Annotated in this window: 52 protein-coding genes (2 of these 52 running past the window's edge); 33 read left to right on the top strand and 19 right to left on the bottom strand. The window is 64.2% G+C overall.

From position 1 onward, the window contains the following. On the top strand, positions 1-1,731 hold the 3' portion of the coding sequence (locus ADADO0_RS19195) for a ComEC/Rec2 family competence protein (RefSeq protein WP_511306809.1). The gene continues 474 nt to the left of window position 1, outside the view; the window shows 1,731 of its 2,205 coding nt (coding positions 475-2,205); its start codon lies beyond the left edge, outside the window; the stop codon is at positions 1,729-1,731. A gap of 24 nt (positions 1,732-1,755) precedes the next feature. On the opposite strand, the gene ADADO0_RS19190 is transcribed toward ADADO0_RS19195, so the two are convergent. From ADADO0_RS19190 to ADADO0_RS19170, 5 genes are all read right to left on the bottom strand, one after another. After that, a complete protein-coding gene (locus ADADO0_RS19190; protein ID WP_511306808.1) occupies positions 1,756-2,523 on the bottom strand; it encodes a proteasome-type protease in 768 nt (255 codons plus the stop codon). Positions 2,524-2,635: 112 nt separating this feature from the next. Next, positions 2,636-3,814, bottom strand: coding sequence for a GNAT family N-acetyltransferase (locus ADADO0_RS19185; protein WP_511306807.1), 1,179 nt, complete (start codon positions 3,812-3,814; stop codon positions 2,636-2,638). A 70-nt stretch (positions 3,815-3,884) separates the two neighbouring features. Further along, complete coding sequence (locus ADADO0_RS19180; protein ID WP_511306806.1) at positions 3,885-4,910, bottom strand: DUF4424 domain-containing protein; 1,026 nt, start codon at positions 4,908-4,910, stop codon at positions 3,885-3,887. 34 nt (positions 4,911-4,944) lie between these two features. After that, a complete protein-coding gene (locus ADADO0_RS19175) occupies positions 4,945-5,688 on the bottom strand; it encodes a glycerophosphodiester phosphodiesterase family protein (protein WP_511306805.1) in 744 nt (247 codons plus the stop codon). 18 nt (positions 5,689-5,706) lie between these two features. Beyond that, the gene (locus tag ADADO0_RS19170; RefSeq protein ID WP_511306804.1) at positions 5,707-6,165 is read right to left on the bottom strand and encodes a RidA family protein; all 459 of its coding nucleotides are present in this window, start codon (positions 6,163-6,165) and stop codon (positions 5,707-5,709) included. Between the two features lie 168 nt (positions 6,166-6,333). Between ADADO0_RS19170 and ADADO0_RS19165 the strand changes: the two genes are divergently transcribed. The 3 genes from ADADO0_RS19165 (at position 6,334) to ADADO0_RS19155 (ending at position 9,152) form a co-directional block, all read left to right on the top strand. After that, positions 6,334-7,164 carry a cell envelope integrity EipB family protein gene (locus ADADO0_RS19165; RefSeq protein WP_511306803.1) on the top strand — a complete coding sequence of 277 codons (831 nt, stop codon included), beginning with the start codon at positions 6,334-6,336 and terminating at the stop codon, positions 7,162-7,164. Between the two features lie 8 nt (positions 7,165-7,172). Then, positions 7,173-7,466 carry an acylphosphatase gene (locus ADADO0_RS19160; protein WP_511306802.1) on the top strand — a complete coding sequence of 98 codons (294 nt, stop codon included), beginning with the start codon at positions 7,173-7,175 and terminating at the stop codon, positions 7,464-7,466. 123 nt (positions 7,467-7,589) lie between these two features. Next, positions 7,590-9,152 (top strand): ArnT family glycosyltransferase, encoded by a 1,563-nt coding sequence (locus tag ADADO0_RS19155; RefSeq protein WP_511306801.1) that lies wholly within the window; start codon positions 7,590-7,592, stop codon positions 9,150-9,152. Between the two features lie 179 nt (positions 9,153-9,331). On the opposite strand, the gene groL is transcribed toward ADADO0_RS19155, so the two are convergent. From groL to ADADO0_RS19140, 3 genes are all read right to left on the bottom strand, one after another. Beyond that, positions 9,332-10,981, bottom strand: a complete 1,650-nt coding sequence (groL, locus tag ADADO0_RS19150; protein WP_511306800.1) for a chaperonin GroEL — start codon at positions 10,979-10,981, stop codon at positions 9,332-9,334. A gap of 168 nt (positions 10,982-11,149) precedes the next feature. Next, positions 11,150-11,464 carry a co-chaperone GroES gene (groES, locus tag ADADO0_RS19145; protein ID WP_511306799.1) on the bottom strand — a complete coding sequence of 105 codons (315 nt, stop codon included), beginning with the start codon at positions 11,462-11,464 and terminating at the stop codon, positions 11,150-11,152. A gap of 157 nt (positions 11,465-11,621) precedes the next feature. Further along, positions 11,622-13,253: an ABC transporter substrate-binding protein gene (locus ADADO0_RS19140; protein WP_511306798.1), complete on the bottom strand. Its 1,632-nt coding sequence runs from the start codon at positions 13,251-13,253 to the stop codon at positions 11,622-11,624. Positions 13,254-13,525: 272 nt separating this feature from the next. Between ADADO0_RS19140 and ADADO0_RS19135 the strand changes: the two genes are divergently transcribed. The 9 genes from ADADO0_RS19135 (at position 13,526) to recJ (ending at position 23,295) form a co-directional block, all read left to right on the top strand. Next, positions 13,526-13,795 (top strand): usg protein, encoded by a 270-nt coding sequence (locus ADADO0_RS19135; RefSeq protein ID WP_511306797.1) that lies wholly within the window; start codon positions 13,526-13,528, stop codon positions 13,793-13,795. 117 nt (positions 13,796-13,912) lie between these two features. Continuing rightward, the gene (locus ADADO0_RS19130) at positions 13,913-14,515 is read left to right on the top strand and encodes an exopolysaccharide biosynthesis protein (RefSeq protein WP_511306796.1); all 603 of its coding nucleotides are present in this window, start codon (positions 13,913-13,915) and stop codon (positions 14,513-14,515) included. A 71-nt stretch (positions 14,516-14,586) separates the two neighbouring features. Next, the gene (queA, locus tag ADADO0_RS19125; RefSeq protein WP_511306795.1) at positions 14,587-15,669 is read left to right on the top strand and encodes a tRNA preQ1(34) S-adenosylmethionine ribosyltransferase-isomerase QueA; all 1,083 of its coding nucleotides are present in this window, start codon (positions 14,587-14,589) and stop codon (positions 15,667-15,669) included. After that, complete coding sequence (tgt, locus tag ADADO0_RS19120) at positions 15,666-16,802, top strand: tRNA guanosine(34) transglycosylase Tgt (RefSeq protein WP_511306794.1); 1,137 nt, start codon at positions 15,666-15,668, stop codon at positions 16,800-16,802. The genes queA and tgt overlap by 4 nt, the downstream gene beginning before the upstream one ends. A gap of 62 nt (positions 16,803-16,864) precedes the next feature. Then, positions 16,865-17,734, top strand: a complete 870-nt coding sequence (folD, locus tag ADADO0_RS19115; RefSeq protein ID WP_511306793.1) for a bifunctional methylenetetrahydrofolate dehydrogenase/methenyltetrahydrofolate cyclohydrolase FolD — start codon at positions 16,865-16,867, stop codon at positions 17,732-17,734. A gap of 190 nt (positions 17,735-17,924) precedes the next feature. After that, positions 17,925-19,142 (top strand): LL-diaminopimelate aminotransferase, encoded by a 1,218-nt coding sequence (locus ADADO0_RS19110; RefSeq protein WP_511306792.1) that lies wholly within the window; start codon positions 17,925-17,927, stop codon positions 19,140-19,142. 23 nt (positions 19,143-19,165) lie between these two features. After that, entirely contained in the window at positions 19,166-20,461 is a 1,296-nt protein-coding gene (locus tag ADADO0_RS19105) for a homoserine dehydrogenase (protein WP_511306791.1), read from the top strand. 4 nt (positions 20,462-20,465) lie between these two features. Then, positions 20,466-21,452, top strand: coding sequence for a fructose-bisphosphatase class II family protein (locus tag ADADO0_RS19100; protein WP_511306790.1), 987 nt, complete (start codon positions 20,466-20,468; stop codon positions 21,450-21,452). 43 nt (positions 21,453-21,495) lie between these two features. Beyond that, positions 21,496-23,295 (top strand): single-stranded-DNA-specific exonuclease RecJ, encoded by a 1,800-nt coding sequence (gene recJ, locus ADADO0_RS19095; protein ID WP_511306789.1) that lies wholly within the window; start codon positions 21,496-21,498, stop codon positions 23,293-23,295. Between the two features lie 16 nt (positions 23,296-23,311). Here recJ and ADADO0_RS19090 read toward each other — a convergent pair whose 3' ends face one another. Together ADADO0_RS19090 and ADADO0_RS19085 are read right to left on the bottom strand one after the other, a co-directional pair. Then, positions 23,312-24,613, bottom strand: a complete 1,302-nt coding sequence (locus ADADO0_RS19090; RefSeq protein ID WP_511307226.1) for a DNA polymerase IV — start codon at positions 24,611-24,613, stop codon at positions 23,312-23,314. Further along, complete coding sequence (locus tag ADADO0_RS19085) at positions 24,609-24,941, bottom strand: DUF3572 domain-containing protein (protein WP_511306788.1); 333 nt, start codon at positions 24,939-24,941, stop codon at positions 24,609-24,611. Before ADADO0_RS19085 ends, ADADO0_RS19090 begins: the two co-directional genes overlap by 5 nt. A 110-nt stretch (positions 24,942-25,051) precedes the next feature. Between ADADO0_RS19085 and ADADO0_RS19080 the strand changes: the two genes are divergently transcribed. From ADADO0_RS19080 to ADADO0_RS19065, 4 genes are all read left to right on the top strand, one after another. Further along, complete coding sequence (locus ADADO0_RS19080; RefSeq protein ID WP_511306787.1) at positions 25,052-25,420, top strand: response regulator; 369 nt, start codon at positions 25,052-25,054, stop codon at positions 25,418-25,420. 367 nt (positions 25,421-25,787) lie between these two features. After that, on the top strand, positions 25,788-26,084 hold the full coding sequence (locus ADADO0_RS19075) for an FAD assembly factor SdhE (RefSeq protein WP_511306786.1): 297 nt from the start codon (positions 25,788-25,790) through the stop codon (positions 26,082-26,084). Between the two features lie 48 nt (positions 26,085-26,132). Further along, positions 26,133-29,657: a transcription-repair coupling factor gene (mfd, locus tag ADADO0_RS19070; RefSeq protein WP_511306785.1), complete on the top strand. Its 3,525-nt coding sequence runs from the start codon at positions 26,133-26,135 to the stop codon at positions 29,655-29,657. Between the two features lie 82 nt (positions 29,658-29,739). After that, complete coding sequence (locus tag ADADO0_RS19065) at positions 29,740-30,231, top strand: hypothetical protein (protein ID WP_511306784.1); 492 nt, start codon at positions 29,740-29,742, stop codon at positions 30,229-30,231. Positions 30,232-30,284: 53 nt separating this feature from the next. On the opposite strand, the gene ADADO0_RS19060 is transcribed toward ADADO0_RS19065, so the two are convergent. Continuing rightward, entirely contained in the window at positions 30,285-32,093 is a 1,809-nt protein-coding gene (locus ADADO0_RS19060) for an extracellular solute-binding protein (RefSeq protein WP_511306783.1), read from the bottom strand. Positions 32,094-32,287: 194 nt separating this feature from the next. Between ADADO0_RS19060 and ADADO0_RS19055 the strand changes: the two genes are divergently transcribed. Then, entirely contained in the window at positions 32,288-33,061 is a 774-nt protein-coding gene (locus ADADO0_RS19055) for an invasion associated locus B family protein (protein ID WP_511306782.1), read from the top strand. Positions 33,062-33,141: 80 nt separating this feature from the next. Here the strand turns inward: ADADO0_RS19055 and ADADO0_RS19050 are convergent, their stop codons facing one another. After that, on the bottom strand, positions 33,142-33,990 hold the full coding sequence (locus ADADO0_RS19050) for a fumarylacetoacetate hydrolase family protein (RefSeq protein ID WP_511306781.1): 849 nt from the start codon (positions 33,988-33,990) through the stop codon (positions 33,142-33,144). 111 nt (positions 33,991-34,101) lie between these two features. Between ADADO0_RS19050 and ADADO0_RS19045 the strand changes: the two genes are divergently transcribed. From ADADO0_RS19045 to ADADO0_RS19025, 5 genes are all read left to right on the top strand, one after another. Continuing rightward, positions 34,102-34,692 carry a LysE family translocator gene (locus tag ADADO0_RS19045; protein WP_511306780.1) on the top strand — a complete coding sequence of 197 codons (591 nt, stop codon included), beginning with the start codon at positions 34,102-34,104 and terminating at the stop codon, positions 34,690-34,692. A gap of 114 nt (positions 34,693-34,806) precedes the next feature. Then, positions 34,807-35,613: a UDP-2,3-diacylglucosamine diphosphatase gene (locus ADADO0_RS19040; RefSeq protein WP_511306779.1), complete on the top strand. Its 807-nt coding sequence runs from the start codon at positions 34,807-34,809 to the stop codon at positions 35,611-35,613. Further along, positions 35,613-36,680 (top strand): glycosyltransferase family 4 protein, encoded by a 1,068-nt coding sequence (locus ADADO0_RS19035; RefSeq protein WP_511306778.1) that lies wholly within the window; start codon positions 35,613-35,615, stop codon positions 36,678-36,680. The genes ADADO0_RS19040 and ADADO0_RS19035 overlap by 1 nt, the downstream gene beginning before the upstream one ends. After that, entirely contained in the window at positions 36,677-37,663 is a 987-nt protein-coding gene (locus ADADO0_RS19030; RefSeq protein WP_511306777.1) for a threonine/serine dehydratase family protein, read from the top strand. Before ADADO0_RS19035 ends, ADADO0_RS19030 begins: the two co-directional genes overlap by 4 nt. Positions 37,664-37,673: 10 nt before the next feature. Beyond that, positions 37,674-38,876: an MFS transporter gene (locus ADADO0_RS19025; protein WP_511306776.1), complete on the top strand. Its 1,203-nt coding sequence runs from the start codon at positions 37,674-37,676 to the stop codon at positions 38,874-38,876. On the opposite strand, the gene dgcA is transcribed toward ADADO0_RS19025, so the two are convergent. Then, complete coding sequence (dgcA, locus tag ADADO0_RS19020; RefSeq protein ID WP_511306775.1) at positions 38,828-39,805, bottom strand: N-acetyl-D-Glu racemase DgcA; 978 nt, start codon at positions 39,803-39,805, stop codon at positions 38,828-38,830. The two genes, ADADO0_RS19025 and dgcA, sit on opposite strands and share 49 nt — an antisense overlap. A 142-nt stretch (positions 39,806-39,947) precedes the next feature. On the opposite strand from dgcA, the gene ADADO0_RS19015 reads away from it, so the two are divergent. From ADADO0_RS19015 to ADADO0_RS19000, 4 genes are read left to right on the top strand one after another with little or no spacing between them, the layout of a single operon-like run. Then, a complete protein-coding gene (locus ADADO0_RS19015) occupies positions 39,948-41,075 on the top strand; it encodes an MlaE family lipid ABC transporter permease subunit (protein WP_511306774.1) in 1,128 nt (375 codons plus the stop codon). Between the two features lie 10 nt (positions 41,076-41,085). Then, positions 41,086-41,892 (top strand): ABC transporter ATP-binding protein, encoded by an 807-nt coding sequence (locus ADADO0_RS19010; RefSeq protein ID WP_511306773.1) that lies wholly within the window; start codon positions 41,086-41,088, stop codon positions 41,890-41,892. Between the two features lie 15 nt (positions 41,893-41,907). Then, positions 41,908-42,828, top strand: coding sequence for an MlaD family protein (locus tag ADADO0_RS19005; RefSeq protein WP_511306772.1), 921 nt, complete (start codon positions 41,908-41,910; stop codon positions 42,826-42,828). 33 nt (positions 42,829-42,861) lie between these two features. After that, positions 42,862-43,458, top strand: a complete 597-nt coding sequence (locus ADADO0_RS19000) for an ABC-type transport auxiliary lipoprotein family protein (RefSeq protein ID WP_511306771.1) — start codon at positions 42,862-42,864, stop codon at positions 43,456-43,458. Between the two features lie 129 nt (positions 43,459-43,587). Here ADADO0_RS19000 and ADADO0_RS18995 read toward each other — a convergent pair whose 3' ends face one another. Then, positions 43,588-48,360, bottom strand: a complete 4,773-nt coding sequence (locus ADADO0_RS18995) for an apolipoprotein A-IV repeat region-like domain-containing protein (RefSeq protein WP_511306770.1) — start codon at positions 48,358-48,360, stop codon at positions 43,588-43,590. 257 nt (positions 48,361-48,617) lie between these two features. Between ADADO0_RS18995 and ADADO0_RS18990 the strand changes: the two genes are divergently transcribed. Both ADADO0_RS18990 and ADADO0_RS18985 read left to right on the top strand, forming a co-directional pair. Further along, complete coding sequence (locus tag ADADO0_RS18990) at positions 48,618-48,938, top strand: 2Fe-2S iron-sulfur cluster-binding protein (protein ID WP_511306769.1); 321 nt, start codon at positions 48,618-48,620, stop codon at positions 48,936-48,938. 44 nt (positions 48,939-48,982) lie between these two features. After that, a complete protein-coding gene (locus ADADO0_RS18985) occupies positions 48,983-50,149 on the top strand; it encodes a glycosyltransferase family 2 protein (RefSeq protein WP_511306768.1) in 1,167 nt (388 codons plus the stop codon). Here ADADO0_RS18985 and ADADO0_RS18980 read toward each other — a convergent pair. Next, entirely contained in the window at positions 50,103-51,497 is a 1,395-nt protein-coding gene (locus ADADO0_RS18980; protein WP_511306767.1) for a hypothetical protein, read from the bottom strand. The two genes, ADADO0_RS18985 and ADADO0_RS18980, sit on opposite strands and share 47 nt — an antisense overlap. 113 nt (positions 51,498-51,610) lie before the next feature. On the opposite strand from ADADO0_RS18980, the gene murI reads away from it, so the two are divergent. Continuing rightward, positions 51,611-52,480, top strand: coding sequence for a glutamate racemase (murI, locus tag ADADO0_RS18975; RefSeq protein WP_511306766.1), 870 nt, complete (start codon positions 51,611-51,613; stop codon positions 52,478-52,480). Continuing rightward, positions 52,480-53,724, top strand: coding sequence for a lytic murein transglycosylase (locus tag ADADO0_RS18970; RefSeq protein WP_511306765.1), 1,245 nt, complete (start codon positions 52,480-52,482; stop codon positions 53,722-53,724). The genes murI and ADADO0_RS18970 overlap by 1 nt, the downstream gene beginning before the upstream one ends. Here ADADO0_RS18970 and ADADO0_RS18965 read toward each other — a convergent pair. Continuing rightward, complete coding sequence (locus ADADO0_RS18965; RefSeq protein WP_511306764.1) at positions 53,721-54,461, bottom strand: type 1 glutamine amidotransferase; 741 nt, start codon at positions 54,459-54,461, stop codon at positions 53,721-53,723. The two genes, ADADO0_RS18970 and ADADO0_RS18965, sit on opposite strands and share 4 nt — an antisense overlap. Before the next feature lie 250 nt (positions 54,462-54,711). Between ADADO0_RS18965 and rpsD the strand changes: the two genes are divergently transcribed. After that, positions 54,712-55,329, top strand: coding sequence for a 30S ribosomal protein S4 (rpsD, locus tag ADADO0_RS18960; protein WP_511306763.1), 618 nt, complete (start codon positions 54,712-54,714; stop codon positions 55,327-55,329). 78 nt (positions 55,330-55,407) lie between these two features. On the opposite strand, the gene ADADO0_RS18955 is transcribed toward rpsD, so the two are convergent. The 3 genes from ADADO0_RS18955 to ADADO0_RS18945 form a co-directional block, all read right to left on the bottom strand. Further along, the gene (locus ADADO0_RS18955) at positions 55,408-56,100 is read right to left on the bottom strand and encodes an MgtC/SapB family protein (RefSeq protein WP_511306762.1); all 693 of its coding nucleotides are present in this window, start codon (positions 56,098-56,100) and stop codon (positions 55,408-55,410) included. 51 nt (positions 56,101-56,151) lie between these two features. Continuing rightward, the gene (locus ADADO0_RS18950; protein WP_511306761.1) at positions 56,152-56,577 is read right to left on the bottom strand and encodes an SH3 domain-containing protein; all 426 of its coding nucleotides are present in this window, start codon (positions 56,575-56,577) and stop codon (positions 56,152-56,154) included. Between the two features lie 66 nt (positions 56,578-56,643). Then, positions 56,644-56,967 (bottom strand): DUF1476 domain-containing protein, encoded by a 324-nt coding sequence (locus ADADO0_RS18945; protein WP_511306760.1) that lies wholly within the window; start codon positions 56,965-56,967, stop codon positions 56,644-56,646. Positions 56,968-57,230: 263 nt separating this feature from the next. On the opposite strand from ADADO0_RS18945, the gene purC reads away from it, so the two are divergent. Then, positions 57,231-57,318: the start of a phosphoribosylaminoimidazolesuccinocarboxamide synthase gene (gene purC, locus ADADO0_RS18940; RefSeq protein ID WP_511306759.1), read on the top strand. 707 nt of this gene lie beyond the right edge of the window; the window shows 88 of its 795 coding nt (coding positions 1-88); it begins with the start codon at positions 57,231-57,233; its stop codon lies off the right edge, out of view.

The raw sequence follows: 57,318 nt of genomic DNA, 5'->3' as shown, positions 1-57,318 counted from the left end.
ACCAAGCCGGAGCTTGTTCGGCTTTCGTTGGCGCGGGGGAGCGCGCCGCCGGCAGGCTCGGCGGTGTCCCAACTCGCCCGGCTTCTGCCCCCGCTGGGACCTGCTGAGCCGGGGGCGCACGATTTCGGCCGTGCGCCGTGGTTCCAAGGCATCGCGGCAGTGGGGTATGGCCTGGGCAAGCCGAAGGCGGTGGTCATCGATACTCCGCCCTCCCTGAGAGTGCGGATCGGCGCGCTGCTGGAAGCCGTGCGATCCGGACTTTCCGCGCGGATACGCGCGTCCCTGGGCGGCAGCGCGGGCGACATCGCAGTGGCGCTTGTGACTGGCGATCGTGCGCATATCTCCCCGGCGGTCGAGGAAAGCATGCGCCTCTCAGGCCTCACGCACGTACTTTCCATATCTGGGCTACACATGGCGCTGGTGGCAGGGACATTGTTCGCCCTGGTGCGCGGGATACTGGCGCTCTCGCCTGTTCTGGCCCTCGGCTATCCCCTTAAATCCATGGCTGCGGCTGTCGCGGTGGCCGGCAGCGCTTTCTATCTCGCGCTTTCGGGCAACGATGTGCCGGCCCAGCGCTCCTTCCTCATGGCGGCGATCGTGCTTCTCGGCGTTCTGGTCGGCCGCCCCGCACTGAACCTGCGCACGGTCGCGGTGGCGGCGGTGCTGGTTCTGGTGATTGCACCGGTCTCGGTCCTGGACCCGGGCACGCAGATGTCGTTTGCCGCCACGCTCGCCCTCGTCGCGGCCTATGAGCGGTGCCGGCCGCTCTGGAGCCTGCGCCCGCCGGACAGCCTGGCATGGCGTATCCTGTTCAAGGTGGCGTTATTTCTCGCCGGCCTCGCGTTGACGTCCCTGGTGGCGGGCCTCGCCACCGCGCCCTTCGGAGCGCTGCATTTCCAGCGCCTGGCGCCTTATGGCCTCCTGGCGAACCTTGCCGCCATGCCGGCGGTTTCGCTGCTGGTCATGCCATTTGGGCTCATCGGCGTGCTCTTGATGCCGTTCGGCTTTGATCATCTTGCGTGGCCGGTCATGGGCGCGGGCATCGACATCATGGTGGGGGTATCGGACCGGGTGGCGGCCCTGCCGGGCTCGGCCTATCGCACGGATGTCGTCACCGCCACTTCGGCGGGCGCGGCGGCTCTGGCCCTGTGCTGTCTCTGCCTGCTGCGGGGATGGCTGGTGGCGGTCGCTGTGGTGCCCGCGACCTTGGCAGTCTTGATGGCAGGCGCGCCACCGAGGCCCGACGTGCTTGTGTCGCAGGATGGACGGACCGTGGCGGTGCGGGACGGGCAGGGCCGGCTTTCCATTGCAGGCGCCACGGCCAACAAGATGGTTGCCTCGCAATGGCTGACACGGGACGGCGATATGCGCGTCAGCACCGACCTCGCCCTGACGTCCGCCTTCATCTGCGACACCCTCGGGTGCGTCGCCACCCTGCCCGGAGGAGGCCGCATCGCCCTGTCTCGACGGCCGGAAGGGTTGGAGGCGGACTGCCTGGAAGCCGACATGGTGGTCACGGCTCACGCCGCGCCGCTGAAATGTCCGGCGCGGGTGTTTTCCCCCGCGACGCTGGCTCGGACCGGCCCCGTGGCCCTCTTCCGCACGGCGGATGGATGGCGCGAGGTGCCCGCACGGAATCCCAGAGTTCAGCGCCCGTGGATGGCTGAATGGCCCATATCGGATGGGACCCCCGCCGGCAGCGAAGACGCAGCGGCTACGGATGCCACGTAATAGTCAGAAACCGAAGAAGAGGTCTCAGCTCTCCTTGCGATCCAGCATGCTGTTTTTCAGGTAAGGCGGCCTGGGGATGGCGGTATGGGCAGCCCGCAATGCCGCCGACCAGCGCTCGCGCAGATCGTGGAAATAGGGTTCGCCCGGCTCGATGCGATACTTCAGCTCAGCCTCCAGCGTATCGGGGCAGAGCACCAGCACGTCGATCGGCAGACCTACGCCCAGGTTCGATCGCATCGTCGAATCCATGGAGATCAGGCTCGACTTCAGCGCATCGGCAATATCCATGTCGTAATTCACCGCGCGGTCGAGAACCGGCTTGCCGTACTTGTGCTCGCCGATTTGCAGGAATGGCGTGTCGGTTGTGCACTCGATAAAATTGCCCGCAGAATAGACCATGAAGAGGCGCAGCGGGCCGCCAGCGATCTGTCCACCAAGAAGAAACGACACGTCGAAGCTGACATTGCTCTGTTCGAGCGCATTGGCATCGAAGCTGTGCACCTGACGGATCGCGCGGCCGACGAGTTGGGCGGCCTGGAACATGGTGCGGCTGTCGCGCAGCATCTGCCGCTCGCCGGCTTCATGATCCTCGACGCCTTCATGGAGCATGCTGATGACCGACTGAGAAACCGACAGGTTCCCCGCCGAGGCGATGGCCATCACGTAGTGACCCGGCTCCTCGAAGATGTGGAGCTTGCGAAATGTCGAGATATTGTCGAGCCCCGCGTTGGTGCGCGTGTCGGCAATCATCACCAAACCATTACGGACCAATACGCCGCAGCAATACGTCATCGCCGTCCCTCACCCTGGCTGCGAGTTATAGCGAGCCACGGCGTGCGGCTGCAATCGTGGTCATGTGCCCGCGAAGAATATCTTTTTCGTGTGGCGCGATAGTCCCAATGGCTCAATCCTGTTCTTCAGGGGCGGTGCCGCGTCGGAAAGGACCGAGTTCGGCGAGGTCTTCGCCAGCTTGAAACACATGCTCACGCTCGTGCTCAAGGTATTGCGCGACCGCACGCCGCAGCCCCGCATCAGCGATCCAATGAGCCGAGTAGGTGAGGGTGGGAAGGTAGCCGCGCGCCAGCTTGTGCTCGCCTTGCGCGCCGGCCTCCACCACCGTCAGCTTGTGTGCGATCGCGTAATCCACCGCCTGATGGTAGCAGACCTCGAAATGCAGAAATGGGTGATGCTCTATGGCCCCCCAATAGCGGCCATACAGCGTGTCCGTGCCAACCATGTTCAGCGCCCCGGCGATGTAGCGTCCGCCGCGCCGCGCCATGATGAGCAGAACCTTGTCCGCCATCCGCGAGCCCAGCAGGGAGAAGAACGTGCGGTTGAGATACGGCTGCCCCCACTTGCGCGAGCCGGTGTCCATGTAGAAGGCGAAGAACGCATCCCAAGCGGCTTCCGTGATGTCGGAACCAGTGAGATGTTCGATTTCGATCCCTGCGCTCAAAGCCTCGCGCCGCTCACGGCGGATCACCTTGCGCTTTCGGGAGGAGAGGGCTTCGAGAAAATCGTCGAACGCGGCATAGCCTTCGTTCTTCCAGTGAAACTGCTGGTCCACGCGCTGAAGAAACCCCAGCTCGCGCAGACGGCCCCATTCCTCCTGCGTCGCAAACGTCACATGGGCGGATGACGCGCCGTGCTGACGGGCAAGCTGCACCAGCCCGGCCGCGAGCAGATCCTGGCGGGTCTCGGCGTCCGGACCGGGCAGAACCATGAGCCGGCGGCCGGTCACCGGCGTAAACGGCACGCTGACCTGAAGCTTGGGATAATAGGCGCCGCCGGCACGCTCATAGGCGTCCGCCCATCCCTGGTCGAAAACGTATTCCCCGCGTGAATGGCTCTTGAGATAAGCGGGCACAACGCCTGCGGGACGCCCGTCGGCGCCATCCAGGATCAGATGCTGCGGCGCCCAGCCGGCCCGCGCCCCGACGCAGCGTGCGTCTTCCAATGCCAGGAGAAAGGCGTGTGAGACGAATGGCTCCGGCGCGGCAGCGGTGCCGGCTGCGCACGCGTTCCACTGTTCGGCGGGAATGTCGCCGAGGCCGGAGAGAATGCGGATGCGCGCCTCTGTCATGCTCGCTGCAAATGTAGACGCTGCATCGTGCACGAAAGGGCGGTGCAAGGTCGCAGGGTCAGGGTCCTGCTCAGGGTTTGGGCTGGGGCTTCAGGATGAGGATATTGAGATCGCTCTGCGGAAAGAAGTCCTTGGCGCGCATCTGAAATGTCGTCGGCCCGATCTTCTTCACCCCGGTTCCGCAGAAACTTATGAGGTTTTCTGGCGCACCTTTATCAATGGTCAAGGTGAAGTCCCCGATCGGCCCCGCCCAGTTCCCGCCGGTCTTGAGAATATAGCTGATGCGCGCCTCGGAAAGGGCCGGCGTATCGGACCCTTGAAGGCGTGGTACGCGGGCGACGGCCGACTTGAAGGCGCCATCGATACAGAACGTCTCGTCCATGTTGCGCAATTCCCGAAGGAAATCCGCATCCTTGGTTTTCGTTCCTAGCATCGTGCCGACGGACATGCCGACACTGGGACGATAACGATGCTCGACCACGAGGTCGCTTTTCGCCGGAAAGGTCTGGGTCCAGAAGTAAGTGGTCTTGAGTGTCCAATCGAGCGGCGTGAGATGGCGTTCCCATCCCTTGCCGGCGTCGTACTCATCAATACGCACCAAGCCGAGTTCCAGCAGCTTCTGTTTCTGTGCGTCCGGTAGTGCGTCCAGCGCCTTGACCGTCGCCTGCCCGAACGGCATGAGCGGAACCTTGAATTCCTGGAGCAGCGCAGTGCGCTCCAGCCCCAACGCGATCACGCGCCGCTCGATAGATGCCGTGACCGGCGCCCCGTTCACGCTGGTATGGAAATCCAGGAAATTGTCGGCTTCCGGATTGGGGATCGAGGTTTCCTGCTCCGAATAGGCCATGTCCGGCATGGGGAAGGCGACAAGGGTGCGCACGTCCTTGTCTGACGTGTTGCGGAACACGTACCGGACCCGCACTTCTTTCTCGGATATGGACAGGTCTTCAGAGACCATGCTGATGGCATCGTTCTGCACGAACACCAGACCGCCCGCGCCGAGGGCGGCGGACGTGTCGTTGGCCCGTGCGCCACCCGCAAGGCACAGGACGGTCGCTGCGCATGCGATCCCTACAGACAAAGGACTACGGCTCAAGGCTTCCTCCTTTGCGGTGTTCACACCGCATGGGTCAGGGCCGAAAGCCCTCGAAAATCATCTGATCGGCGTAGTTGACCGCGCGCGCCTGATCTTCCGCGCTGCGAACCGTCCAGGCAAGCACCGGCAGTCCCATCACACGGGCGACACGCAGCCGGGCATTGCCCAGGTCCGCCGCGCGGTAGGCGATGAACTCGAAGCGCGTGCGGGGCCAATGAAGCAGGTTTGTCAGCACGAGGCGCGTGCGCAGCGGCAGGAGCGCCCACTCGTCATGCGCATAATGCCGTTCCGCCACGATGCCCCGGACGATGCCAGAGTTGGCGCGGCGTACCGCCGCCACGAGATCCGGATCGAACGACATGAGCGCAACGGCGCCCTGATAACGCGAGACAAGCTCCGCAGCACGCTGGGCGACCCGCGTGTCGCCGTCGAAGGCACTTTTCATTTCGATCAGCAACGGCACCCGGCCGTTCACCAAAGCGAGAAGCTCCGGCAAGGTCATGATGCGATCCGCCGTATGGCGGAACGCGATCTGCTTTAGCCCTGCCACCGTATGGTCGCGCAGTATCCCGTTGCCTGTTGTCAGACGCTCAAGCGTGAAGTCGTGGAAGATGACGGCTTCGCCATCCCCGCTCAGTTGAACATCCAGTTCGATGGCGTATCCCGCGTCCATCGCCGCCGTGATCGCGGACAGGGTGTTTTCCACGATGCCCATAGCGGCCTCGTGGAGGCCGCGATGGGCCACCGGCAGGCGAGTCAAGAAGCTGAGATCACGCATGCTTCGGCCGGGCGACCATTAAGCGACTTCAACGATCGCTTCGACTTCGACAGCGACGTTGAACGGAAGGGCGGCGATCCCCACCGCCGAGCGTGCATGCCGACCCTTGTCACCGAACACTTCGACCAGCAGGTCGGAGCAGCCGTTAATTACGGCAGGATGGTCGGTAAAGTCCGGGGCGGAGTTCACGAAGCCGACCAGCTTGACGATGCGAACCACCTTGTCGAGGTCGCCTACGGCCGCCTTCACCTGGGCAATGATGTTGATCCCGCAGATGCGCGCCGCCTCACGGCCTTCGGCAATTTCTACCCCACCACCGAGCTTACCCGTAGTGAGTTTTCCGGAGCCGTCGACCGAGATCTGGCCGGATATGAAGAGAAGATTGCCGGTTTTCACAGCCGGAACATAATTCGCCAGCGGAGGCTTGGGAGATGGAAGCGTGATCCCGAGTTCGGCGAGCTTCTGCTCAATGGACATGCGCGGCTCCTGGGCGTGTTAGGCTGAATTTGGTGCGGAGCGTTACGCCGCCATGGAAATGGCGCGATGGTCCGCGCACCTGTCTTGGCCGAAGCCTTGTTTGCACGCAAGCAGTGGTAAGGGAAAGAAAGGTTGTAGGGCATGGCAATTTTTGGAAGGGAATCGGCAATGACGGTGTCTATGCGTCCGCTGACCTTAGGCCTCGTATTCGCGGCCCTCGCGGGACTGGCGCCTCATGCGGCATCCGCGAACGCCCTGATGGCGCATCGGGCCAGCTATGCCCTCGCACTCGACCCTTCCAAGTCTTCCCAGAAGCTCGATGGCGCAGACGGCCGCATCGACTATGAGATGAAAGGTGACGCCTGCCAGGGCTATACCGTGAACCTGCACCAGGCGAACAACCTCGACACCGGAGAGGGACCTTCGATCCGAAGCGACATGCTCTCCACGAGTTGGGAGGACGGCACGGGTACGTCCTACAAATTCAAGACCGTGAACCGCACCGACGGCGCGGTGAGAAGCGATGTGGATGCGAGCGCAACCCGCTCACCGGAGGGTTTGACGGTGAAGATCACCAAGCCGCGCCGTGAATCCGTCGATCTCAAGGGGCCGATCCTCCTGCCGACCCAGCACGTTCTGAAGGTGCTCGCGGCGGCGGCTGCGGGAGATAGCGTGTTCGAGTCCAAGGTGTTCGACGGTTCCGACGACGGGGACAAGGTCTATGACACCTTGGCGGTAATCGGCCGTCCCGCAAAGGATGCGACCAACCTTCCAGACGCGGCCAAGACCGTGTTGGCGGGACAGACATATTATCCCGTCACCATCAGCTATTTCGACGCCGGCGCATCAGGCCAAACGCCAGCCTATGTGATGAGCCTCTTGCTGTATGAGAACGGCGTCGTCGGCGGTCTCAAGATTGACTACAATGACTTCGTGCTGCGCGGCACTCTCGATAAATTCGAGGTCCTGAAGGCCGCTTCCGACACCTGCACGAAATAGGCGAGGACGTGAAAGTCGCGCACCTCACCGTTTCCGGACGGGTGCAGGGGGTCGGCTACCGCGCATGGTGCGCGCGGGAAGCCGAGACACTTGGCCTGCGCGGATGGGTTCGCAATCGCCGTAACGGCAATGTCGAGGCCGTGTTTGCCGGCCCGGAGGATGCCGTCGCTGCCATGGTGGACGCCTGCCGCAGCGGCCCTCCAGGGGCGCGGGTCGACGATCTTCTGCTGCATGAGGCATCTGAAGCCGCCTTGTCTGCGAGCGGAGGCGGGCCCAAAGTCGCCATCCTCGCCACGCTCTAGCAACCCAAGTGTAGCATTCCCGCTACGGTCGCCGAGTTCCTCGCCTTAAGTCGGGGGTGCGCTGTGGCTAGCCGCGTCCCTCGGCGCTATAGATCAGTTCCGATCAGCATTGCGGAGTGCAACGTGCCCGCGACCGTTCCGGCGGAGCGCAGCTTGCTCCGCCCGCCCGCCTTCCCAAATCCGCGGGCTTATAGCGACGTTATTCCTCAGGCGCCCTGGTGGGCGACGCCCTGGGGCGTGGCCTTGATTGTCGCGATATGGGCGCTGGTCCACGGCATCATCTCCGTCGCCATGGAAGGCGCGATCAACGTCGATGATTCGATCGAGAGCTATCTCGTCCAGTCATTCGAGGTCAGCTATGTCCCGCGAAATCCGCCGGTGTTCGACTGGCTGCTCTACGCCATCCAGAGGATCACCGGTCCGGGGCCGCTGAGCTTCGCGATCCTGCGCTACAGCCTGTTCTTCATTTGCGCCATGCTGGTCTACCGGGTGGCGCGGCGGGCGATCACCGATCCGCGCCTCCAGGCACTGGCGGTTTTCTCGCTCTCCGCACTGTGGGTGGTCGGCTATCACAGCCACCGCATCCTCACCCATTCCAACGTCATGATCGTCGCCATCGCCGGGTTCCTGTTGACCCTGATGGCGCTGGCCCGTGGACCGAAATCGCCGTGGCTCTACGCCGGTCTCGGCGCCTGGATCGTGGTCGGCGTGGTCGGCAAGTTCGGCTTCATCGCTTATTTCATCGCCCTGTTTGCCGCCAGCATGCTGGAGCCGAGCTTCCGGCGCGCGTTCTTGGACCGGCGGATCGGCATCACCTTTGCGGTGGCGGCGGTTCCCATCGGCCTCTACATCCTCGCCCTCTACCTGCTGAAGCAGGACGTGGTCGCGGCAACCGCAGACGTGGTGGGGCCGGGTGCGAAATCCAACTGGATGAAGGTGCTGGACACTTTCTTCGGTGCCTGGATCGGATACCTTCTGCCATTCCTGGCTCTGGTGGCCGTGGTGTTCCTGCCTTGGAACCGAGGGGAGGGCGCCCGCCAGGGCACGCCCGAGCAGGCGGCGTTGCGCCATGTACTGCGCTCGATGATTCTGATCGGCACCATCGGCACACTAATCGCTGTCCTGGCCGTGGGCTCGACCAGCCTGCGCGACCGCTATTTCCACGTCTTCTTCCTGTTCGCGCCGGTCTACATCTTCATGGAGACCGAGCGGCTGGGCGGATGGCAGGACCGCATCAAGATCTACCTCGTGCTGCTTCTGCTCCTGGCGGTGGGTGTCGCAGGCGTGCGCGCAGCGGTGACGTTGTGGCCCGATCCACGGCTCTGCGGGCGCTGCACCTCGGCCGAGCCGCTGAAAGCCCTGCGACCGGTTATTCTCGATCGTCTGGGTTCCGCGCCGACGCTGGTCGCGGCGGACCGAATGTCGGCTGGCCGCCTGCGAGCGGCCATACCTCAAGCAAGAGTGGTCATTCCGAACGAAACCGCCTACCGGCCGCCGCCGCGTGCGGCCACCGGATGCGGACAGGTGACGGGCGTCTTCAACGGCTCCGGGGCGATGGCGCCACCGCGCATGGAAGGCACCGCCCTTGATGTCTGGGCCAAGTGGTGGGCGCCCCTGATGACGCCTCGCCGCGAAAGCTTCTGGCAGATCACCCCTCTTCCGCTGGACAGCGAGTTGTGCCGATAGGTTGTTTCAGATTGAGCGTGACGAGCGCCGTCGCGATCGAACTGCGGAAAGCCAGCGCGAAACGGGATCAATTGAAGAAGGCAAATAGTCCGCGATGCTAAGCTCTTTGGTCAGCGGGCGGCTAAACAAAAAGGGCGCGGCTTTCGCCGCGCCCTTCTGTTTTCAAGTGGGAGGCTGGATCAGAAATCCATTCCGCCCATGCCACCCATTCCACCGCCGCCCGGCATCGCAGGAGCGGAGGAGCCCTTCTTCGGCAGCTCAGCAACCAGCGCCTCAGTGGTGATCAGCAGGCTCGACACGGAGGCCGCATCCTGGAGCGCAGTGCGCACCACCTTCGCCGGGTCGATGATGCCGGCCTTGACCATGTCCACATAGGTGCCGGTCTGGGCGTCATAGCCGAAGGCGTATTCGGCGTTTTCCAGGACCTTGCCGACCACGACCGAGCCGTCATCACCCGCGTTCTGGGCGATCTGGCGCGCCGGGGCCTGAACCGCCTTGCGGACGATATCGACGCCGGTCTTCTGGTCTGCGTTGGCGACCTTGATGCCTTCCAGGGCCTTCACGGCACGGAGCAGGGCAACGCCGCCGCCAGGCAGCACGCCTTCCTCGACCGCAGCGCGGGTGGCGTGGAGAGCGTCGTCAACGCGGTCCTTCTTCTCTTTCACTTCCACTTCGGTGGAGCCACCGACGCGGAGCACTGCGACGCCGCCGGCGAGCTTCGCCAGACGCTCCTGGAGCTTCTCGCGGTCGTAATCCGAGGTGGTCTCGGCGATCTGCGCCTTGATCTGCGCAACGCGCGCGTCGATGTCGGCCTTGTCGCCAGCACCGTCGACGATCGTGGTGTTCTCCTTCTCGATCACGACCTTCTTGGCGCGGCCGAGCATGGAGAGGTTCACGTTCTCGAGCTTGATGCCGAGATCTTCCGAGATCGCCTGGCCGCCGGTCAGGATCGCGATGTCCTGCAGCATGGCCTTGCGGCGGTCGCCGAAGCCGGGAGCCTTCACAGCCGCGACCTTCAGGCCGCCGCGCAGCTTGTTGACCACGAGGGTGGCCAGCGCCTCGCCCTCGACGTCCTCGGCCACGATCACCAGCGCCTTGCCGGACTGCACGACGGCTTCGAGAACCGGGAGCAGTTCCTGAAGGCCGGCGAGCTTCTTCTCGTGGATGAGGATGTAGGGATCCTCGAACTCAACGCGCATCTTCTCGGCGTTGGTCACGAAATAGGGGGAGAGGTAGCCGCGATCGAACTGCATGCCCTCGACCACGTCCAGTTCGGTCTCGAAGGACTTTGCTTCCTCCACCGTGATAACGCCCTCGTTGCCGACCCGCCTCATGGCTTCGGCCAGGAACTTGCCGACTTCGGCGTCGCCGTTGGCCGAGATGGTGCCGACCTGGGCGATCTCGTCGTTGGAGGTGACCTTCTTGGCGTTGGCCGCGAGGTCCTTGATGATGGCTTCCACAGCGAGGTCGATGCCGCGCTTCAGGTCCATCGGGTTCATGCCGGCGGCAACCGCCTTAGCGCCTTCCTTGACGATGGCCTGGGCCAGCACCGTTGCGGTGGTGGTGCCGTCACCGGCGAGGTCATTGGTCTTGGAGGCAACTTCGCGCAGAAGCTGGGCGCCGAGGTTCTCGAACTTGTCCTCAAGCTCGATTTCCTTGGCGACGGTAACGCCGTCCTTGGTGATGCGCGGGGCGCCGAACGACTTCTCGATCACGACGTTGCGGCCCTTGGGGCCGAGCGTGACCTTCACCGCATTGGCGAGGATATCGACACCGCGCAGCAGCTTCTCGCGCGCGTCACTGGAAAATTTTACGTCCTTTGCAGCCATGTGCCTGCTCCTTCAGCGTTGGACGAGGATATCGAGGTCACGTCTAGACCGACGCGCCGCGCGGGCCGGTGCCAAAAGACGTTTCCTGGTGTGTGTTTTCAGAAGCGGCCGCTGCCGGGGTGGCATGCACCCGCGCGATCCGCTCCGAAACGATGAGCGATGATGCGCTCAGGCCGCCTTCTTGGCAGCGGCGGGGGCATCGACGATCCCGAGGATGTCGCTCTCCTTCATGATCAGCAGATCCTGGCCGTCCACCTTCACTTCGGTGCCGGACCACTTGCCGAACAGGATGCGATCACCAGCCTTGACGTCGAGAGCGACCAGTTCGCCCTTTTCGTTGCGGGCGCCGGGTCCCACTGCGATCACCTCGCCCTCCTGGGGCTTTTCCTTGGCGGTGTCGGGGATGATGATGCCGCCGGCAGTCTTCTGCTCAGCTTCGATGCGCTTCACGACCACCCGGTCGTGCAGAGGGCGGAAACCCATCGGGAAACCTCCAATTGTTTATAAATACACGTTCAGACGGCGCTTAAACGCCTGCCCGGGCGGCATCTAAGGCCGCAAGGAAGAAGCTGCAAGGGGGTCTAAGAAAAAATTTGGCACTCTCAAAGCCGGAGTGCCAGCCATGCCTGAGGGCGATCGGTCAGAAGGTCACAGACGGGATAAGCGCATCCGCACTCAGGCTTGCGACGCGGTTGCGGCCGCGATTTTTCGCCGCGTAAAGCGCAGCATCCGCACGGGCCAGCACCACATCAAATCTCGCATCGTCTGCAAGGGCTTCCGCCACGCCGATGCTGATGGTGAAACGGATGTGCTGTCCCGGAGGCCCTGGCAAGCTGAGTTTTTCCGCCTTTTCACGAACCTCCTGGCAAAGATCCACCGCAGCGGCGAGCGGCAGCCCCGGCAAGATGAGCGCGAACTCTTCGCCCCCCATTCGGGCGAAAACATGGGTCAGGCCGATCCAGCTTGGAATTGACGCCGCGGCCACGCGCAGCACCTCGTCCCCCGCGGCGTGGCCGAATCCATCGTTGATCGCCTTGAACAAATCGACATCGATGATGGCGACGCTGAGCGCCTCGCCGGTGGCGCGGGCGCGGTCGAATTCGTTGGTTGCGAGTTCAAAGAATTTCCGCCGGTTGAACACCTGGGTCAGGTCATCCGTCGCAGCGAGCTGGGCGAGACGCATTTCCAGCACGCGGCTCAATTCCATCTCCCGCCGAAGCACCCGGTTGAGGCGATAGAAACGCTGGGCCAGGAAGGCCGCGACCACCACCAGCAACGATACGCCGCCCAGCAAGATATACAGCCAACGCATTCCCGGCAGCGGCGCCTCGAACAGGAAGCCCTGGAAGGAATAATTCTGGGGGATCATACCCGCGTCCGCGAACTGCTCCGCGATCCGCTGCCAGCGCGCTTCGCTCTGATAGCCGATATCGACCACATCCGGGATGATCAGCGGGCGTGTGGTGTCGGCCTCGTACTCTAATTGGCGCCGGTCCAGGTCTGGCGCATATTTCTGCAAGATGAGGTCGATGATCTCCTGCTGATGATCGAGCGCATATTTCCAGCCGGCAATCGTCGCATCGCGGAAGCGCCGCACCACATCGGCGTTCTGATAGATCACGTCCTCAGACGTGAAGAGGGTGTCGCCGTAGAAATCGATCCCGACTTCGCGCGGGTTGAATGTCTGATACGGCACCCGGTGGCTCAGAAGGATGAACGGTTCGGTGGTGCTGTAGGCGCTAATGGCCGCGACCGGACCTCCAGCCAGGACCATGGGATCGCCGCCGTAAGGGACGATCTTGAGATCCCCCGGCTTCAGGCCGACCGCATGGAGATAGGCGAGAACCTCCTCCGAATGCGCCTCAAGCATGACCTCCCGGCCCTTGAGGTCGCGCGGACCGTTGATCCCGTCGCCCCGGCGGGCCAATAGCACGAAGGGAGAATGCTGGTAGATCGCAGCAAGCGACACCACCGGACGACCATGTGCCCGATCCACCATCAAAGAAGAGTTGCCGACCCCGAACATCGCCTCCCCACACAGCACGGCGGCAACGGGGTCGATGGTGGGGCCGCCTTCGATCAACGAGACGTCAAAATTCTCGGCGCGGTAGAAGCCCTTAGCCAAGGCTGCGTAAAACCCCGCGAATTGAAACTGGTGCGTCCATTTCAGCTGCACCCGCACCGGAATGGCGCCTTCGCTCCTGCCGGCGGATTGCGCGAACGCGGGTAGGGCAAACGGCAGCAGAAGCAGAGCGGCCAGAAGCAGTCTCACGCGAAGATGCGCCAGTCGCGGAAAGACGCGCGCGCTCACGGCCCGCAGCGGGCCAAGGGCTCCCCGTCGGCGCTTTAAGCGCACGCTTTTCTCACTCCTCGCCATGACTTCCCACCATCAACCACTGCCTGTCAGCACTCTCGGGGCTTCGCTGCTAAAGCCTTGAATTTGAACGCTGAAACTAAACTTTGATCTGGAACGTTGCCGTTGCTGAGCCGACAATGTGTTGGCTCAGATGCGATGAGCCCCCTTGGTGGCATGGAGGTCTGGAAATGGTGTCGTCCGGCTTCGTAAAGCAGATTTCAGGTTACGGTCTTGCGACCGCGCATATCTTATATCACCTGCCCGATCACCCCTCATTTTTACAGGCCTATATCTGGCAGGACTATGATTTGTGCCCGCACTTTCCCGAACTCAACAAATTTCTGGAATTCTGGAATCGCGAACTTGAAGGCAAACTTCATTCCGTGCAGGTGGGCCACCAACAACTGATAAAACCGGCTGAAATGCGCGTGATCAACGGGCATTTTCTGCTCAACTGACCGCATGAAGGCGGTGTTGGTCTCTTGCAAGCGTCGGCTGTCCGGGGCATTCCGGCAGCCGATGCCCTGACACCGCCGTTTTCTCGGTGCTTTGTGCGGGCGATCACTGAGGCGCCCGTGGACCATAGAACACCGCGTACTTCCGAGCTTCTCGCTGGCGTTCTCGCCGCGCATGAGGGCGAAAAGGTCTCGATTGAGGACCTTGTAAACGCCCTGCGCAATCGCGCCTTCGGCATTCTTTTCCTGATTTTCGGCATCCCAAATTGCCTGCCCATGCCGCCCGGCATTCCTGTTATTTGCGGCATTGTGCTCGGCCTCATCGGTCTTCAGATGGCGATGGGCCGGCAGGAACTCTGGTTGCCCGCGCGCATCGCGCGGCAGACCTTTTCGCGCTCCATGCTGGAAACCATCGTCACGCGCTCAAGGCGCTATATCGAATGGTTCGAACGCTGGTCGCGGCCACGCTTCGAGCAGTTTACCAGCCCCATTATGCGCCGCGTGGTCGGTGCGACGGTGGTCCTGCTGGGCTTCATCCTGCTTCTGCCCATTCCGTTTCTCGGCAATCTTCCGCCGGGCTTTGCGGTGTGCATCTTCGGGCTAGGGCTTGTGGAGCGGGACGGCGCGGTCATTCTCGCCGGTTTCTTCGCCACCTTGCTGGGCTTGTTGATTACGGCGGGCATGAGCTGGGCGATCTGGCAGGGCGCGATCGCAATCTTCTGAACCCTTCCCTCTAGGCCGCTGGCGCTTTAGGAAGGCGCTCCGCCGCATTCAAGCGGTGCGCCAGAGGCCCCATGCGCGTCGACGCGTTCGATTTCGACCTTCCCCCATCGCGCATCGCCCTGCGGCCCGAGGAGCCGCGCGAGGCCGCGCGCCTTCTGGTGGTCCGGCCGAACGACGCACCCCAACTCGCCGATGCCCATGTGCGCGACCTGCCGACCTTTCTGCGGGCCGGCGACGCCGTCGTATTGAACGACACCAAGGTGATCCCCGCGCGCCTCGACGGCACACGCGAGCGGCCAGGCGGAGCCTCCGTGCACATCGAGGCGACGCTCGCCAAGCGCAACGCGGAAGACCGCTGGACGGCCTTGGCACGGCCGGGGAAGCGGTTGGCAGTGGGAGACCGCATCCGCTTCGCGAAAGCAGACACGGTTTTGAATGCCACGGTCCTCGGCAAGGGAGAGGGCGGCGAAGTGGAGCTGGGCTTCGACCTCTCCGGCCCGGCTCTCGATGCAGCCATAGATGCTGTCGGCCACATGCCTCTTCCGCCTTATATCGCCGCCCGCAGACCGGAAGACGAACGCGACCGTACAGATTATCAGCCGCTGTTCGCCCGTGTCGAAGGCTCGGTCGCAGCGCCCACCGCCAGCCTGCATTTCACGCAAAGCTTGATGGCGCGCGTCGCAGAATGCGGTGCCAGCATCCACAAGGTCACGCTGCATGTGGGACTTGGAACATTCCTGCCGGTGAAGGCCGACGACACAGAATCCCACGTCATGCACGCCGAATGGGGTGAAGTGTCGAGCGAGACGGCGGCAGCGCTGAATGCGGTGAAGGCGCGGGGAGGGCGCATCCTCACTGTCGGCTCCACCGCCACCCGCCTCATCGAAACCGCCGCCGCACCGGGCGGTGAGATCATGCCGTACCGCGGCGAGACAGACATTTTCATAACGCCCGGCTACAGATTCCGGGCCGTGGATCTCATGATGACCAATTTCCATCTGCCGCGCTCCACCCTGGTGATGCTGGTGGCTGCATTCGTGGGGCACGACGTGCAGAAGCAAGCTTATGCCCACGCCATCGCCGAGGGTTATCGCTTTTATTCCTATGGCGATGCCTGCCTGCTCTATTCCTCCCACCGGCCGGAGGCAGCATGACCGAAGACTTCTCCTTCACCCTGGCGGCCACCGACGGCGCCGCGCGGACCGGTTTCGTCTCGACACCACGCGGGCAAATCCGCACCCCGGCCTTCATGCCGGTGGGAACGGCGGCGACCGTCAAGGGTGTCTACGCCGAACAGGTGCGCGCCACCGGCGCGGATATCCTGCTGGGCAACACCTACCACCTCATGCTGCGGCCTGGTGCCGAGCGGGTGGCGCGCCTGGGCGGGTTGCACACATTCATGCAATGGGACCGGCCGATCCTGACCGATTCCGGCGGTTTCCAGGTCATGTCACTCTCGGCCCTGCGCAAGCTGGACGAGGACGGCGTGACCTTCCGGTCCCATATCGACGGCGCAATGCACCGCCTGACCCCCGAGCGGGCGATGGAGATCCAGGGCCTTCTGGGCGCTGATATCCAGATGCAGCTCGACGAGTGCGTGCGCCTGCCGTGTCCCGATGAGGAAGCGGCACGGGCCATGCGTCTCTCGCTGCGCTGGGCGGAACGCTCGAAGCGCGCCTTCGAGGCGCAGCCCAGGGGCCGCGCGGTATTCGGCATCGTCCAGGGCGGCGCGGTGGAGGCTTTGCGGGTTGAATCCGCCCGGCAACTGAGCGCCATGGACTTTCCTGGCTATTCCATCGGCGGCCTCGCGGTGGGGGAGCCGCAGGAGATCATGCTGCGCATGCTGGAGACGGTGGAGCCGGAGCTTCCCACCGCCAAGCCGCGCTATCTCATGGGGGTCGGCACGCCAGACGATCTGCTGGAGGCGGTGGCGCGCGGCGTCGATATGTTTGACTGCGTCATGCCCACACGCTCGGGCCGGCATGCGCTCGCCTTCACCCGCTTCGGCAAGATCAACCTCAAGAACGCTCGCCACCAGGACGATCCGCGTCCGCTGGACGAGGAGAGCGACTGCCCGGCACTGCGGGACTATTCGCGCGCCTATCTTCACCACTTGATCCGGTGCGGCGAAATGCTTGGCCCGATGCTGCTCTCCTGGGCCAACCTGCATTATTACCAAGACCTCATGCGCGGTGCCCGCGCGGCCATCGGCGAGGGGCGTTACGAAGCGTTCAAGGCCATGACCAAGGAAGGCTGGGCGCGGGGCGACATTCCATCGCTTGCGTGAAAAGCCTTTCCCTCTAAGAAATCTGACATCCTTTTGATGCGTCCAGCGGTGCGGAGGGCAGGGTGATCGAAACCAAACTGATCGATGGCAAGGCCATTGCCGCCGAACTGCGCGCCGCCATCGGGGTTGACGTCGCCTCCCTCGCACCGAGGGGTCTCAAGCCTGGTCTCGCCGTCGTGCTGGTGGGCGAGGATCCCGCGAGCCAAGTCTACGTCCGCAACAAGGCGGCGCAGACGCTGGAAGCGGGAATGCTCTCCTTCGAATACAAGCTTCCGGTGGAAACGCCCGAGGAAAACCTCCTGGCCTTGGTCGATGCGCTCAACGCGGATCCCACCGTGCATGGCATCCTGGTCCAGCTCCCGCTGCCCGCCCATATCGACAGCACCAAGGTGCTGGGCACCATCGACCCGGCCAAGGACGTGGACGGTTTTCACGTCGTCAACGCCGGCCGTCTTGCGGTCGGGCTCGATGCGCTGGTTCCCTGCACGCCGCTCGGCTGCATCATCCTCCTCAAGCGCGCGCTCGGAAGCCTTTCCGGCCTGAAGGCGGTGGTGGTCGGGCGCTCCAACATCGTCGGCAAGCCGGTGGCGCAGCTTCTGCTGCGAGAAGACTGTACCGTCACCATCGCCCATTCCCGTACCCGCGACTTGCCAGACGAATGCCGCACGGCGGATATCTTGATCGCGGCCGTCGGCCGACCTCAGATGATCCGGGGCGACTGGATCAAGCCCGGCGCCACAGTGATCGACGTCGGCATCAACCGGATCCCACGGGACGACGGCAAGACTCGCCTGGTTGGCGATGTGGCCTTCGATGAGGCGCAGGGCATCGCCGGTCTCATTACGCCGGTCCCGGGCGGCGTTGGTCCCATGACCATCGCGTGCCTGCTTCAGAACACCCTCACGGCGGCGAAGCGACAGGCCGGACTTTAGGACTCTCGTGTCGATCCCAAGCGAGGTGGTATTGAGGTTTTCGTTCATTCTCGACGTCTAAAGTCGCATTTCGGACTTACGCCGCTGCGACGCCGCAAAACAAATTCACTTTCAAGCGGGACGATCGCGATCTAAAAAGCCCGTTCGCTGCGCGGGAGGAAGATGCGCGGCCCTTTGGAGCTTGAGTGAGATGACCGATTTTCACCGTATTCGCCGGCTGCCGCCCTATGTTTTCGAGCAGGTGAACCGCGTGAAGGCCGCCGCCCGGAATTCCGGCGTCGATGTGGTCGATCTCGGCATGGGTAACCCGGACCTCGATGCTCCGGCGCATGTCATTGAAAAGCTGAAAGAAACAATCGGAAAGCCGCACACGGACCGCTATTCCGCGTCTAAGGGCATTCCCGGTCTGCGCCGCGCCCAAGCTGCCTATTATGGGCGCCGCTTCGGTGTGAAGCTGGACCCCGACCGGCAGGTGGTCGCGACCCTCGGCTCCAAGGAAGGCTTCGCCAACATGGCGCAGGCCATCACTGCGCCGGGCGATGTGGTCCTGACTCCGAACCCGTCCTATCCCATCCACGCCTTCGGCTTTCTGATGGCGGGCGGCGTGATTCGCTCGGTTCCGGTCGAGCCGGATGCCGGTTTCTTCCATGCCATGGAACGGGCGGTCCAGCACTCCATCCCCAAGCCCATCGCGGTGGTGCTGTGCTATCCGTCCAACCCGACGGCGACCGTCGCCAGCCTCGATTTCTATAAGGACGTGGTGGCGTTCGCGAAGAAGAATGACATGGTCATTCTCTCAGACCTCGCCTACGCCGAACTGTATTTCGACGACAACCCGCCCCCCTCGGTGCTGCAGGTGCCGGGCGCGATGGACGTGACGGTGGAATTCACTTCCATGTCCAAGACCTATTCCATGGCCGGCTGGCGCATGGGCTTCGCGGTCGGCAACGAGCGCCTGATCGCAGCGCTTTCGCGGGTGAAATCCTATCTCGACTACGGCGCCTATACGCCGATCCAGGTCGCGGCTGCGGCTGCGTTGAACGGCCCGCAGGAATGCGTCGCCGAGATGCGCGAGACCTATAAGCGCCGGCGTGACGCGCTGGTGGACAGCTTCGGCCGCGCCGGCTGGAACATTCCGGTGCCATCCGCCTCCATGTTCGCCTGGGCGCCGATCCCCGAGCCCTTCCGGGCCATGGGCAGCGTCGAATTCTCCAAGCTGCTGATCGAGAAGGCGGAAGTGGCCGTCGCTCCCGGTGTCGGCTTTGGTGAGCATGGCGACGACTATGTCCGCATCGCCGTGGTGGAAAACGAGCAGCGCATCCGCCAGGCTGCGCGCAACATCCGCCGCTTCTTCGAGACCGCCGGCACGACACTCCATAATGTGGTGCCCCTCAGCGCGGCCCGCTGACCCAAACGCGAACGGTCTGATCCATGAGTGAATTGAAGGTTGGGCTGGCTGGCCTCGGCACGGTCGGGGCGGGCGTGGTGCGCATGCTGGAGCGCCAGGCTGGCGCCCTTGCGTCCCGCACCGGCCGAAAGATCAAAGTCGTTGCCGTCAGCGCCCGCGACCGCACCCGTGATCGCGGTGTCGATCTGTCTGGCGTGCGCTGGCATGACGATCCGGTTTCGCTCGCCCGCGATCCCGGCATCGACGTGTTCGTCGAACTGATGGGTGGTGACGGCGACCCGGCGAAGGCTGCCGTTCTTACCGCGTTGGATGCCGGCAAGCCCGTGGTGACCGCGAACAAGGCGCTTTTAGCGCGTTGCGGCGCGGAGCTGGCGCAGCGTTCGGAAGCCTCCGGGGCCGCGCTTCGCTTCGAGGCGGCGGCGGCCGGTGGCATTCCCATCGTCAAGACCCTGCGCGAGGCGCTCGCCGGCAACAGCGTCACCCGCGTCTCCGGCATCCTTAACGGCACCTGCAATTATATCCTGACACGAATGGCCAACGAGAAGCTCAGCTTCGACACCTGCCTCGCCGAAGCGCAGCGCCTTGGCTATGCCGAGGCCGATCCCACGTTCGACATCGATGGGTTCGACACCGCCCACAAGCTGTCTATCCTTACCAGCCTTGCCTTCGGCACGCGGGTGGATGCGGACGCCATCTATGTGGAAGGCATCCGCTCGCTCACGCTCCAGGACCTCGAGGCAGCGGACGACCTTGGCTACAAGGTGAAGCTCCTGGGCGTCGCGGTGCGCACCGATCAGGGTATCGAGCAGCGCGTGCATCCCACCATGGTGCCCAAGCATTGGCCGATCGCCCAGGTTTCCGGCGTCACCAATGCGGTGGCGGTGGATTGTGACGCGGTTGCGCTGACCCTCGTGGGGCCAGGCGCTGGTGGAGATGCTACGGCTTCGGCCGTTGTCGCCGACCTCGCCGACCTTGCCACCGGCTCAGGGGGCTATGCCTTCGGCGCCCCCACAGCAGAGCTTCTGCCCGCAGAACGCGCGCCGATGCAGCACCACGAAGGCGGGTACTACATTCGGCTTGCGGCCGTGAATAAGCCCGGCTCGGCGGCAACCATCGCCCGCCGCATGGCGGATGAGGGCATTTCGCTGGAATCCATCGTACAGCGCCGTCCGACTCGCAGCCATTCTGATGAACCGGCGACCGTCATCCTCATCACCTACGCCACGACGGAAGAAGCGGTGCGCCGCGCCGTCGACGCCATCGACGCGGATGGCGTTCTTGCGTCTCTCCCCCAGGTGATCCGTATCGAAAAGGACTGAAGCCATGGACGGGCGGGCCACCTCTGTCCTTGATCGCCGTCTCGCAATCGACCTCGTAAGCGTCACCGAGCGCGCGGCGGTGGCGGCGGCACGCTGGCGCGGCCGAGGCGATGAGCCGGCCGCCGACGAGGCCGCCATGCAGGGCGCCCACCGCGAATTGATGCGCAGCGCGGTCGCGGGGCGCATCGTCATCGGCGAGGGCAGCGAGGGCGAAGTCCCCCGGCTCTACGATGGTGAAGCCGTTGGGGCTGGCGGGATCGCGCTCGACTTGGCCGTGAACGCGCTCGAAGGCACCACCCTCTGCGCCAAGAACATGGCCGGATCCCTCTCTGTGCTGGTCTTCGCCGATCCCGGCTCCATCCTTGCCGCGCCGCCGGTCTATATGGAGAAGATCGCGGTCGGCCCGTTCTATCCCGCCGGCATCGTTTCCCTCTCCGCATCGCCGGGTGAAAACATCGCGGCGCTTGCAAAGGCACGCGGTGTCGCGCCATCAGAGATCACCGCGCTGATCCTCGATCGGCCGCGCCATTCCTCGCTGATCGAAGCGGTTCGCGCCGCAGGGGCTTCGGTGAAGCTCATCAGCGACGGAGACGTGGCGGGTATCATCAACACCACAAACCCGCGCCAGAGCGGCGTCGATATCTATATGGGCAGCGGTGGAGCCGCAGAGGGCGTTCTGGCGGCGGCGGCCCTGAAGTGCCTTGGCGGCCAGATGGAAGGCCGGCTGGTGCTCGACACCGATGCCAAGCGCAAGCAGGCCAAGGCTCTCGGCATCCGCGATCCCTCCCAAATCTACGGGCTGGATGACATGGTGAGGGGCGACTGCATGGTCGCCATCACCGCCGTGACGGACGGGCCACTTCTGAACGGCGTGCGACTCGGGCGAGACGCGATCGAGACCGAGACACTCTTGATGCGGGCCGCCACGCGCACGCTCCGTCGTGTCATTTCCACCCATCGCGACCTTGACCGGTTCGCAGTGGAGGATTGACACCAAACTCGACGCCGCGTGCCCGCTCTGTCTTGATGGCGGCGTGAACGCTCATTTCGCGAATCGCTTTTTTCTCAACGTTTCCGCCTCGGTCTCCGGCCGGGGCTGGAGCGATCGGCTTGATGTGCGCGGCGCACAAGCTGCGCTCGCTATCGCTCAGCGATACGGCGTTCCCGAAATCCTTGCCCGCGTTCTCGCTGGCCGAGGGGTGGAACTCGAGGATGTCCCGAGTTTCCTCGATCCCTCCATCCGAGCGTTGATGCCCGATCCAGATACGTTGACCGGCATGGGTGCGGCGGTGGAGCGTCTGGCGGCGGCTGTGCGCGCCGGCGAACAGGTGGCGGTGTTCGGCGATTACGATGTGGATGGCGCCACGGCCACCGCGCTGCTCGTCGATATGCTCCGGGCGGCGGGGCTCGATCCCCTGTTTCACATTCCCGATCGGATTTTCGAGGGATACGGCCCGAACATCGGAGCCATCGAGCAGCTTGCGGCAAAAGGCGTGACACTGCTCGTGACGGTGGATTGCGGCACCACCAGCATCGAAACTCTCGCCGAGGCGCGGAAGATCGGTCTGGACGTGGTGGTCATAGACCACCATCAGGCCGGCGAGATTCTGCCCGAGGCCATCGCGATCGTGAACCCGAACCGGGAAGACGACCTTTCCGGCCTCGGCCATTTGTGCGCGGCCGGCATCGTCTTCGTCACACTTGTGGGGCTTTCGCGGCGGCTGCGCGAACTTGGGCACTGGACCGCGGATCGCCCTGCGCCGGATCTGCTGCAAAGCCTTGATCTGGTCGCGCTCGGTACGGTGGCGGACGTGGTGCCCCTGAAGGGCCTCAACCGCGCCTATGTCGCCAAAGGTTTGATCGCGCTTCGCCGCCGGCAGCGGCTCGGCCTCACAGCGCTCATGGATGTCGCACGGTTGGACGGGCCGCCAAGGCCCTGGCATCTCGGCTTTCTTCTGGGGCCGCGCATAAATGCCGGTGGACGCATCGGTGACGCTGCGCTCGGCACCCGCCTGCTGCTGACGGATGACCCCGTCGAAGCCAAGCGCATCGCCGCTGAACTCGACCGCCTCAACACCGAACGACAGGAAGTGGAGCGCGTCATCCTTGCCGCCGCCGAGGGGGAAGCCCAGGCTTCGGTGGGTCTCACGGATACCGGCTCTACGGTCGTCGTCAGCGGGGAGGGGTGGCATCCCGGCGTGGTCGGCCTCGTCGCTGCGCGGCTGAAAGAACGCTTCAATCGCCCCGCCTTTGCCATCGCCTTCAACGGACAGACCGGCACCGGCTCGGCGCGCTCGATTCCGGGCGTCGATCTTGGCAAGGCCGTGCGCGGCGCGGTGGAAAAGGGACTTCTGGTAAAGGGCGGCGGACACGCCATGGCGGCGGGACTCACAGTTGACCGCACACGGCTCGGCGATCTGCGCGCCTATCTGGAGGATGTGCTTGCCGCCTCTGTCGAGCGGGCGCGGGCGGATCGCACACTCTCCATCGACGGCGCCCTCACCGCCGGCGGCGCGACCCAGGCCCTGGTGGAGCAAATGGCAAAGGCGGGTCCGTTTGGTGCGGGCAACCCCGAGCCGGTGTTTGCCTTCCCCAATCATAAGGTGGCCTATGTCGAAAGCTTCGGGGCAGGCCATATCCGCGCGCGCCTCGCTGCCAATGACGGCGCGGTCCTTAAGGCCACCGCCTTCCGCTGTGCCGAAGAGCCGTTGGGCAAGGCCATGCTCGCGGCGCGCGGCCGCATGGTGCATGTGGCGGGTTCGCTCGACCTCGACCATTGGCAAGGCGAAACGCGAGTGTCTCTGCGCCTGAAGGATATGGCCGAGCCGAGGTAAGTTGCTCGCTTCTCCCTCACGGGTTCGCCTTACGGCCTCGTTTTCCCGTTCCCAGCAGAATGCCGCGCTCTACCGCCTTGTCGCCGAACTTCGTCTTCAGCTTGTCCATGGCGTCCTCCGCCGCCTTGAGGCGTGGGGTCCGCGCATCCAGCAAATCAACCGGGTCCGCCTCCGAGCGCGCTGCCAGATCGGAAACACCGACACCGATCAGCCGGAAGCGCGTGCCGTCCGTCTCCTTCAGCAGCAGGTCGTGAGCAGTCTCGTAGAGACGCGCCGCAAGCCCTGTTGGATTCTCCAGGCCGCGCGAGCGGGTGCGCGAGCGAAAATCGGCGGTCTTCAGTTTCAACGTGACAGTTCTGCCCGAGATATCCGAGCGCCGCAGGCGGCCCGACACTTCATCGCAAAGGGCATAGAGCGTCTGCTCGAGGGGTCGCAGATCGGAAATATCCGTATCGAACGTGGTTTCGGCGGAGACACTCTTGGCTTCACGCTCCGCCTTCACTGGCCGCGCATCGATGCCGCGCGCCAGCCGCCAGAGCCGAAGGCCCTCCGCGCCGTATCGCCGGGCAAGCTCGCTCTCCTGCGCCGCCTGGAGATCGGCGATGCGGTGATACCCATCCTTGGCGAGCTTGGCGCCGAAGGCAGGCCCAACACCCCAGATGAAAGTGACAGGCCGGGGCGCGAGGAAGGCAGCCGCCTCGGCCTGCGCCAGCACGGAAAAGCCGCGTGGCTTGTCCAGTTCGGAAGCAGTCTTGGCAAGAAATTTGTTGGCCGCAAGCCCGATGGAGACGGTGATGCCGATCTCCCGCTCCACCTCGCTGGCGAAGCGGGCGAGCAGCCGGCCTGGCGAAAGGCCGTGCAGAAGCTCCGTGCCTGAAAGGTCCAGGAACGCTTCGTCGATGGACAGGGGCTCCACCAAGGGCGTCAGCGACTGCATCTTCTCGCGCACCTGCCGCCCGACGGCGGCATATTTGCGCATGTTCGGCTTTACGATCACCGCCTGCGGGCAGAGCGCCTTCGCCTTGAACATGGGCATGGCGGAACGCACCCCATGGATGCGCGCGATGTAGCAGGCGGTTGAGACCACCCCGCGCACGCCGCCGCCGATGATGACGGGCACGTCACGCAGGCTGGGATCATCGCGCTTCTCGACGGTGGCGTAGAAGGCATCGCAATCCACATGGGCCATGGAGAGGGTGTCCGCCTCCGTATGCCGCACCAGCCGGGGGCTGCCGCATGCCGCGCAACGGGGGCCGGCACTGGCATCCGCGAGGCAATCGCGGCAAAACCCAAGTGCCGGCTTCCCTTCCACCTCAATACTCGTGGCGCGCCGGCGCGTCGGGGTCGAGGGGCGGGTTCAGGACGTCATGGGCATGCACCACGTCCTGCGGCCGCAGCTTCGCGTCCGCGGCGAAGGCGAGAAGCAGAGGCTCGTTACTGAGGAGATAACCGAGCACGGCGGCGCCGAACACCGGCTCACCGGCCCGCGCGCGCAGGTCGCCGGGGCCGAGGCCGCTTTGGGCGAGAAAGCCGCCGACGCGCTCCATGTCCTGCGCGAGGAAGGTCAAGGCGAGGATGGCGACCGCTTGGGCGGCCTCCTGCGCGCGCATGGGCGTGGAGCGGCTGGTACGATCTTTTATGGGCATTTGCGCTTCCGCAAGGAATGGTCTCTAGCTAACCGGATTGCATCATGTCCGATCCGCGCGCTTGTGCGAAGCGATGTCGGCAGATGGGCACTTGGCGGGGGACGGCGGGAATGCCCAAGACGGTCATGATCGTGGAGGACAATGAGCTTAACATGAAGCTCTTCCACGACCTTCTGGAAGCACATGGCTACCGCACGGTGGAAACCCGCAACGGCATAGAGGCCATGGGGCTGGCGCGCGAACACAAGCCGGATCTCATTCTCATGGACATCCAGTTGCCCGAGGTTTCGGGCCTGGAAGTCACGAAATGGCTGAAGGCCGACCCTGAGCTGAAAAGCATCCCGGTGGTGGCGGTTACAGCCTTCGCCATGAAGGGAGACGAGGAGCGCATTCGGGCAGGGGGGTGCGAGGCCTATCTCTCCAAGCCGATCTCGGTCGCCAAATTCCTGTCGACGGTACGCGAATATGTCGGCCCCTGAGGCCGAGACGATTCTCTTGATTTGATTTCCCCCCGCGTTGAGCTACCTTTGCGGCGTCGGGACATGAAGCTCGCGGTTGCGCCCTCGCGGCGCCCTGAGTTTCCAAGACAACCCTGCGGGGTGCTCAGGTCCGCCGCATCTCCTGGGTCCGTGGGGTTCGGCCGGCGGTGGGACGCATTCGGGAGGCCTCCCCGCGCGTCCCCCGCCGGCCACCCGCTCCTTCCTTCCAGAAGTGCGGGATGACGTGACACCCGACGTGTCGGCGCAAAACCTAGTCAACGCCCCTCTTTTCCCCATATAAGCCTCACGCGGACGGACGGCTCTTTCGGGAGCCGGCCGCGTCCGGCGTTGCGCGGAAGGACAAGTCATGACGGGAACCGTGAAATCCAGCGCCGGCCTCGACGTCCGCCGCCGCCGCATCCTGTTCCGGGCCTGGCATCGCGGAACCCGCGAAATGGACCTGCTGATGGGCCGCTTCGCAGATGCGCAGATGGACAAGCTGACCGAAGAGGAGGTGGAGGCGTTCGAGATCCTGATCGAGGTTCAGGATCCCGACCTGTTCGCCTACATCGGCGGTGCCCTGGAGGTGCCTGCCGAACTGGACTCGCCGATCTTCCGCAAGCTTCAGGACTGGCACCTCTCGGGCGTCGGCGTACCGGACTGATCCGTCGCCCAAGCCGTCGCCTGTTCAAATACTGATGGAATCCCGCCTGTGAAGCGTCCCCGTCCCCTGGCCGAAGACATCGCCCCCGGCAAGCAACTCACCCTCTCGCGCGTGCCTGAAGGCATGGAGGGTCTGGTCATCGCCGATCTCGCGCGCTCGATTGCCGCAAAGAAGGACGCACCCTGGCCGAGCCTGACCGTCATCTGCCGCGACGGGCAGCGCATGGCGGCATTGGAGCGAGGGCTCAGCTTCTTCGCGCCGGACCTCGAAATTCATACGTTCCCGTCCTGGGATTGCCTGCCATACGACCGCGCGTCACCCCACGCCTCAATCGTCGCCCAGCGGATGACCACGCTCGCGCGCCTTGCCCGTGTGAAGGGGGGCGCGGCCAGCATTCTGCTCACCACAGTCAACGCCACGGTGCAGCGGGTTCCGGCCAAGGGGCTCCTAGCTGCGCAATCGCTCTCGGCGGCGACGGGCAATGCCATTGCGCTCGACGGCGTCACGGAATGGGCGGAGCGCAACGGGTATCTGCGCACGCCCACGGTGCGCGACACCGGCGAATATGCGGTGCGCGGCGGATTGATCGACCTGTTTCCGCCCGGCCTGCCCCAGCCGATCCGCCTCGACTTCTTCGGCGACACCCTGGAGAGCATCCGCTCGTTCGACCCGGAGACGCAGCGTTCCTCGGGGCAGATGCGGGCGCTGGAACTCGTCCCCATGGCCGAGTTTCAGCTCACCAGCGACACCATGCGGCGGTTCCGCATGGCCTATCTCGCGGAGTTCGGCGCCAACACCAAGGGCGACACCCTTTATGAGGCGGTAAGCGAGGGGCGGCGCCATGCCGGCATGGAACATTGGCTGCCGCTGTTTCATGAGCGCCTCGACACGCTGTTCGACTATCTCACGGGCACCCCTGTTGTCGTTGATCCGCTCACGGAGGACGCTGCCGGCGAGCGCATCGCGCTGATCACGGACTATTACTCCGCCCGCAAGGAAGCGCTGGCCCAAGGTGGGACGCAGGCGGGCTCAGGAGCGATCTACAAACCGCTTCCGCCGGATCGGCTCTATCTCACCTCAGAGGAATGGCGCGGCCTGCTGAAGGGATCGGCGTTGGTGCGGGTGACGCCGTTCGCTACGCCCTCGAACGCGGCCAGCAAGGTGATCGACGTGGGCGGCGTCCAGGGGCGCTCGTTCGCTGCCGAGCGTGCCGATCCTGACGGCAATGTGTTCGACGCCGCCATTGCGCATGTCCGGGAGCTTCAGAAGTCCAAGAAGGTCATTCTTGCCGGCTGGAGCGAGGGGTCGCGGGAGCGTCTCGGCACAGTGCTCGCCGACCACGGCCTCAAGGACACGACGGCGATCTCCCGCTTCGCCTTGCTGGATGCCCTGCCAAAGACCAAGGCCGCTCTGGCGGTCTATGGCCTGGAGACCGGTTTCGAAACCGACGACTTCGCCATCATCGGTGAACAGGACATCCTCGGTGACCGTCTGGTGCGGCCCAAGCGCAAGGCGCGCCGGCCGCAGGACGTCATCTCGGAATTGACGGCTCTCACGGCTGGCGACCTCGTGGTGCATGTGGACCACGGCATCGGCCGCTTCATCGGCCTCAAAGCCATCGAAGCGATGGGCGCGCCGCACGACTGCCTGGAAATCCATTACGCAGGCGGGGATAAGCTGTTCCTGCCGGTGGAAAACCTGGAACTTCTGACCCGCTACGGCTCTGAAGACACCGAGGCCCAGCTCGACCGGCTTGGCGGGACAGGCTGGCAGACTCGCAAAGCACGGATGAAGAAGCGCATCCGCGAGATGGCGTCCGAGCTTATCAAGATCGCCGCCGCCCGCCAGCTCAGCGAGGCACCGCGCCTCGTGCCGGCAGCCGGGCTTTACGACGAATTCCGCGCCCGCTTCCCGTACGAGGAAACCGACGACCAGGAAATGGCCATCGAGTCGGTGCTCGATGATCTGGCATCCGGCCGCCCCATGGACCGGCTGGTGTGCGGCGACGTCGGCTTCGGCAAGACCGAGGTGGCGTTACGCGCGGCATTCGCCGTAGCGCTTTCCGGGAAGCAGGTGGCGGTCGTGGTGCCGACGACCCTATTGGCGCGACAGCATTTCAGAACCTTCTCGGAGCGGTTCAAGGGCTTGCCGGTGAACGTCGCGCAAGCCTCGCGCCTCGTGACCGGCAAGGACATGACGGCGATGAAGGCGGGGCTTCAGGACGGCACCGTCGATATCGTCGTCGGTACCCACGCGCTGCTCAGCAAGAGCATCCACTTCAGGGATTTGGGTCTCGTGATCGTTGATGAGGAGCAGCATTTCGGCGTGGCGCATAAGGAGCGCCTGAAGGCCCTGCGGGCCGAGGTGCATGTGCTGACACTCACCGCGACCCCGATCCCGCGTACGCTCCAACTCGCCATGACCGGCGTGCGCGAGCTTTCGCTGATCGCCACGCCGCCGGTGGACCGTCTGGCGGTGCGCACCTTCATCACCCCGTTCGATCCGCTGATCGTGCGTGAAGCCCTGTTGCGGGAGCGGTATCGCGGCGGCCAGAGCTTCTATGTCGTGCCGCGTATCGAGGATCTCGCGGAGGTGCGCGAGTTCCTGGAGAAGCAGGTCCCGGAGGTGAAGGTCGCGGTCGCAAATGGCCAGATGAGCGCCACCAGCCTCGAAGACATCATGTCGAACTTCTACGACGGCCAATATGATGTCCTGCTCTCGACAACCATCGTCGAGAGCGGCCTGGATGTGCCCAACGCCAATACCTTGATCATCCACCGCGCCGATATGTTCGGTCTCGCCCAGCTTTACCAATTGCGCGGCCGGGTGGGACGCGCCAAGGCGCGAGCCTATGCGATCTTCACGATCCCCGCCTCAAAGCCGATCACGGCGCAGGCCGAACGGCGCCTCAAGGTTCTTCAATCGCTGGAAAACCTGGGCGCGGGCTTCCAATTGGCGAGCCACGACCTGGACATTCGCGGCGCCGGCAACCTGCTCGGCGACGAACAGTCCGGCCATATCAAGGAGGTCGGCTACGAGCTTTACCAGGAGATGCTCCAGGAGGCGATCGCGCACCTCAAGGCGGGCATCACCGATATCGCGGCCGACAAATGGTCTCCCAACATCACCATCGGCACGCCGGTCCTTATCCCGGAGGATTATGTCGCCGATCTCCATGTGCGGCTCGCGCTCTATCGGCGCCTCGCGGATATCGACGAGGATCAGGCGCTCGACCAATTCAGCGCGGAGATCGTGGACCGTTTCGGTCCAGCTCCCTCAGAAGTGGACCATCTGCTGCGCCTCGCGCAGATCAAGGCACTGGCTCGCAAAGCCAACGTCGAGAAGGTGGACGCAGGCCCCAAGGGTGTCGTGCTCACGTTCCGCGAGAACCAGTTTGCGGACCCTGCGGGACTTGTCTCGATGATCAATGCCGAAGGCCCCCAAGCGAAGGTCCGGCCGGACTTCAAGGTTGTGTTCCTGCGCGACTGGCCGAGCCCGGAAGGTCGGCTGAAGGGGACGCTGGGTGTGCTTAAGAAACTGGCGGGATTGGCGGAGAAGAGGAAAGTCTCTTGAGTTAGACATAAGTCTAAATCTAAACCTGTGCCCTGCCGGCCATTTTCGCGCATACTGCGACGTAGCAGCACGGGGTGTGGTCATGTTCGATCCGACAACGCTTGTAGGTTTCCATACATGGCTGAGCCTCGTCGGCATCGCGGCGGGGGTCGTGGTGGTCACGGGGCTGATCTCCGGGGCAGGGACTGCGCTTTGGACTTCCGTGTTCCTCATCACCGCCATCCTGACCAGCGTGACCGGATACTTCCTTCCCGCGAAGGGGCTGCAGCCGTCTCACATCGTTGGCGCTGTGGCGCTGCTGGTTCTCGCCCTGTCGCTCTATGCCCGCTTCGCCAAGCATCTGAACGGGCTCTGGCGCGCGGTTGATGCCTCAGCCCTGGTGGCGAGCCTTTATTTTCTGGTGTTCGTCGCCGTGGCTCAGGCATTCCTGAAAATACCGGCCCTAAACCGGCTTGCTCCCACAGGCGGGGAGCCGCCGTTCGCGATCGCACAAGGCTTGGTGCTCATCGTCTTCCTCGGCCTTGGCTATGCCGCCGTCCGGAAGAAGGGACAAATCAAGCGCGCCGCTCTTTGATGTTTCCAAGCGAGTGTTTCCAAGTGAAACCGGCGCCACCTGACAAACGGAAATCAGGGAGCGGGAGCGCGCCACCAAACTTCCGGCAACGTGCCATAGAGCGAAGGCGTCTCAGGACGGCGGATATATTTCCAGCGCGCAAGCCATTGGCCGGGCGCATGAAACAATGGCACATCGTAGGCGCCTGAGATCAGGACCCGGTCGAGCGCCCGCGAGGCGGTCTCAAGTTCCTCCCGGCTTTCCGCCGCCGCAAGCAGCGCGATGAGGCTGTCGGCTGCGGCGCTATGCATCCCCATGTAGTTGCGCGTGCCCTGAACGCCGGCGGCGTCCGAGCCGAAATAGAACGCCTGCTCATTGCCCGGTGACAGTGATTGCGACCAGGTGAACGGCACCATGTCGAAATCATAGGTGCTACGGCGCGCATCGAACTGCACCGGGTCCACCATGCGGATATTGGCCGTGATACCAGCCCGCCGAAGCTGGCTTGCGAACGCAAGGCACAGCCTCTCCTGCTCCCGCGTGACCACCATGATCTCGAATGTGAAGGATGCCCCATCCCCGGCATTCATCAGTTGCCCGTTTTTCAACGTCCAACCCGCCGCCCCCAGAAGATCAAGCGCGACCTTGAGACTGGCCCGGTCTCGCCCGGAGCCGTCCGAGACCGGGGGCGCATATGTTCCGGCCATCACATCCTCCCGGACAGAGCTGGGGTAGGGCGCGAGCAGGGCGCGCTCGGCGAGCGAGGCGGCGCGCCCCAGGGAAGACAGGTCCGAGCCGTCGAAGAAGCCGGCGGTCCTGGTGTAGAGGCCGTAATAGAAATTCCGATCGATCCAGGGAAAGTCGAACAGTTCGATGATCGCTCGCCGCACCCGCACATCCGCGAAGATCGGCCTGCGTGTATTGAAAACCAGAGCGAAATGCGGCCGTGGCAGCCGGGTTGGAATGACCTCTTTGATGACGTCCCCGTTGCGAACCGCGCCAAAATCATAGCCGGTCTTCCAGCGGGTCGGGTCGTTTTCGAATCGGGCATCCACCAAGCCGCGCTTAAAGGCCTCGAACTCGGTGTTGGCATCGCGGAAATAATCGAACCGAAGCTCACCGAAATTGTAGAGCCCCCGCGTCACCGGCAGGTCGGCGCCCCAATATGCGGCATTGCGGGCGAGCGTGACGCTGGCACCGGGATTGACCTGGGAGACCACATACGGCCCCGACCCCAGAGGAGGGGACAGGCTGGTCGAATCAAAATTTTCCTCATCCACGGCGTGACGGGCAAAAACCGGCATGAGGCCCATGATCAGGGGAAGCTCGCGGTCCGGTCCCTCAAATGTGAAACGCACAGCGCCTGGCCGCGGCGCCTCCGCGTGAGCCACCTTCGCGTAATAAAGTCGGTAGTTCGGACGCGCCTTTTCACGCAGCAGCCGCCAGGAAAAAAGCACATCTTCGGCCGTTACGGGTGTTCCGTCAGAGAAGCGGGCGCGAGGGTCGATAGTGAACTCCACATAGCTCCGCGCAGCATCGGTCTGCACCGTGCGGGCTAGCAATCCGTAGAGCGTGAAGGGTTCGTCATAGCTGCGAACCATCAGGCTTTCGATCACGTTTCCGCGCATGAAAGGCGTGGCGGAGCCTTTGACGATAAAGGGATTCAGGCTGTCGAACGTCCCCGAGACTGAGAGCGTCAGACGGCCGCCTTTCGGGGCGTCGGCCTGGGTGTACGGAAAGTGGCTGAAGTCCTCAGGAATGGCAGGGGCACCATGCATCGCGATGGCGTGCTGCGGCATGTCGGCGCCGCTGGCAGGTCGCAGGAGTGTCGGCAGAAACGCCACTGCAAACACGGACGCCATTGCGCCGACAGCCCACTTCATGCTTTCAACCTCCGTCCCGGCTACGCTGTCGTGCCAGGGCCGCAATTACAGTCAATCTAGCACGCGGCAAAGGTAAGGGCGGCGTCACCTTCTTGCCTCATTTGACACCGAGAGAGCCGGCGTTAAGAGGTTTCAGGCTCGCCGTCGCGTTTTTTCCTGGGCCTGGCGATTTGCACCACGGGGAAAGTTCCGGAATGACACAAGCCACTACCATGCGCCGCGTCGGCGGTCTGGCCGCCGTTGTGGTTGCGCTCGGCGTCGCCGGCAGCGCATTCGCGCAGGCCCAGACGGCCCCGGCCAAGCCCGCTCCCGCAAAGCCCGCCCAGGCGGCGCCCGCAGCCCCTCCGGCCGCAGCGCCGCAGCAGCAGCAAGCGGCACCTGCCCAGGGTGGCATGCCGGCTTCGGTCGCCGTGCCCGGCGTCAACACGCCCTGGACCAAGGTTTGCGGCAACGATCCCGGCAGCGGCAAGCAGATATGCATGACCACCCAGGACTTCACCGCCGAAACCGGCCAGCCGCTCGCGTCTGCCGGCATTCGGGAAATGAAGGACGATCCGAACAAGAAGTTCATCGTCTCGGTTCCGATCGGCATGCTCGTGCAGCCGGGCGCGCGCGTGATCCTGGATCAGCAGCCGCCGCTGGCGCTGAAGTATGAAATCTGCTTCCCCAACGGCTGCTTCGCCAGCTTGGACGTGAACGCGGAGTTCGTGGCCAAGCTCAAGAAGACCCAGAGCATCACCATTCAGGCGCTGCAGATGGGTGGCCGCACGCTGAACTTCCAGCTTCCCGCCAAGGACTTCGCGAAGGCTTATGACGGTGCGCCGTCTGATCCGAACGTGGTCGCCGCCGAGCGTCAGAAGCTCGCCGAAGAACTTCAGAAGCTTGCACAGAAGAAGGCGGAAGCCGCGGGCGGTGCTCCCGGTGCGACGCCCGCTGGCGCCCCGGCTCCGGCCGCCCCGGCGCGCTGACCGCTGATCACGCGCTTAAAAACGAAAGGGCGGTGCCTCGCGGCACCGCCCTTTTTGTTTGATGGCGGCCGTTGTGCAAATCAGAGCTTGAAGGGCACCACTGTCTGCGTCTGCACACCGAGGCGATCGACACCGACGCGCATCACGTCGCCGGCCTTCAGGTAGCGCGGCGGCTTCATGCCGAGGCCGACGCCGGGAGGCGTGCCGGTGGTGATGAGATCGCCCGGGTCCAGAACCATGAACTGGCTGACGTAGGAAACCACATGGGCGACGCCGAAGATGAAGGTCTTCGTCGAACCGTTCTGGACCCGCTCGCCGTTCACTTCCAGCCACATGGCGAGATCGGAGGTATCAGGCATCTCGTCTGCGGTAAGCAACCAGGGGCCGACGGGGCCGAAGGTTTCGTTGCTCTTGCCCTTGGTCCACTGACCGGACCGCTCGATCTGGAAATTGCGCTCGGACACGTCATTGCAGATCGCGTAGCCGGCGACGTGCTTCAAGGCATCAGCCTCGTCCACATAGCGGGCGCGGGCGCCGATGACGATCAGCAGTTCCACTTCCCAATCGAGCTTGGTGGAGCCGCGCGGGATCATCACGTCGTCGTCCGGCCCGCAGATGGAGTTCGGCGCCTTGTTGAACAGGATCGGCTCGGCGGGGATCGGCATGCCGGCTTCGGCGGCATGGTCCGCGAAGTTCAAGCCCACAGCCACAAAGTTGCCGGGCCGCGCGACGCAGGAGCCGAGCCGGACGCCCACGGGCGCCACAGGCAGTGTCGAGGGATCGACCGCTCTGAGGCGATCAAGGCCCTCAGGCGTCAGCACGTCGCCGGCAATGTCAGGGACGATCCCCGAGAGGTCGCGGATCGCGCCAGTTGAATCGATTAGGCCGGGCTTTTCCTGGCCGGGGGCACCGAAGCGGACCAGCTTCATGAAGGGATCTCCCTGGGTCTTGTTGACGACGGGCACGGCTGGCCCGCTCGGTCGGCAAGCTGGCGTGCGCGGCCGGTTTGGTCAATGGTCGCGACGCGAAGGAGCTGCATATTGGACCGATTGGCTGCACTGCTTTTGTTTTCGTTCGTGGCGGCGGTCTCGCCGGGACCGAACAATCTCATCTCAGCGAGTTCAGGTGCCCGCTTCGGCTTCGTGCGCACGCTTCCCCAGATGTTGGGCGTCACCTTCGGCTATCCGCTGATGCTGCTCGCGGTCGGACTGGGCCTGGGCGGATTGTTCGACCTGGCGCCCTGGCTGCACGCGGTGCTGAAGATCGTTGGCGCCGGTTATCTCCTGTATCTCGCATGGTCGCTGATTCGCGCGTCGGCTCCAGAAGCGGGTAAGGAACAGGCACGCCCTCCCGGCTTTCTCCAGACCGTCGCGTTCCAGTGGGTCAACCCAAAGGCCTGGACGGTTGCTCTCAGTGTGATTCCTGCATTTACCGATGCGCGGTCAGACATGCTGCCGCAAATACTGGTGATTGCCGGGGCGTTCGCGGCCACCGCGTTGCCCTCGGTTGGGATCTGGGCGCTATTCGGCGTCGCAATGTCGCGCATGCTTCAGGATGATCTGCAACGCCAACGCCTTAATGTGATTCTTGCTACTTTGGTGGCAGCCAGCATCGTCTTGCTGTTCTTGTGATTGTGCCTTGCAAACCATTCCATCTCGCGGGCGCGTCATAAAAGGGATACACGACTCCGGCTAATTCCGACAGAATGCTCCCAGGAAGCATTGCCGCATGATGAGGGACAGGACGTGACAGACAGCCCTGAACCCAGACACTTCCGTGCCTTGTTCATTTCAGACGTTCATCTTGGCACCAAGGGTGCCCAGGCAGACCTCCTTCTCGATTTCATGAAGTATCATGATGCCGACATTCTCTATCTCGTCGGCGATATCGTCGATGGATGGCGCCTTCGGACCTCGTGGTATTGGCCCCAGCAGCATAATGACGTGGTGCAGAAGCTGCTCCGCAAAGCCCGCAAGGGTGCCCGCATGGTCTATCTCCCGGGCAACCACGATGAGTTTCTCCGGGATTATTACGGTACCCATTTTGGTGGTATCGAAGTAGTTGAAACCATTATTCATGAAGCAGCGGACGGGAAAAAATATCTCGTCATCCACGGCGACGTGTTCGACGTCGTGGTGCGCCACGCCAAGTGGCTCGCCTTCCTGGGGGACGGTGCCTACACGTTCGCACTCGGCATAAACACCTACGTCAATCTCGTGCGCCGCAAGCTCGGCCTCACCTATTGGTCGCTCAGCCAATGGGCGAAGCTGAAGGTGAAGAATGCCGTCAATTATATCGGCAGCTTCGAGCAGGCGGTGGCGGACGAAGCCAAGCGGCACAAGGTAGACGGCGTGATCTGCGGCCACATCCACCACGCGATGATCCACGACCGGTTCGGCGTGCGCTACATCAATTGCGGCGACTGGGTCGAGAGCTGCACCGCCGTCGCCGAGCACGATGACGGCCGCATGGAAATCATTTGCTGGACCCGCCGCCAGCCCATGCTAAGCACTGAAGCTCCTCAAGCGGAGACCGCCCGCGCGGCTGCCTGATGCGCATCCTTGTGGCCACCGACGCGTGGCATCCTCAGATCAACGGTGTCGTTCGTTCGCTAGAGCACACGGCGCGCGAAGCTTCCCATCTCGGAGCTGAGTTGGAATTCCTGACCCCTCAGGAATTTCGTACGCTGCCGTTGCCGACCTATCAGGAAATCCGTCTGTCGCTGGCGACCCCGCGCATGATCATGCGCCGGATCGACGCGATGCAGCCCGACTTCGTGCATGTGGCGACCGAGGGGCCGCTCGGCATGCTGGTTCGGCGCGCCTGCATCGCGTCCAAGCGCACCTTCACCACCAGCTACCACACCAAGTTCCCGGAATATCTGTCCGCCCGCGTCCCTGTGCCCGAGCGCCTGACCTACGCCTGGCTGCGGAATTTCCACAATGCCGGTGGCGGCGTCATGGTCTCCACCGCGACGCTTGAGCGCGAATTGGACCAGCGCGGCTTCAAGCGCCTGATGCGCTGGTCACGCGGTGTGGATGCCGAGATGTTTCGCCCCCGGCCGGAGGTTGATCTTGGGCTGCCGAAGCCGATTTTCCTGTTTGTCGGGCGTGTGGCGGTGGAGAAGAATATAGAGGCATTCCTCGGCCTGGACCTCCCGGGCTCTAAGGTGGTGGTGGGCGGCGGTCCGGCGCTCGCAAGCTTGAAAGAACGTTATCCCGATGTGCATTTCCACGGGCCGAAAGAGGGCGAGGCGCTGGCCGAGGTCTATTCCGGCAGCGATGTCTTCGTGTTCCCCAGCCGCACTGATACGTTCGGCATTGTGCTCCTGGAGGGCCTCGCAAGCGGCCTCCCAGTTGCAGCCTATCCGGTGACGGGCCCCTTGGATGTGCTTGAAGGCGCCGATGAGCCCGTTGGTGTGCTCGACAATGATTTACGCACCGCATGCCTCAAGGCCCTGGAACTCTCGCCCCGCGCCGCGCGTGAGTTCGCGCTTAAGCACAGTTGGCGCGAATGCGCCCGTCAGTTTGTCGACAATGTCTTGATCGCGCACGACTTCGGGCCCATCGCACGCCGCTTTCGCTTATTGAGACGAGGTAGGCTAGCCTCCATCGCATGACCGACCGCAGCACCCCTCCCACCGCCGCAGATGTCGATGCCGCCGCGACCCGCCTGAAGGGGGTGGCCGTGCGCACGCCGCTCATCTCATCGCCGATTCTCGATGACGTGACCGGCGCCCGCGTGTTCCTGAAGCCAGAGACGCTCCAGCGCACCGGCTCGTTCAAATTTCGCGGCGCCTACAATCGCCTGGTCCAGATTCCGGCCGAGCGCCGCGCTGCCGGCGTCGTCGCCTGCTCGTCGGGCAATCATGCCCAGGGCGTAGCCGCTGCGGCAAAGTTACTGGGCATGCCAGCGGTCATCGTCATGCCGCGCGACGCGCCCGCCATGAAAATCCGCCGCACGCGCGAGCTGGGCGGCGAGGTGGTCGAATATGACCGCGTGACCGAGGACCGCGAGGCGATCGCCAGCCGAATTGCCATGGAGCGCGGTGCGATCTTCGTGCCGCCTTACGATGATCCGGACGTCATGGCGGGGCAGGGCACCGTCGGCCTCGAGATCGCAGAAGATCTGGCCACCCTCGGTCTGGTCCCTGATATCGTCTGCGCCAACGTCTCCGGCGGCGGGCTCATTTCCGGCATCGCTCTGGCGGTCAAGGCGCGCGCACCGAACGCGCGCATCGTCGCTGCCGAGCCGGCCGGCTTCGATGACCATGCCCGTTCGTTTCGCTCAGGCCATCGCGAGCGCAATCCCGCTGCGTCCGGCTCGTTCTGCGACGCATTGCTGGCCCCCACACCGGGGGTGATTACCTTCCCGGTTTCCCGCCGGCTGGTGGGCGAAGGCGTTTCCGCCACCGACGACGAAGTCGCCAAGGCCATCGGCTTCGCATTTCGGGAATTGAAGTTGGTGGTCGAGCCCGGCGGTGCAGTTGCGCTAGCCGCGCTGCTCAACGGCCGCCTGGACGCCAAGGGCAAGATCGTCGCCATCGTGCTTTCGGGCGGCAACGTCGATCCCGAGACGTTCGGGACCTGCATCACGGCCTGATCGAGGCGCCATGCACGAGGGCGCCTCAAGCGGCGAAAGCGGGCCGATTCGGCCGGTGCGGGTTGCCCTGGCATCGGCCTATGCCACGCTGTTCTTTTCGCTCGGCATCTACATGCCGTTTTTCCCGCTGTGGCTCACGGAGCGGGGCCTCACGCCCCAGGAGATCGGCGCGGCCATCGCCGTGCCCTTGTTCACCCGGCTTGCCGCGACGCCGCTGCTGGGACTTCTTTCCGATCGGCTGGGGCGCCCCAAGGCGCTGTTGGCGGCGCTTGCCCTCGCAACCTGCGTGATGATGACCGCGCTGGTGTTCTGCCGCACGACGACAGCTATCTATGTCGCGCTCGGCCTCGCCGCCATGGCCTGGAACCCCAGCTTCTCGCTGCTCGACGCCTACGCCACCCGGCAGGCGCGGGCGGGACGGGTGGATTATGGGCGCAGCCGGCTTTGGGGTTCGGCTTCCTTCGTGTTCGCCAACCTCGCGGGCGGCTTCCTGATCGCACGCACCGGCGCCCAAGCGGTGGTCGTGATGATGGTTCTCGGCCAACTCAGCTTCTTGGCGGCGATGCTTGTTCTGCCCGAACTGCGCCGCCCCCCGGTTCACGCCACCGCCCATCTCACCGTGCCGCGCGCCCGCGCGGTTCTGGTGCTCGGTGTTCTCGCCGCGGCACTGGTCCAGTCCAGTCATGCCACGCTCTACGCCTTCGCCTCCGTGCATTGGGCGCAGAACGGCCTCTCGCTCGGAACCATTGGCCTGCTCTGGGCGGTGGGGGTGATTTCTGAAATCATCCTGTTCCGCAACGGGACCAAGCTGGTGAAACGGTTCGGCCCTTTGCTGCTGTTGGGGGCGGGTGGCATTGTCGCAGTGGTGCGCTTCAGCGCGCTCGCGTTCGACCCGCCCTTCGCGATCCTGCTGCCGCTTCAGATCCTCCACGGCGCGACTTTCGGGGCGACCTATCTCGGGCTGGTGGACCTGGTGGCGCGTTTCACCCCGGAACACCGGGCAGGAACCGCCCAATCCATAGCCGGATGGACCGTGAGCCTCGCCATGTCCGGCGCAAGCTTCGCTTCCGGATTGTTATGGGTGTCGTTCGGACAAGACGCTTTCCTAGCCTCCGCCGCACTCGGGCTTTGTGGCGCGGGCCTCGCCGGCGCGGCGCGGCTGGCTCAGCCCCAGAGCGCGGGCGAGGGCGGAAAGACCGTCGCGCGATCATAGCGCAGCGCGTCCGCGCGATCGCTCGCCAGCAGCAAGGGGCCGTCCAGATCGACGATCTCGGCGCCCTGGGCCACGATCAGCGCCGGGGCCATGGCAAGCGACGACGCCAGCATGCAGCCGACCATGAGCGAGAACCCGCTGGCGCGCGCCTCCTCTGCCATGGCGAGCGCTTCGGTGAGGCCGCCGGTCTTGTCGAGCTTGATGTTCACCGCGTCATATCTGCCCCGCAGCCCCGCGAGGCTGCCCCGCGCATGAACGCTCTCGTCGGCGCAGACCGGAACCGGCCGTTTCATCTCAGCGAGGGCGGCGTCGGCATTCGCCGGCAAAGGCTGCTCAATCAGCTCGACGCCGGCGGCGTGGCACGCGGCGAAATTCTCGACGAGATTCGCCGGTGTCCATCCCTCGTTGGCATCGACGATCAGGCGTGTGTCCGGGACTGCACTTCGTATCGCAACCAGCCGTTCAGGATCGCCTTGCGCTCCGAGCTTCAGCTTAAGCAATGGCTGGCCGGACGCCTGTGCCGCCCGCGCCATCGCTTCCGGCGTGTCGAGGCTAAGCGTGAAAGCGGTAAGAAGCGGGTTCAGTGCGGTCAAACCGGCTTGCCGAAAAGCGGGGACGCCCGATCTCTTGGCCTCGATATCCCAGAATGCGCAATCAAGCGCATTTCGCGCCGCGCCTGCCGGTAGGCGACACTGCAGTGCCGCTCGGTCAAGACCGCCTGAAACCTCTGCGGCAAGGCCGCGCAGCAGATCGGCGACCCCCTGGGGTGTCTCGCCATAGCGCGGATAGGGCACGCACTCGCCCCGGCCTACGTGGCCCGCGTCGCGAATCTCGGCCACCACAACCACGGCCTCGGTCTTCGACCCGCGGGAAATCGTGAAAGTCCCGGCGATCGGGAAGCGTTCGATGCGCACTTGGAGCGTGGTCATTCGGTAAGCATGTGACACAATTGGAGGAATGGTCGCTCGAGAGCGGGGCCGGACAATTTTCCACCCTCGACGCCATTTGGCTGCCCGAGTATGACCATTGGGTGGCTCGCGCTCAAGCGAGTGCCTTGGACCGGAGTCGCAAGTGGCGTCTGCCTCGCTTCTCGATGTCAGCCTTGCGGGCGACGAACTGAAGGCGGTCGGCCACGGCACCTGGACGTCGGACCACGCCGATCTTCTTGAGCAGGCCGTTACCGAGATCACCCTCAAGCACGCCAAGCCGGCGCGGGCCGAGATCGACCTGTCCGGTGTCGACCGCATGGATACGTTCGGCGCCCTCCTGCTTGAGCGGCTGCGCCGGGCCTGGACCCGCGATGGGGTCGAGCCCCGCGTGATCGGGCTCAATCAACGCTACAGCGTGCTGATCCAGGAGATGAGCCGCACCGGGCACGAACCTATTCCGCCGGTGCGCCGTCGCCCCGGCACGGTTGAAGGGGTGGGGCGTAACGTCGTCGGCGTGGCCCACGATGCCTTCTCGCTGCTCAACTTCGTCGGCGCAATCATGATCGCTTGGCTGCGGACGCTGACGCGGCCCGCCACCTTTCGCTTCACCGCCATGGTCAATCAGGTTGATCGGGTCGGTCTGCGGGCGGTGCCGATCATCATCCTCATCACTTTTCTCATCGGCTGCATTCTGGCGCAGCAAGGCATTTTTCATTTCCGGCGCTTCGGCGCGGATATCTACGTGGTCGATATGGTCGGCGTGCTGGTGTTGCGCGAACTTGGGGTGCTGATCGTTTCGATCATGATCGCCGGCCGCTCCGGCAGCGCCTACACCGCCGAGCTTGGCTCCATGCGGATGCGCGAAGAGGTGGACGCCCTGCGCGTCATGGGCTTCGACCCGATCGAAATTCTTGTCATCCCCAGGCTTTCCGCGCTTCTGATCGCGCTGCCCTTGCTGACATTCATCGGCTCGATGTCTGCTCTGGTGGGCGGTGGCCTGGTGGCTTGGCTCTATGGCGGGATCGCGCCGGGGGTTTTCCTCGACCGATTGAAGGATGCGATCTCCATCGATCATTTCCTGGTTGGAATGATCAAGGCGCCATTCATGGCGGCCGTCATCGGCACCGTCGCCTGTATGGAGGGCCTACGGGTTGGAGGCAGTGCTGAATCGCTGGGCCAGCACACGACCGCATCGGTGGTAAAGGCGATCTTCCTGGTCATCGTCATGGACGGCATGTTCGCCATGTTCTTCGCATCGATCGATATGTGAGCCGGTGGCGATGCTGAACACGAGCCCAGAGCCGGTCGAAAAAGCCGCAGAGAAGCGTGAGGCTGTCATCAGCGTGCGCGACCTCGTGGTGGGTTTCGGCGACCGGGTCATCCTCAACCACCTCAGCCTCGATATCTTGCGGGGTGAAATCCTCGGGTTCGTCGGAACATCGGGCGGCGGCAAGTCGGTGCTGACGCGCACGATCCTGGGGCTGGTTCCAAAGCAATCCGGCACGGTCGAGGTGTTTGGCCAGGATCTGGACGATCTCAACGAGGATCAGCGATCCGCGCTGGAGCGCCGCTGGGGCGTGCTGTTCCAGCAAGGGGCACTCTTTTCCTCGCTGACGGTGAAGCAGAACATCCAGTTCCCGCTGCGCGAGAACCTGAAGCTATCTCAAAAGCTGATGGACGAAATCGCCTACGCGAAGATCGAGATGGTCGGCCTTAAAAGCGACGCAGGAGAGAAGCTGCCTTCCGAATTGTCCGGCGGCATGATCAAGCGGGCTGCGCTGGCGCGGGCCCTGGCACTCGATCCGGAAATCCTGTTTCTGGACGAGCCGACCTCCGGACTTGATCCGATCGGGGCGGGCGACTTCGACGAACTGATCCGGACGTTGCAGCAGACTTTGGGCCTTACGGTTTTCATGGTAACGCACGATTTGGATAGTCTGCACACTGTGTGTGATCGAATCGCCGCTCTCGCTGACGGTAAGGTGATCGCTCAAGGCACGATTGAGACAATGATGGAGGCAACCCATCCTTGGCTTCGCGCTTACTTCCACGGAACCCGGGCCCGAGCGGTCCAGTCGAAACGGTGAGCTAGAAAAAGGCGCATGGAGACGCGAGCCAATTACACGCTGATCGGTGCCTTCACGCTTGCCGTGCTGGTTGCCGCGTTCGGCTTTGTCTACTGGTTCATGCGTCCGTTGGATTCGCAGGGCCGGAAGCCATACGAAATCGTCTATTCCGGCACCGTCAGCGGTCTGCGGCAGGGCAATGCGGTGACGTTCAACGGCATCCCCGTCGGGCAGGTCACATCGCTCGGCCTCCTGCCCGGCAAGCCCAACGAGGTGCTGGTAAAGATCGGCGTGGACGGCAATGTCCCGATCCTTTCGGATTCGCGCGCCGGCCTGGAATCGCAGGGGCTGACGGGCATTGTCATTGTCAGCATCCGGGGCGGAGAGGCCAATTCCGCGCCGATCCCCAACGGACCGAACGGCGTTCCCCGCATTGAGGCCGAGGGCGGCACCGGAATGGCTGGGCTGATTTCGACGGTTCAGGACGTCGCGAAGCGGGTGAACGGCATTCTCGACGCCGTCGATCCCGAAAAGGTCCGGCAGATCGTCGCCAGCGTTGAGTCCTTCACCAAGGCGGTCGGCGACCGCTCCGAAGACGTGGCCTCGCTGCTAAAGCGGTCCAACGAGATTGCCGGCCAGCTCCAGGAACTTGCCACCAAAGCGGATGCCGTGCTTGCCGACCTGAAGAAGGCTTCCAGCGATCCTAATGGCCTTCTGGCGCAGGCGACCGAGGCCGCGACCTCCGTTCGCAAGCTCGCGGAAAACCTCGACACGCGCACGGCCCAGCTGACCGACGAGGTGAAGAAGTTCACCGGCCCCGGGCTGCGCCAGTTTGAATCTCTGGCCGCTGACGGCCGCCGGACACTCTCGGATATCGATCGCACGTTCAGGAATTTTGAACGTAATCCGCGACAATTCATATTCGGCGGCAGCACCGTGCCAGAATATAGGCGGTGATGAATGACGCTCAGTGAGCCGAGGGGTCGTAACGTGTGCCGTAGTCGACATGCGTCGGTGCTGATGCGCGCCCTGCCATTAGCATTGAGTCTTGCCCTGGCGGCCTGCGCCTCGGCGCCGGTGCCCACCTTCGACCTGTCCGCCCCCAACGGCTTCAAGGCGAGTGGTGGCTCGGGACAACTCATCGTGGTGTCACCCACCGCGCTCGCGGCCCTCGACACCGAGAAGATCATGGTGGAGCCCGCGCCCGGGCAGATCAATTATCTTCCCGACGCCCAATGGAGCGACCGTCTGCCTGCGCTGTTACAGGCCCGCACCGTCCAGGCGTTCGAGAACGGCAGCAAGCTACGCCGCGTTGCACGGCCGGGCGACGGAATTTCCGCCGACTACCAGCTGAACCTGGACGTCAGAACCTTCGGCGTGCAGGTCCTGGCCGGCAGCCCCGATGCGGTGGTTGAACTATCCGCGAAGGTGATTGGCATCGCCTCCGGCAAGATCCTGGCGGCACAGGTGTTCTCGGCACGCGTGCCGGTCAGCGCCATGAACGGCGCCAACGTCACGGCGGCGCTGGACGCCGCCTCCAACAAGGTTCTCACCGACATTGTGCGCTGGGCGTCCGCCCGGTTCTGACGTCCCGGACGCTTTCCCAGGCCCGACGCTTTCCAAGCGAACCTAAAACGAAAACGCCCGCCGCGTATTATGCGCGGCGGGCGTTTTCGTTTGGGCGGGAGAGGCTGGCTCTCCCGCGGTTCTCAAGCCTCAGTCGAAGTGACCGGAGGCGTGCCCAAGCATGGTGTAAACCTTGCCGGTATCGGAGGTGAGATAGGTCTTGGTCAGTACGTTACCGCGATCATCCGCCCCAACCTGATCGAGCAGCCGGTCAAATTCGGCGATGTAGCGGTCCACCGTCTCGCGGAACTCGGCATCGTTGCGATACTTGCGGCGCAGCTCGTCGAAGGTCTGCTGCCCCTGCATCGTGTAGAGCCGGCGGGTGAACACATTGCGCTCACCGCGCTTGTACCTCTCCCAAAGCTCCACCGCTGCCTGATGGTCGATCATCCGCGCGATGTCCACGGAAAGCGAGTCGAGCGACTCGATGGTGTGGCGAGGAAGGCGTGCGCGGCTCGGCTCCGGGCGGCGCGGCTCGGGAACCGCCGGCGTCTCGTTGAGATCGCCAGAGGCGCGCGCCAACAGTTCGGAGAGCCAGCCGTCACGGCCGCCTTCCACATCCCGAGCGGGCTCGGGACGCTGCACGGGCGGGCGCGGCTCGGGGACGGCGCGCTCGACCGTCTCTGAGCGACGAGAAGGCAGGGCGGACGCCCGGCGCGGTGCCTCCGCAGGCGCGGCAGCGGCAAGCGGGGGGGCTGCTACCGGCTCAGCGCGCGGTGCGCGAGGGGCAGGGGCGGGGCGTTCAAAAGAACGCTCCACGGGACGTTCCACAGGACGCTCCGGGGCTCGCTCCACATGCCGCTCGGCGGGACGTTCCACGGCGCGTTCGGCACTCGGACGCGGGGGGAGGGTGTCGCGGGACAGGAAGCGTCCGCTGCCGGCTGCAACATCCACCGACTGGCCCTGGCGGGCGACGATTTCGTTGAGTTCGGCGAGCGCCTTGATCTGCTCGGCCACGGCGCGACGCATGGTGGCGGCGCTTGCCTCGGTCTCGGCCGGAAGCTCCAGGATGCCCTTCTTCATTTCCTCGCGGGCGAGTTCGATGGATTGCTGCACATCCTGTGCAGCGCCCTTGAGCTGGCGCGACACATCGGTGAATCGGCGGCCGGTGTCCTCGAACAGGCGGTTCACTTCGCCCATGGCCTCCTGGTAGGTGCCGCGCAGCATCTCCGCCACGCGCTCACGCTCCACCGAGGATGCACTGCGCACCTGGTCGAACTGGCTTTCCAGAGCCTTGGAGGAGGTCGCGGCCGATTCCACCACCGCGTTGGCGATGTCCTGCGTCCGCTGTTGGGCCGAGAGAAGCGACTGCTCCAGCATCCCGTTGAAGTTTCCGAGCCGGTTCTCCAGTTCCTGGGCACGGGCCGAAAGGTCGGCGCCGAGCTGTTCCAGGGCCAGCTTGCGGCTGCTGAGAGTGGCCTCGACATGATCGTGGGTCTGGCCGAGGGAGAGCGATGCCTCCATCACGCCGCGGCCCTGTTCCTCGAACCGCTGGGTCAGAGCGCCGATTTCGCCGAGCGCGGTCTGGGTGAGGGCGCGCAGATTATCGACCTCGATGCCAAGCTGGCCGACCGTGCCCGCCGCCGTCCCGTTGAGCGTACGGACATTGTCCTGCAGCGCATTGACCTGGGAGGCGAACCCGCCCTCGAAGTGATTGAGGGCGCCGACCATGCCGGACATGGCCTGCTGGAAGGTCCCGTCGGCCTCGTTGAGACGCTCAACAATGGTCTGAACGTCGCCCCGCACCGCGTTGTTTGCGGCCGAGATTTGCGCGACCGTGCGCTGGCTGGCCTCCTGGAGGGCATCCAAGAACAAGCCGTTCTTGCCGTCCAGCACGTCGGACATTTCCTGCAGCCGCTCGGTGAGCGCGATCGAGATCGTGTCCGCCTGGCCGGTCAGAGCCTGGCCGACATTTTCCGCAAGGCCGGTGAGGGCGCTTTCCACCTGCGCGGCATCCTGCCGGAGGCGCGTCGACACGCTTTCCACCTTGCCCGCAAGGTTCTGCGCGACCGCATTGCCGCGCATCTCCAGCGCCGCCGACACGCTTTCGAGGCGGTTGGTCACCAGATCCTCGATGCGCGCGACCCGATGCTCAAGTTGCGCGGCGATATCCTCAGCCCGTGCTGTGATGGCGCCGCTGGCATAGTCGGTGCGCTCGGCAAGCAGGTCACCGATCGCCTGGGCCTTGGAGCCGATGGTTTCTCCCACATAGTCCGCGCGATCGGTCAGCAGGTCGCTGATCGCTTGGGTGCGCTGGGTGAAGAAGTCGTCCAGCGTCGACAGGCTCTGGTCGATAATGGAGCTGGCATAGTCGGTGCGCTCGCTCAGCAGGCTGCCGATGGCCTCCGCCTTGGAGCCGATGGCATCGCCCACATAGTCCGCCCGCTCGATAAGCAGGTTGCCGATGGCCTGGGTCCGCTGCGTGAACAGATTGTCGAGCGTGGCGAGGCTCTGGTCGATGGCGTTGCTGGCGTAGTCGGTCCGCTCGGTGAGCAGGTTGCCGATGGCTTCCGCCTTCGCGCCGATGGTTTCGCCCGCATAGTCCGCCCGCTCGGTGAGCAGGTTGCCGACCGCCTGGGTGCGCTGGGTGAAGAAATCGTCGAGCGTCGCCAGGCTCTGGTCCATGGAATTGCTGGCGTAGTCGGTCCGCTCTATGAGCAGATTGCCGATGGCCTCCGCCTTCGCGCCAATGGTTTCGCCCACATAGTCCGCCCGCTCGGTGAGCAGGTCGCCGATGGCCTGGGTGCGCTGGGTGAAGAAGTCGTCCAGCGTCGCCAGGCTCTGGTCGATGGTTTCGCTCGTCGTCCGCATGCCGGCGGAAATGGCCGCCGCAAGCTGCTCGGAGCGAACCGAAAGGGTATCGGCCAAATCGCGTGTCTTGCCCTCGATCGACTGTTCGACGCGGTTGAGGCGGTCGTCCAGCGCGTTGGCGAAGGTGTCGGCGGTGGTATCGAGGCGCTCGTCTAGCCCCGCGAGGGTGCCCTGGAGGCTTTCGTTGAGCACATGCACCTGGAGCGAGAGACCATCCACTAGGGCGGGCGCGTGCAGGCGCAGGGTCGCGTCGAGATTCTCCACGCCCTGCTGCACCGCCTGCGCCATGAGGGCGCTGTCCTGGCCGATGCGCTCTGCGAGGTCGCCGCCGTGCACCGTGATGGTTTCTTCCAGGGTCTTCAGCCGCGCGTTGAGCATGTCGCGGATGGCATCGCCCTTGGTGCCGATGGTGGAGACCAGCATGTCGGCGGTCGCGCCGAACGCATCGGTCACGCTGCTGCCGCGTGCGCCGATGGCCTCGGTGACTTCCATACCGATGGCGCCGAGGCGGTCGGTCATTTCATTGCCGGCGAGAGCCAGGGCGTCGGTGATCTCGTCACCCTTCTGGAGCAGCGAGGAGGCGACCTCGTGGCCGCTGCGCTCAAGCGCCTCGGTGAGGCGCTCGCCAGTCTCCGCGAGACGCTCCTGCAAGGCATCGCCATGCACCGAGACGGCATCGTGGATGCGGTTTCCCGCCAGTTCGATGCGCTCGGCGAGATCGCCGCCATGCATCGCCAGCGTATCGCCGACGCGGGCGCCCGTGTCTTCGATCTTACGAACAAGATCGCCACCTCGGTTGGAGAATTCCATGACCATGGCTTCGCCCGCATCGCGGAACGAATTGGTGATTTCGGAGGCACGCACCGCAACGTCGTCGGCAAAGCGAGCGCTGTTGGATTCAAGCGCATCGACGATCGCCGCGCGGTTGGCGTCCACACCCTGGGACACTTCCTCGCTCCAGCGCGAGATCAACACCGCCACCTCGGTCGAGGAGGAAAGCAGGCTGGCGCTCAGTTCGTCCGTGCGGGACTTCATGGTTGAGGTCAGGGCATCGCCCGAACGCACGAGGTTGTTTTCCAGCGTGCTGCCGACGATCTGCAGACGATCGACCAGATCATTGCTGCGTGCGGCCAGGCTTTCGGCGACGGTATCGCCGACCAGACTCAGCGCATCGCTCATTTCGTGGCCGCGCTGGCCAAGCAGATCGCTCACCCGCTCGACGGCGGCGGTCACATTGTCCTGCACGCGGTCGGCGACTTCCCGCACTTCGCTGGAGAGCATGTTCTCGGCATCCATGATGCCGTCGCGCAGCCGCTCGGTGTGCACCAGGATGTTCTGCCGCTCGGACTGAAGTTCGCCGATCAGGTTGCGGATGCGGATTTCATTGTCTTCGTAGGCGCGCTCGAGGATTGACACCTCGTTGCGCACGACGCTCTCAAGCTCGGCCGCGCGGGCGATGGCGCGGTCGAGGCCTTCGCCCATGGCCGCCACTTCGCGGCGCACCGCCTGGCCGACCGTAACCACGGCGTCGGTGCCAAGGGATTCCGGCTGGGCGAGGCGCAGCGCGACTTCGGTCATGGAACGGCTGACCATTTGAAGGTCGCGCGAGCGGCGGACCATCACGGCAAGGCCGAAGATGGCGAGGGGCGGAATGATCAGGCCGCCGAGGATCGCGAGCAGGGCGGGAGAAGACAGCAGGGCGTCAATGCCGCTCAATCCCGCGAAAGCCCCCTTCTGGGTGGCGATGGCATAGGGCAGGCCAAAGCCGATCCAGAGGATCGCAAGTCCGGCAGCCCACCAATAGGGCGCGGGAGAGGAACGACGCTGGAGCTGGCTGAGAAGCTGGCCCACCGTCTGGCGATCATCATTGGCGGCACGGCGCTCGGCGACATCGACCCGCGCCCGGCGCGGGCGGGCGTCCCGCTGCGGTGGATTGGGCCTTTCCTCCGGGGCGTGCGGCGCCTCGGCAGTGTCGATCTTCAGCGTCAGAGCTTCCTGGATCGCCGAAAGCGCCGCCTCGGTGGGATCCTGGATCTTGCGCGGTGTCTTCATGATCGCCTCTGTCGCCCAGGTGCGGCATTGCCGCACCTTTCCCATAAGTGTGGTTCAAACCAACGCTCGCCAGGAAAGCAGATACAATCCCGCAAGAGTTTGTTTACCTTGCCGCATCTTAACTTTGCGGAGGCATGGATTGAAACCGTCCCCTGCCACACATGTGAATATATCGTTAACGCGCGCATGAGTTGGCATCTCGCCTTGCTTGACCCTGGCCGCTATAGGGACGGTCAACAACAGGACATCCTCCCCGCATGCCTCGCATCACGTTCGTTTCTCCTGAAGGGTCCTCGCGCGTCATTGAGGCGCTGGTGGGAGCCACGGCCATGGAAGTCGCAATCCGCAATCATGTTCCCGGCATAGACGCAGAATGCGGCGGTGCCTGTGCCTGCGCCACCTGCCATGTCTATGTGGACGAAGCATGGCGCGAAGCCGTGGGCGAGCCCGAGCCCATGGAAGAGGACATGCTCGACTATGCGGTCGACGTTCGGCCCTCTTCCCGCTTGTCCTGCCAGATCAAGCTGACAGCGCAGCTAGATGGGTTGATACTGCATACCCCGGAGCGTCAGGGCTGACGTTTCCGCTCCGCATTCCGGCGCAACTGGCCTGACAGGTAATGATGAGCACGGCCAACACGCTAGAACTCTCCATCGTCATGCCCTGCCTCAATGAGGCGGAAACGCTCGGCGTATGCGTGGCCAAGGCCATGTCCTATCTGGCGCGCAGCGGGATCAATGGAGAGGTCCTGGTTGCCGACAACGGCTCGACCGACGGCTCACAGGCCATCGCCACCGCGGCCGGTGCACGGGTGGTGCCGGTGCCGGAGCGGGGCTATGGCGCGGCGCTCAAAGGCGGCATTGCAGCAGCCAGCGGCCGCTTCGTGGTGATGGGCGACGCGGACGATTCCTACGATTTCTCGAACCTCGACGCATTCGTCGCCCAGCTCAGAAGCGGCGCGGATATCGTCATGGGCAACCGGTTCGAGGGCGGGATCGCGCCCGGAGCCATGCCTTTCCTACACCGCTACCTCGGCAACCCGGTCCTGTCTTTCCTCGGCCGGTTGTTCTTCCGGGTGGAGGTGCGGGATTTCCATTGCGGCTTGCGGGGGTTCAACACCGCCTCGGTGCGCGGGCTCGGCCTTGAAACCACCGGCATGGAATTCGCAAGCGAAATGGTGGTGCGCGCGTCGCTGGCCGGCAAGGCCATCGTCGAGGTACCGACCACGCTGAAGAAAGACGGGCGCTCCCGGCCGCCGCATCTCAAGACGTGGCGCGACGGGTGGCGCCATCTGCGCTTCCTGCTGCTCTACAGCCCGCGCTTTCTGTTCCTGTATCCCGGCCTCGCGCTGATCCTGATCGGACTGGTGGGCATGATCGCCCTGTTTCCGGGACCGCTCGCCATCACCCCCAACCTGCGGCTGGACATTCACACCTATCTCGTGGCCGCCATGACCATATTGGTGGGTGTGCAGGCGGTGTCGTTCTCCATCATCGCCCGACGCTATGGCGCGCTACTGGGTTTCATACCCGCATCCGAGGATTTGCAACGCGTCTTGCGCGCGTTCAGCCTGGAACGGGTGCTGATCGGGGCGCTCGCCTTGGGCACGGTGGGGCTGGTGTGTACCTTTTGGGCGTTTCTCAGCTGGGCAGAGACCGGGTTCGGGAATCTCGCCTACGGCCACGTCATGCGCGTGCTGGTGATCGGATTGACAGCCCTGACCTGCGCAATTCAGCTCGCCTTTACGGCGTTCCTGGCGAGCGCGATCGAAATGCCCCTGCGACCTTGAGCGCGACAATCAATAGCCCGAGCACGGCGATCCAGGCGACGCGCGCCTGATAGCGGTCGGTCGGATTGGACAGGATGCCGCAAACCGCCGCGTTGGCGGCGAGGATGGCGAAGAAGCTTCCGGTCAGAAGCGCGATCTCAAGCTGCCGCGTCCATAACGCTCGGATAAAAACCGCCAACAGGACGAAAGTGGCGCCGATCGCGACCGGCACATGAAGCAGGTTGAGATCGTCGAGATCGATGCCTTGAGGCGATTGCTGCCGGGCACCCATCATCGCGGCGCGCGACGCCGGCATATCCTGGTCGATGACTTCATAACTGTCGGTCAGGTAATTGAAGAAGCTTTCTCCTGTCCCGACCGTCACCATCTGCCGGGCGAACGCCCGCACCGCGAGGGCCGCGTTACGGATCGGTTCGCTTTTGAGGCTGCCGATGATGACCGCGCGCATATAGGGCTCCCCGCCCTGCATGCCGCCGATGGCGTTGAAGATCGCGTCGTCGTCCCACAAAAAATCGTTGGCCGTATCGGGCAAGTCGTTGCGATACATGCAAAGCGGCTGTGCGGGCTGCGGACAATGGTCGGCAAGATAGCGCGCGACCATCCCGTCTTCCAGGAGGCGCCCGAAAACAAAGGCGATGCCGCCCGGGGTCGCCGCGAAGCGGCCGGCGATTGCGAGATTGGCAAGGGGATTGATCAGCGCCGACAGGACGAGCGCCGCAACGGGCAGGCGCCAGCGCATGTCCGCGCGCAGCGCCGGCACGGCGAGACACGCCCCGAGCGCGGCCAATAGCAGAAGAATCTGTGCCGCCAGGGCTGAAGCGTGGCAGGCGCCCGCAAGCGCGACGGTTGCGACCAGGATGGTCATCTCCACCCGCCCGAGCTGCCGTCCTTTCCAGACCAAGAGATAGAGCGCGAGCGGGCCGCAGGCCGCCAATGCGTCCGGCATCAACTGACCCGCGATGAAGGGCAGGGCGGTGAATATCGAAAGAATGACGCTCGATGCCAGGACGAGAAGCGGACGTCCGCCCAACCCGTGCACCCGGAGCATGAGCATGGCGAGCCAGGCGCACAGCAGGCTCTGGACGATCACCACCGGCCAGAAGTCCGGCCGGCTGCCGGCCAGGAGCAGCAGCCCATAACTGATGGAGCGACCGGGCACGACCGCTCGCGACAACACGGTCGAGAGATAACCACCCGTGTCCCAGAACAGGAACGGAAAGCCGTTGAGCCAAGCGGGCAGGGCGATGACCAGCGCGGATGCCAAAACGCATAGCGCCATTGCGGCACGCGCGGAAAAAACGCCGGCATGCCGGGTCGCGGGCGGAGGGAGCGCGCTTGCGGTCGTCATGCCGCCTGCCGTCCCCCTTCGCCGACCCTGTGGAATGTGACGCTCTGGTCGACGCTCATGCTTCCTTTACCAGAGCCCCGACACAATATTGCCTGGGGCGATGAGGATAAATCATGTCGAGTGTAACCGCTTCGGCTGAAAGATACGCTGTCGTGCCGTCCGCAGAATTCCATTCGCCGAACATTCTCGTTTTCGACTCGGGCCTTGGCGGCTTGTCGGTGTTTCAGGAAATCACCCGGCTTCGGCCGGACGGGAATTATGTCTACGCGGCCGATGCCGCGGCCTTCCCTTACGGCGCCATGAGCGAACCGGCTCTGACGGCCCGTGTTGCCGAGGTGATGGACGATCTGATCGCCAAGTACCGGCCGGATATCGTCGTCGTCGCTTGCAATACCGCGTCCACACTGGCGCTGCCGACCCTTCGGGCGCGGCATTCGGTCCCGTTCATCGGCACAGTGCCGGCGATCAAGCCGGCATGCGCGGCGTCTGTCTCCAAACGGGTGAGCGTGCTTGCGACCCCCGGCACGGTGAGGCGCGACTATACCGCCGGCCTGATCCGCGAATTCGCCAGTGCCTGCAAGGTCTCTCTGGTCCCGAGCGACCGCCTTGCCGGCTTAGCGGAAGCCCTGCTGCACGGCGAGACGGTTGACGACGCCGAAATCCGCGCCGAAATCGCCCCCTGTTTCGTGCGGGACGAGGGCGGGCGTACCGATACCGTGGTCCTCGCCTGCACCCACTACACCCTGATTCTCGACCATTTGCGGCGCCTCGCGCCCTGGCCGGTCTCCTGGGTCGACCCCGCGCCCGCCATCGCGCGGCGTGTTGTCTCCCTGCTGGGGCCGACCTCGTCCGCTTGCAGTCCCAAGCCGGTCCGGCTGGTGTCAACAGGGGCGCCACTGGATTCGAAGCTGGTGGCAAATATCCTTCAGCGCACCGTGGAGACCTCTGAGGTACTTCCCGCGCGTATCGCGGTGGCGTCTTGATGGCCGGGGAAAACTCTTACAACCTCGGCCGGCGCAGCGTTCTAGCCGGCCTGATCGGCGCGGCGTTCGTGCCGGGGACGGCATTCGCACAGACCGCCGCTCTGCCTTTTCCGGCCTGGGTGGCCAAGTTCAAGGCCCGGGCACTGGCGCGCGGCGTCAGCAGCGAAGTCTACGACCAGGTGATGGCGGGCGTCGTGCCCGACAAGAGCGTCTATGCCGCCGACAAGGCGCAACCTGAGTTCCAAGAACAGGTCTGGCAGTATCTCAACCGACGTGTTTCCGAATGGCGCATCGAGACCGGGCGCAAGCGGGCGGCGGAATACGCCGGGCTGTTCAACCGCATCGAGGAAGCGTTCGGCGTCGATCGCCGCGTGATGCTGGGATATTGGGGCATGGAATCCGCATTCGGTGACGTGGTGGAAAACCCGCGACACATGAAGTCGGTGTTCAACTCCCTGTCGGCATTGGCTTGGGGGGAGCCAAGGCGGCGGACCTATTGGGAAACCGAGTTGCTCAACGCCTTGGTGATCGTCCAGCGCGGCTGGGGCACGCCGGGGGAGATGGTCGGTTCGTGGGCCGGCGCCATGGGGCACACCCAATGGATGCCCGAAGTCTGGCTCAACATGGGCGTGGACTTCGACCGCAACGGGCGCATCTCGCCCTTCGGAAAGCCGGATGATGCTTTAGCAGGCACCGCCAACTATCTGGTAAAGCGCGGAAAATACCGGCGCGGCGAACCGTGGGGGTTCGAGGTGCGCCTGCCTAGCGGCTTCGACACAAAGCTCGCGGACGCCAAGACCTGGCGGTCGCTCGATGCCTGGGGGGCGCATGGCATCACCACCATCGAAGGTGGATCGATGGCAGGTTATGACGCGCAAGCGCGGCTCTGGCTGCCGGGCGGGAACGGCGGCCCAGCCCTGATTCTGCTGCCGAACTTCTACGCCGTGCGCTCCTACAATCCCTCCTCGAGCTATGCCCTGGCCGTTTGCCACCTTGGCGACCGGATTGCCGGCGAGGGCGCCTTCGTCACCCCCTGGGCAGACGGCGAGCGCACGCTCGCACTCGCGGAAATCCAGGAAATCCAGCAGCGCCTGACCCGAAACGGCTTCGACACCGGCGGAACGGATGGGCGCGTCGGGCAAGACACCATGCGCGCGGTGCGGGCGTTCCAGCAGCAGGCGGGGCTCTCTCCGGCGGACGGCTACCCTGGCCTGAAGGTCCTCACCGCATTGCGCGGCCGCTAACAGACGGAAGCGTTGGCCGCGCTCCATTCGCGCATCACCGCCCGGAAATTCCCGTAGAGCTGCGCCGCCGCCTTGTGGAGCACCGCCATGTGCTGCGTGGCGGCGGCCTCCAGAAGCGCCTGCCCATCCGGGCCGGTGATGGATTCGAGTGCGCAGCGGTATTCGGGAATCGCGCCCCAGTCGCGGACCGTGCTCTCGGTCAGTTCCACATGATACTGGATGCCGAACGCCCGCTCGCCCACCTGAATGGACTGGATGGCGCAATGGATATTTTCCGCCAGCACCCGAGCGCCGGCAGGTAGCCGGGTGATCGCCGCCCCATGCCACTGCAGCGCCGGAAAAACGTCCGCCGTACCCGCGAACAGCCGCGAATCCCGCCCGGCAGGCGTCAGGCTGATATCGCAGACGCCGACCTCCGGCTGGCGCATCAGGCTCACCTCGCCGCCCATCGCTTCCGCGAGAAGCTGGTGCCCCAGGCAGATGCCGAGGAAGGGGCGATCCGCGCGAACCCAGTCCCGGATCACCCGCTTTTCCTCAATCATCCAGGGGTGCAGATCCTCCTGCCAGACATCCATGGGGCCGCCGAGCACCAGAAGCGCGTCATATCCCGCGAGAACTGGTATTTCGCCGCCCCGGTCGAGTTCCACCGTGTCCCAGGCAATATCGTCCGCACGCATGAAATCCCGAAAGGTGCCGGGATGCTCAGTGGCGGCATGCTGGAGGACAAGGATTCTCATTCACGGCTCCGAACGCGATCCCCTAGCTTAAAGCACACACGCAACCGGAACGTTGACACAGAAGTGTCGCGCACGTAGAAGCCTGCGTCTCGCTGGTCGAACCTTCGGCCGGCGGTGATATGTTTGGTTTTTTCACGCACCCGTGGCTTTCGTCGGCAGCTCGCCGGCGGGCCTGTCGGTGGTGCCGGTTCGCCGGGGCCACAGAGGAGGGGCGCGATCCACTCCAAGACGCAACAAGGATCAGCGTTACATGAGCAAGCGGATAGCGGCGAAGCACAAACTCGACCGCCGCATGGGCGAGAACATCTGGGGCCGCCCGAAGAGCCCCATCAATCGTCGCGAATACGGCCCCGGCCAGCACGGCCAGCGCCGCAAGGGCAAGCTTTCCGACTTCGGCGTGCAGCTGCGCGCTAAGCAGAAGCTGAAGGGCTATTATGGCTCCATCGGCGAGAAGCAGTTCCATGCGACCTACGTGGAAGCGGGCCGCCTCAAGGGCGACACCGGCGCCAACCTGATCGGCCTCCTGGAGCGCCGGCTGGACGCGGTGGTCTACCGCGCCAAGTTCGTGCCCACCGTGTTCGCCGCCCGCCAGTTCGTGAGCCACGGCCACGTCAAGGTGAACGGCCGCCGCGTGAACATCCCGTCTTACCTCGTGAAGATCGGCGATGTGATCGAGGTCAAGGACGCCTCCAAGCAGATGGCCCTGGTGTTGGAAGCCATGCAACTCGCCGAGCGCGACATTCCTGATTACCTAGAAGTCGACCAGAACAAGCTCGCCGCCACGTTCGTGCGCATTCCCGAGCTGAACGAAGTCCCCTATCCGGTTCAGATGGAACCGAACCTGGTGGTCGAGTTCTATTCGCGCTGATCCCTCGGGACACCGCAGACAGTCAAAGGGCCGCCTTCGGGCGGCCCTTTTCGTTTGTGCGCGCACGGGAGCAGGCGGCTACATCTCCCAATCCACCTGCTCCACGCCGGGCATCTCGCGTAGCACGGCGATGAAGGCCGGCGCCGTGCCGAGGTTCGATGCTTCGGCCCAAAGCTGGAACCGGTATTCCCGCCGCCCGGCAGCCGGCTCATAGCGGACGAACATGCGCCGCACGCGCGCATTGGAGCCGGTGATGAGGGCTTTTATCGCCGCCTCGCCCGGACCCTCGCGCCCCAGGGTAATCGCAAGGCTGGCCTCTTTCTGGCGGTTGAGATGTCCTTCGAGGCGCTTCAGGCCACCCAGGACAAAGAGGGAGATGACGAAAGCCGCTCCGCCAAGACTCAATTGGCCGAGCCCGAAGCACAGGCCCATTACGGTGACGAACCAGAGCGTGGCTGCAGTCGTCACGCCATGCACCAGGCCATCGCGCCGGATGATCGCACCGGCACCGATGAAGCCTATGCCGGTCAGGATACCCAATGGCAGGCGCATGACGTCGATCTGCGCGAAGCCGCCGCTTTCCTTGCCTGTGGTGCCCAGAAGCAGATTGGTGCTGACCGCCGCGAAGCAAGCCGCCATGCCCACGAGGACCGTGGTGCGCATGCCCGCCGCGCGCTCCTGCCACTCACGGTCAAGGCCCACCACGCAGCAGGCGATGAAGGCGCAAAGGAGCCTCAGGCTGATATCGGCCCAACCGGGAGATAAAATCACTGATACCTCCGCAGCAGACGATATGCCGAAAGCGAGCGTATCGCCTGAAGGTCAGTAGCCCCCGACGATCACGCCGCCGTACACGCCGGGACCGGGGCCCGGGGGAACGCCATAGAAGGTTGGGGGCGGCCCGTAATAAACCGGGGGTGGCGGTGCATAGACCACCGGCGGGGCCACATAGATCGGGGCGGCAGGAACCACCAACGGCCCGTTCACATAAGGCGGCGGGCCGTCAAAGCCGAGATAGCTGGCGGCGACGAAAGCCGGCCCAGGCCAGGCGATGGTGCACCAGGCCGGCGTGCAGGCCATGACCTCGATGTTCGCGCCCTGGGGAATTTGCCCGACAGAGGGAAAATTGGTCCCCGGCCCACTGCGCACGTTGACCTGCTGAAGAACCAAAGCGGAGCCGGCCATAGCCGGCACCGCTGGAAGGAGGAACGCCGCGGCGGCGAGAAGAAACCAACCCGAACGTCTCATGTCTCACACTCCGAGCGGCGAATCCGCCGCATCATGTTGCCCCGGAACAGCACCGGGCAGCAGGCCTCAATCCGTCGCGCGGATCGCCTGAACGGCCTGGGACAGGAATTCGTCCATGTTGCGGCGAATCTGGTGATCCGAAACTTCGACGCTCTTGGCATCGAAATCCGTGCGCAATTTGCGGAACACGTCTTCATCGCCATGTTCTTCGAGGTCGGCAACGACCACTTCCTTGGCATAGGCCTGCGCGTCTTCTTCGGCGAGACCAAGCTTTTCGGCGGCCCATAGGCCAAGCAGCTTGTTTCGCCGCGCCAAAGCCTTGAAGCGAATTTCCTCGTCCAGCGCGTAAGCCTTCTCGAAGCCATCCTCGCGCCTGTCGAACGTGGTCATGGCAACCCTCTTATTGATGTTTCGTGACAGATACATGGGTAGCGGCACGCCGCTGTCCCGCCCTGCGCTCTTGAATATAGGGGCGGTTCCCCTAGATCAACGGATAGGGTGCACGCACATTGCGTCTTTGAGCCCGATTATCACAGCGCGTTGTATACCGCCCGGCAATCGGCTAGTGTCCGTCAGGGTGTATCGTGCGCTGCACAACAGCAAACGTTGCGCCTCGCCGAGGAGCGTCACCCGAACGGAGCCTTGGCAAACCCATGGATTTCCTCAATCAACGGTATACCCCCATGAGCCGCCGCCGCCGCATCTATGAAGGCAAGGCGAAGGTCCTCTATGAAGGCCCAG

This window comes from Aquabacter sp., assembly GCF_965279295.1.
Taxonomy (GTDB): Bacteria; Pseudomonadota; Alphaproteobacteria; order Rhizobiales; family Xanthobacteraceae; genus Aquabacter.
The sequence above is the reverse complement of the archived record's forward strand: the minus strand, read 5'-3'. Positions and strand labels throughout refer to the sequence as shown.

Coding starts and splice junctions, on each gene's coding strand:
- ADADO0_RS19190 (WP_511306808.1), bottom strand. CDS start 2,523: ATGACGTATTGCTGCGGCGTATTGGTCCGTAATGGTTTGGTGATGATT.
- ADADO0_RS19185 (WP_511306807.1), bottom strand. CDS start 3,814: ATGACAGAGGCGCGCATCCGCATTCTCTCCGGCCTCGGCGACATTCCC.
- ADADO0_RS19175 (WP_511306805.1), bottom strand. CDS start 5,688: ATGCGTGATCTCAGCTTCTTGACTCGCCTGCCGGTGGCCCATCGCGGC.
- ADADO0_RS19170 (WP_511306804.1), bottom strand. CDS start 6,165: ATGTCCATTGAGCAGAAGCTCGCCGAACTCGGGATCACGCTTCCATCT.
- ADADO0_RS19165 (WP_511306803.1), top strand. CDS start 6,334: ATGACGGTGTCTATGCGTCCGCTGACCTTAGGCCTCGTATTCGCGGCC.
- groL (WP_511306800.1), bottom strand. CDS start 10,981: ATGGCTGCAAAGGACGTAAAATTTTCCAGTGACGCGCGCGAGAAGCTG.
- groES (WP_511306799.1), bottom strand. CDS start 11,464: ATGGGTTTCCGCCCTCTGCACGACCGGGTGGTCGTGAAGCGCATCGAA.
- ADADO0_RS19135 (WP_511306797.1), top strand. CDS start 13,526: ATGGTGTCGTCCGGCTTCGTAAAGCAGATTTCAGGTTACGGTCTTGCG.
- queA (WP_511306795.1), top strand. CDS start 14,587: ATGCGCGTCGACGCGTTCGATTTCGACCTTCCCCCATCGCGCATCGCC.
- tgt (WP_511306794.1), top strand. CDS start 15,666: ATGACCGAAGACTTCTCCTTCACCCTGGCGGCCACCGACGGCGCCGCG.
- ADADO0_RS19110 (WP_511306792.1), top strand. CDS start 17,925: ATGACCGATTTTCACCGTATTCGCCGGCTGCCGCCCTATGTTTTCGAG.
- ADADO0_RS19105 (WP_511306791.1), top strand. CDS start 19,166: ATGAGTGAATTGAAGGTTGGGCTGGCTGGCCTCGGCACGGTCGGGGCG.
- ADADO0_RS19100 (WP_511306790.1), top strand. CDS start 20,466: ATGGACGGGCGGGCCACCTCTGTCCTTGATCGCCGTCTCGCAATCGAC.
- ADADO0_RS19085 (WP_511306788.1), bottom strand. CDS start 24,941: ATGCCCATAAAAGATCGTACCAGCCGCTCCACGCCCATGCGCGCGCAG.
- ADADO0_RS19080 (WP_511306787.1), top strand. CDS start 25,052: ATGCCCAAGACGGTCATGATCGTGGAGGACAATGAGCTTAACATGAAG.
- ADADO0_RS19075 (WP_511306786.1), top strand. CDS start 25,788: ATGACGGGAACCGTGAAATCCAGCGCCGGCCTCGACGTCCGCCGCCGC.
- ADADO0_RS19065 (WP_511306784.1), top strand. CDS start 29,740: ATGTTCGATCCGACAACGCTTGTAGGTTTCCATACATGGCTGAGCCTC.
- ADADO0_RS19060 (WP_511306783.1), bottom strand. CDS start 32,093: ATGAAGTGGGCTGTCGGCGCAATGGCGTCCGTGTTTGCAGTGGCGTTT.
- ADADO0_RS19055 (WP_511306782.1), top strand. CDS start 32,288: ATGACACAAGCCACTACCATGCGCCGCGTCGGCGGTCTGGCCGCCGTT.
- ADADO0_RS19050 (WP_511306781.1), bottom strand. CDS start 33,990: ATGAAGCTGGTCCGCTTCGGTGCCCCCGGCCAGGAAAAGCCCGGCCTA.
- ADADO0_RS19035 (WP_511306778.1), top strand. CDS start 35,613: ATGCGCATCCTTGTGGCCACCGACGCGTGGCATCCTCAGATCAACGGT.
- ADADO0_RS19030 (WP_511306777.1), top strand. CDS start 36,677: ATGACCGACCGCAGCACCCCTCCCACCGCCGCAGATGTCGATGCCGCC.
- ADADO0_RS19025 (WP_511306776.1), top strand. CDS start 37,674: ATGCACGAGGGCGCCTCAAGCGGCGAAAGCGGGCCGATTCGGCCGGTG.
- dgcA (WP_511306775.1), bottom strand. CDS start 39,805: ATGACCACGCTCCAAGTGCGCATCGAACGCTTCCCGATCGCCGGGACT.
- ADADO0_RS19010 (WP_511306773.1), top strand. CDS start 41,086: ATGCTGAACACGAGCCCAGAGCCGGTCGAAAAAGCCGCAGAGAAGCGT.
- ADADO0_RS19005 (WP_511306772.1), top strand. CDS start 41,908: ATGGAGACGCGAGCCAATTACACGCTGATCGGTGCCTTCACGCTTGCC.
- ADADO0_RS18995 (WP_511306770.1), bottom strand. CDS start 48,360: ATGAAGACACCGCGCAAGATCCAGGATCCCACCGAGGCGGCGCTTTCG.
- ADADO0_RS18990 (WP_511306769.1), top strand. CDS start 48,618: ATGCCTCGCATCACGTTCGTTTCTCCTGAAGGGTCCTCGCGCGTCATT.
- ADADO0_RS18985 (WP_511306768.1), top strand. CDS start 48,983: ATGAGCACGGCCAACACGCTAGAACTCTCCATCGTCATGCCCTGCCTC.
- ADADO0_RS18980 (WP_511306767.1), bottom strand. CDS start 51,497: ATGACGACCGCAAGCGCGCTCCCTCCGCCCGCGACCCGGCATGCCGGC.
- murI (WP_511306766.1), top strand. CDS start 51,611: ATGTCGAGTGTAACCGCTTCGGCTGAAAGATACGCTGTCGTGCCGTCC.
- ADADO0_RS18970 (WP_511306765.1), top strand. CDS start 52,480: ATGGCCGGGGAAAACTCTTACAACCTCGGCCGGCGCAGCGTTCTAGCC.
- ADADO0_RS18965 (WP_511306764.1), bottom strand. CDS start 54,461: ATGAGAATCCTTGTCCTCCAGCATGCCGCCACTGAGCATCCCGGCACC.
- rpsD (WP_511306763.1), top strand. CDS start 54,712: ATGAGCAAGCGGATAGCGGCGAAGCACAAACTCGACCGCCGCATGGGC.
- ADADO0_RS18950 (WP_511306761.1), bottom strand. CDS start 56,577: ATGAGACGTTCGGGTTGGTTTCTTCTCGCCGCCGCGGCGTTCCTCCTT.
- ADADO0_RS18945 (WP_511306760.1), bottom strand. CDS start 56,967: ATGACCACGTTCGACAGGCGCGAGGATGGCTTCGAGAAGGCTTACGCG.